The sequence below is a fragment of the Halomonas llamarensis genome, from assembly GCF_023555005.1.
Lineage (GTDB): Bacteria > Pseudomonadota > Gammaproteobacteria > Pseudomonadales > Halomonadaceae > Vreelandella > Vreelandella llamarensis.
In genome coordinates this window covers 57,672-114,843 of the sequence record NZ_JAMJPJ010000002.1, presented here as the reverse complement: position 1 = coordinate 114,843, position 57,172 = coordinate 57,672, and the positions used below count along the sequence as shown (strand labels likewise).

General features: G+C 55.2%; 56 protein-coding genes (2 of these 56 only partly in view). 48 read left to right on the top strand and 8 right to left on the bottom strand.

All coding sequences use genetic code 11. The features are described from left to right. The 3 genes from ftsA to lpxC all read left to right on the top strand — a co-directional run. Positions 1-400, top strand: partial view of a cell division protein FtsA gene (gene ftsA / locus M8006_RS02530; protein WP_250079748.1) — the 3' portion only. 887 nt of this gene lie to the left of the window's left edge; the window shows 400 of its 1,287 coding nt (coding positions 888-1,287); the start codon falls outside the window, past its left edge; the stop codon is at positions 398-400. Positions 401-433: 33 nt separating this feature from the next. Beyond that, positions 434-1,621 carry a cell division protein FtsZ gene (gene ftsZ / locus M8006_RS02525; protein ID WP_250079747.1) on the top strand — a complete coding sequence of 396 codons (1,188 nt, stop codon included), beginning with the start codon at positions 434-436 and terminating at the stop codon, positions 1,619-1,621. Between the two features lie 149 nt (positions 1,622-1,770). Beyond that, on the top strand, positions 1,771-2,682 hold the full coding sequence (lpxC, locus tag M8006_RS02520) for a UDP-3-O-acyl-N-acetylglucosamine deacetylase (protein ID WP_250079746.1): 912 nt from the start codon (positions 1,771-1,773) through the stop codon (positions 2,680-2,682). A 48-nt stretch (positions 2,683-2,730) separates the two neighbouring features. Here lpxC and M8006_RS02515 read toward each other — a convergent pair whose 3' ends face one another. Beyond that, on the bottom strand, positions 2,731-3,198 hold the full coding sequence (locus tag M8006_RS02515; protein ID WP_250079744.1) for a DUF721 domain-containing protein: 468 nt from the start codon (positions 3,196-3,198) through the stop codon (positions 2,731-2,733). A gap of 521 nt (positions 3,199-3,719) precedes the next feature. Here M8006_RS02515 and secA point away from each other — a divergent pair. The 3 genes from secA to M8006_RS02500 all read left to right on the top strand — a co-directional run bounded on the left by secA (position 3,720) and on the right by M8006_RS02500 (position 8,788). After that, positions 3,720-6,458 carry a preprotein translocase subunit SecA gene (secA, locus tag M8006_RS02510; RefSeq protein WP_250079742.1) on the top strand — a complete coding sequence of 913 codons (2,739 nt, stop codon included), beginning with the start codon at positions 3,720-3,722 and terminating at the stop codon, positions 6,456-6,458. Positions 6,459-6,514: 56 nt separating this feature from the next. Beyond that, positions 6,515-7,744: a bifunctional glutamate N-acetyltransferase/amino-acid acetyltransferase ArgJ gene (argJ, locus tag M8006_RS02505; RefSeq protein WP_250079740.1), complete on the top strand. Its 1,230-nt coding sequence runs from the start codon at positions 6,515-6,517 to the stop codon at positions 7,742-7,744. An 87-nt stretch (positions 7,745-7,831) separates the two neighbouring features. After that, a complete protein-coding gene (locus tag M8006_RS02500) occupies positions 7,832-8,788 on the top strand; it encodes a Nudix family hydrolase (protein ID WP_250079737.1) in 957 nt (318 codons plus the stop codon). A gap of 68 nt (positions 8,789-8,856) precedes the next feature. On the opposite strand, the gene M8006_RS02495 is transcribed toward M8006_RS02500, so the two are convergent. Continuing rightward, positions 8,857-9,759 carry a carbon-nitrogen hydrolase gene (locus M8006_RS02495; protein WP_250079735.1) on the bottom strand — a complete coding sequence of 301 codons (903 nt, stop codon included), beginning with the start codon at positions 9,757-9,759 and terminating at the stop codon, positions 8,857-8,859. After that, complete coding sequence (locus tag M8006_RS02490; RefSeq protein ID WP_250079732.1) at positions 9,756-10,829, bottom strand: agmatine deiminase family protein; 1,074 nt, start codon at positions 10,827-10,829, stop codon at positions 9,756-9,758. The genes M8006_RS02495 and M8006_RS02490 overlap by 4 nt, the downstream gene beginning before the upstream one ends. Positions 10,830-10,953: 124 nt before the next feature. Between M8006_RS02490 and M8006_RS02485 the strand changes: the two genes are divergently transcribed. Then, positions 10,954-12,195, top strand: a complete 1,242-nt coding sequence (locus tag M8006_RS02485) for a lipoprotein-releasing ABC transporter permease subunit (protein ID WP_250079731.1) — start codon at positions 10,954-10,956, stop codon at positions 12,193-12,195. A 100-nt stretch (positions 12,196-12,295) separates the two neighbouring features. Then, complete coding sequence (locus M8006_RS02480) at positions 12,296-12,967, top strand: ABC transporter ATP-binding protein (protein ID WP_250079943.1); 672 nt, start codon at positions 12,296-12,298, stop codon at positions 12,965-12,967. On the opposite strand, the gene M8006_RS02475 is transcribed toward M8006_RS02480, so the two are convergent. Then, on the bottom strand, positions 12,964-13,515 hold the full coding sequence (locus tag M8006_RS02475) for a DUF2062 domain-containing protein (protein WP_250079729.1): 552 nt from the start codon (positions 13,513-13,515) through the stop codon (positions 12,964-12,966). The two genes, M8006_RS02480 and M8006_RS02475, sit on opposite strands and share 4 nt — an antisense overlap. Positions 13,516-13,616: 101 nt before the next feature. On the opposite strand from M8006_RS02475, the gene M8006_RS02470 reads away from it, so the two are divergent. From M8006_RS02470 to M8006_RS02435, 8 genes are all read left to right on the top strand, one after another. Continuing rightward, positions 13,617-15,887 carry a DNA internalization-related competence protein ComEC/Rec2 gene (locus M8006_RS02470; protein ID WP_250079728.1) on the top strand — a complete coding sequence of 757 codons (2,271 nt, stop codon included), beginning with the start codon at positions 13,617-13,619 and terminating at the stop codon, positions 15,885-15,887. 136 nt (positions 15,888-16,023) lie between these two features. Next, complete coding sequence (gene msbA, locus M8006_RS02465; RefSeq protein WP_250079725.1) at positions 16,024-17,763, top strand: lipid A export permease/ATP-binding protein MsbA; 1,740 nt, start codon at positions 16,024-16,026, stop codon at positions 17,761-17,763. After that, complete coding sequence (gene lpxK / locus M8006_RS02460; RefSeq protein WP_250079722.1) at positions 17,760-18,776, top strand: tetraacyldisaccharide 4'-kinase; 1,017 nt, start codon at positions 17,760-17,762, stop codon at positions 18,774-18,776. Before msbA ends, lpxK begins: the two co-directional genes overlap by 4 nt. Beyond that, positions 18,776-18,985, top strand: coding sequence for a Trm112 family protein (locus M8006_RS02455; RefSeq protein ID WP_250079719.1), 210 nt, complete (start codon positions 18,776-18,778; stop codon positions 18,983-18,985). Before lpxK ends, M8006_RS02455 begins: the two co-directional genes overlap by 1 nt. Continuing rightward, entirely contained in the window at positions 18,986-19,768 is a 783-nt protein-coding gene (kdsB, locus tag M8006_RS02450; protein WP_250079716.1) for a 3-deoxy-manno-octulosonate cytidylyltransferase, read from the top strand. After that, positions 19,765-20,229, top strand: coding sequence for a low molecular weight protein-tyrosine-phosphatase (locus M8006_RS02445; protein WP_250079714.1), 465 nt, complete (start codon positions 19,765-19,767; stop codon positions 20,227-20,229). The genes kdsB and M8006_RS02445 overlap by 4 nt, the downstream gene beginning before the upstream one ends. Further along, complete coding sequence (gene murB, locus M8006_RS02440; RefSeq protein WP_250079713.1) at positions 20,226-21,239, top strand: UDP-N-acetylmuramate dehydrogenase; 1,014 nt, start codon at positions 20,226-20,228, stop codon at positions 21,237-21,239. Before M8006_RS02445 ends, murB begins: the two co-directional genes overlap by 4 nt. A gap of 122 nt (positions 21,240-21,361) precedes the next feature. Beyond that, positions 21,362-21,808 (top strand): GNAT family N-acetyltransferase, encoded by a 447-nt coding sequence (locus tag M8006_RS02435; protein WP_250079711.1) that lies wholly within the window; start codon positions 21,362-21,364, stop codon positions 21,806-21,808. Between the two features lie 22 nt (positions 21,809-21,830). Here M8006_RS02435 and M8006_RS02430 read toward each other — a convergent pair whose 3' ends face one another. Next, complete coding sequence (locus tag M8006_RS02430) at positions 21,831-22,766, bottom strand: DMT family transporter (RefSeq protein ID WP_250079709.1); 936 nt, start codon at positions 22,764-22,766, stop codon at positions 21,831-21,833. An 84-nt stretch (positions 22,767-22,850) separates the two neighbouring features. On the opposite strand from M8006_RS02430, the gene M8006_RS02425 reads away from it, so the two are divergent. The 3 genes from M8006_RS02425 (at position 22,851) to bluB (ending at position 24,580) form a co-directional block, all read left to right on the top strand. Next, positions 22,851-23,339, top strand: a complete 489-nt coding sequence (locus M8006_RS02425; RefSeq protein ID WP_250079707.1) for a MarR family winged helix-turn-helix transcriptional regulator — start codon at positions 22,851-22,853, stop codon at positions 23,337-23,339. Positions 23,340-23,422: 83 nt separating this feature from the next. Next, a complete protein-coding gene (locus M8006_RS02420; protein ID WP_250079705.1) occupies positions 23,423-23,881 on the top strand; it encodes a GNAT family N-acetyltransferase in 459 nt (152 codons plus the stop codon). Between the two features lie 36 nt (positions 23,882-23,917). Beyond that, positions 23,918-24,580 (top strand): 5,6-dimethylbenzimidazole synthase, encoded by a 663-nt coding sequence (gene bluB / locus M8006_RS02415; protein ID WP_250079704.1) that lies wholly within the window; start codon positions 23,918-23,920, stop codon positions 24,578-24,580. A 119-nt stretch (positions 24,581-24,699) separates the two neighbouring features. On the opposite strand, the gene rne is transcribed toward bluB, so the two are convergent. Continuing rightward, the gene (rne, locus tag M8006_RS02410; protein WP_250079702.1) at positions 24,700-27,915 is read right to left on the bottom strand and encodes a ribonuclease E; all 3,216 of its coding nucleotides are present in this window, start codon (positions 27,913-27,915) and stop codon (positions 24,700-24,702) included. A 663-nt stretch (positions 27,916-28,578) separates the two neighbouring features. On the opposite strand from rne, the gene M8006_RS02405 reads away from it, so the two are divergent. Genes M8006_RS02405 through sppA form a run of 3 tightly spaced genes read left to right on the top strand, consistent with a single transcriptional unit; the run spans position 28,579 to position 31,341 of the window. Then, positions 28,579-29,520, top strand: coding sequence for an RluA family pseudouridine synthase (locus tag M8006_RS02405; RefSeq protein ID WP_250079701.1), 942 nt, complete (start codon positions 28,579-28,581; stop codon positions 29,518-29,520). Between the two features lie 14 nt (positions 29,521-29,534). Then, on the top strand, positions 29,535-30,197 hold the full coding sequence (locus M8006_RS02400) for an HAD family hydrolase (RefSeq protein WP_250079699.1): 663 nt from the start codon (positions 29,535-29,537) through the stop codon (positions 30,195-30,197). A gap of 40 nt (positions 30,198-30,237) precedes the next feature. Then, positions 30,238-31,341 carry a signal peptide peptidase SppA gene (gene sppA, locus M8006_RS02395; RefSeq protein ID WP_250079698.1) on the top strand — a complete coding sequence of 368 codons (1,104 nt, stop codon included), beginning with the start codon at positions 30,238-30,240 and terminating at the stop codon, positions 31,339-31,341. A 5-nt stretch (positions 31,342-31,346) separates the two neighbouring features. Here the strand turns inward: sppA and M8006_RS02390 are convergent, their stop codons facing one another. Further along, entirely contained in the window at positions 31,347-31,952 is a 606-nt protein-coding gene (locus M8006_RS02390) for a Maf family protein (RefSeq protein ID WP_250079695.1), read from the bottom strand. A 135-nt stretch (positions 31,953-32,087) separates the two neighbouring features. Between M8006_RS02390 and M8006_RS02385 the strand changes: the two genes are divergently transcribed. The 15 genes from M8006_RS02385 to M8006_RS02315 all read left to right on the top strand — a co-directional run bounded on the left by M8006_RS02385 (position 32,088) and on the right by M8006_RS02315 (position 45,270). Further along, positions 32,088-32,636: a YceD family protein gene (locus M8006_RS02385; protein WP_250079694.1), complete on the top strand. Its 549-nt coding sequence runs from the start codon at positions 32,088-32,090 to the stop codon at positions 32,634-32,636. 35 nt (positions 32,637-32,671) lie between these two features. Continuing rightward, positions 32,672-32,842 carry a 50S ribosomal protein L32 gene (rpmF, locus tag M8006_RS02380; RefSeq protein WP_250079691.1) on the top strand — a complete coding sequence of 57 codons (171 nt, stop codon included), beginning with the start codon at positions 32,672-32,674 and terminating at the stop codon, positions 32,840-32,842. 62 nt (positions 32,843-32,904) lie between these two features. After that, a complete protein-coding gene (gene plsX / locus M8006_RS02375) occupies positions 32,905-33,939 on the top strand; it encodes a phosphate acyltransferase PlsX (RefSeq protein WP_250079689.1) in 1,035 nt (344 codons plus the stop codon). A gap of 125 nt (positions 33,940-34,064) precedes the next feature. Next, entirely contained in the window at positions 34,065-35,024 is a 960-nt protein-coding gene (gene fabD, locus M8006_RS02370; protein ID WP_250079687.1) for an ACP S-malonyltransferase, read from the top strand. Between the two features lie 49 nt (positions 35,025-35,073). Further along, entirely contained in the window at positions 35,074-35,817 is a 744-nt protein-coding gene (gene fabG, locus M8006_RS02365) for a 3-oxoacyl-ACP reductase FabG (protein ID WP_250079685.1), read from the top strand. 121 nt (positions 35,818-35,938) lie between these two features. After that, positions 35,939-36,172: an acyl carrier protein gene (gene acpP / locus M8006_RS02360; RefSeq protein WP_100819851.1), complete on the top strand. Its 234-nt coding sequence runs from the start codon at positions 35,939-35,941 to the stop codon at positions 36,170-36,172. Positions 36,173-36,434: 262 nt separating this feature from the next. Next, positions 36,435-37,673: a beta-ketoacyl-ACP synthase II gene (gene fabF / locus M8006_RS02355; RefSeq protein WP_250079683.1), complete on the top strand. Its 1,239-nt coding sequence runs from the start codon at positions 36,435-36,437 to the stop codon at positions 37,671-37,673. 34 nt (positions 37,674-37,707) lie between these two features. Next, positions 37,708-38,559 carry an aminodeoxychorismate lyase gene (pabC, locus tag M8006_RS02350; protein WP_347709735.1) on the top strand — a complete coding sequence of 284 codons (852 nt, stop codon included), beginning with the start codon at positions 37,708-37,710 and terminating at the stop codon, positions 38,557-38,559. Between the two features lie 3 nt (positions 38,560-38,562). Beyond that, complete coding sequence (gene mltG / locus M8006_RS02345) at positions 38,563-39,567, top strand: endolytic transglycosylase MltG (RefSeq protein ID WP_250079681.1); 1,005 nt, start codon at positions 38,563-38,565, stop codon at positions 39,565-39,567. A gap of 27 nt (positions 39,568-39,594) precedes the next feature. Then, on the top strand, positions 39,595-40,248 hold the full coding sequence (gene tmk / locus M8006_RS02340) for a dTMP kinase (protein WP_250079679.1): 654 nt from the start codon (positions 39,595-39,597) through the stop codon (positions 40,246-40,248). Continuing rightward, a complete protein-coding gene (locus tag M8006_RS02335; RefSeq protein ID WP_250079677.1) occupies positions 40,239-41,225 on the top strand; it encodes a DNA polymerase III subunit delta' in 987 nt (328 codons plus the stop codon). The genes tmk and M8006_RS02335 overlap by 10 nt, the downstream gene beginning before the upstream one ends. A gap of 21 nt (positions 41,226-41,246) precedes the next feature. Continuing rightward, complete coding sequence (locus tag M8006_RS02330; RefSeq protein WP_250079674.1) at positions 41,247-41,579, top strand: PilZ domain-containing protein; 333 nt, start codon at positions 41,247-41,249, stop codon at positions 41,577-41,579. A gap of 42 nt (positions 41,580-41,621) precedes the next feature. Next, entirely contained in the window at positions 41,622-42,452 is an 831-nt protein-coding gene (locus M8006_RS02325) for a TatD family hydrolase (RefSeq protein WP_250079673.1), read from the top strand. Between the two features lie 32 nt (positions 42,453-42,484). Then, positions 42,485-43,057 (top strand): DUF1285 domain-containing protein, encoded by a 573-nt coding sequence (locus M8006_RS02320; protein WP_250079671.1) that lies wholly within the window; start codon positions 42,485-42,487, stop codon positions 43,055-43,057. After that, complete coding sequence (locus tag M8006_RS02315; RefSeq protein WP_250079668.1) at positions 43,054-45,270, top strand: ATP-dependent helicase; 2,217 nt, start codon at positions 43,054-43,056, stop codon at positions 45,268-45,270. Before M8006_RS02320 ends, M8006_RS02315 begins: the two co-directional genes overlap by 4 nt. 40 nt (positions 45,271-45,310) lie before the next feature. Here M8006_RS02315 and M8006_RS02310 read toward each other — a convergent pair whose 3' ends face one another. Continuing rightward, positions 45,311-46,951: an electron transfer flavoprotein-ubiquinone oxidoreductase gene (locus M8006_RS02310; protein WP_250079941.1), complete on the bottom strand. Its 1,641-nt coding sequence runs from the start codon at positions 46,949-46,951 to the stop codon at positions 45,311-45,313. A gap of 445 nt (positions 46,952-47,396) precedes the next feature. On the opposite strand from M8006_RS02310, the gene M8006_RS02305 reads away from it, so the two are divergent. From M8006_RS02305 to M8006_RS02255, 11 genes are all read left to right on the top strand, one after another. Next, a complete protein-coding gene (locus tag M8006_RS02305) occupies positions 47,397-48,146 on the top strand; it encodes an electron transfer flavoprotein subunit beta/FixA family protein (RefSeq protein ID WP_250079666.1) in 750 nt (249 codons plus the stop codon). Positions 48,147-48,160: 14 nt separating this feature from the next. After that, positions 48,161-49,099 (top strand): electron transfer flavoprotein subunit alpha/FixB family protein, encoded by a 939-nt coding sequence (locus M8006_RS02300; RefSeq protein ID WP_250079665.1) that lies wholly within the window; start codon positions 48,161-48,163, stop codon positions 49,097-49,099. 244 nt (positions 49,100-49,343) lie between these two features. Next, complete coding sequence (locus M8006_RS02295; protein WP_250079663.1) at positions 49,344-49,955, top strand: superoxide dismutase; 612 nt, start codon at positions 49,344-49,346, stop codon at positions 49,953-49,955. Positions 49,956-50,297: 342 nt separating this feature from the next. Further along, entirely contained in the window at positions 50,298-50,516 is a 219-nt protein-coding gene (gene nrdH / locus M8006_RS02290) for a glutaredoxin-like protein NrdH (protein WP_250079660.1), read from the top strand. Beyond that, the gene (gene nrdI / locus M8006_RS02285) at positions 50,513-50,902 is read left to right on the top strand and encodes a class Ib ribonucleoside-diphosphate reductase assembly flavoprotein NrdI (protein WP_250079658.1); all 390 of its coding nucleotides are present in this window, start codon (positions 50,513-50,515) and stop codon (positions 50,900-50,902) included. Before nrdH ends, nrdI begins: the two co-directional genes overlap by 4 nt. Next, complete coding sequence (gene nrdE, locus M8006_RS02280) at positions 50,895-53,003, top strand: class 1b ribonucleoside-diphosphate reductase subunit alpha (RefSeq protein WP_347709734.1); 2,109 nt, start codon at positions 50,895-50,897, stop codon at positions 53,001-53,003. The genes nrdI and nrdE overlap by 8 nt, the downstream gene beginning before the upstream one ends. A 9-nt stretch (positions 53,004-53,012) precedes the next feature. Beyond that, the gene (nrdF, locus tag M8006_RS02275; protein ID WP_250079656.1) at positions 53,013-53,969 is read left to right on the top strand and encodes a class 1b ribonucleoside-diphosphate reductase subunit beta; all 957 of its coding nucleotides are present in this window, start codon (positions 53,013-53,015) and stop codon (positions 53,967-53,969) included. Between the two features lie 187 nt (positions 53,970-54,156). Then, positions 54,157-54,963, top strand: a complete 807-nt coding sequence (locus tag M8006_RS02270) for a DUF3450 domain-containing protein (RefSeq protein WP_347709733.1) — start codon at positions 54,157-54,159, stop codon at positions 54,961-54,963. Between the two features lie 95 nt (positions 54,964-55,058). Further along, entirely contained in the window at positions 55,059-56,381 is a 1,323-nt protein-coding gene (locus tag M8006_RS02265; RefSeq protein WP_250079937.1) for a MotA/TolQ/ExbB proton channel family protein, read from the top strand. Next, a complete protein-coding gene (locus M8006_RS02260) occupies positions 56,356-56,913 on the top strand; it encodes a MotA/TolQ/ExbB proton channel family protein (RefSeq protein ID WP_250079653.1) in 558 nt (185 codons plus the stop codon). The genes M8006_RS02265 and M8006_RS02260 overlap by 26 nt, the downstream gene beginning before the upstream one ends. After that, on the top strand, positions 56,906-57,172 hold the 5' portion of the coding sequence (locus tag M8006_RS02255; RefSeq protein ID WP_250079651.1) for an ExbD/TolR family protein. 141 nt of this gene lie beyond the right edge of the window; the window shows 267 of its 408 coding nt (coding positions 1-267); the start codon lies at positions 56,906-56,908; its stop codon lies off the right edge, out of view. The genes M8006_RS02260 and M8006_RS02255 overlap by 8 nt, the downstream gene beginning before the upstream one ends.

Here is a 57,172-nt window from a genome sequence, read left to right as displayed (position 1 = left end):
AGTGGTAGAACCGCGTTACGAAGAACTGTTTACGCTGGTGCGCGACGAACTACGCCGTAGTGGTTATGAAGATATGGTAGCAGCCGGGATTGTCTTGACCGGCGGCACCTCGCGGATGGAAGGTGTCAGCGAACTGGCCGAAGAAATCTTCCACATGCCAGTACGTATTGCCTGCCCCCAAAATGTAAAAGGGCTTTCCGATGTGGTTCGCAACCCTATTTATGCGACGGGGGTGGGATTATTGCACTACGCCTTGCAAGAAGCACGTTATGGACACCCGCGTGGTGGGCAAAGCGTGAAGGGATCCGTCGGTGGTCGCCATGATGGAGCGCGACGCGAAATAAAAGGTGACAGCTCGCCATTGGTGAAAATTAAGGGCTGGTTCAAAGGAAATTTCTGACAGGGCCGCAAGCGCGGTTCAGGAGACGGGGCTATGTTCGAACTGGTAGATAACGCACCCTCGAGCAGTGCGGTCATAAAAGTCGTTGGCGTCGGCGGCGGTGGGGGTAATGCCGTCAACCACATGGTGGAAAGCAATATTGAAGGCGTCGAATTTATTTGCGCTAACACCGACGCTCAGGCACTCAAACGCGTATCTGCGAAGACGGTCCTGCAGCTTGGCAGTGACATCACCAAGGGCCTTGGTGCCGGAGCCAACCCTGACGTAGGCCGCCAAGCCGCCATGGAAGACCGTGAGCGCATTGCGGAGCTCCTAGACGGCGCCGATATGGTGTTTATCACCGCCGGTATGGGCGGGGGGACCGGTACAGGCGGTGCCCCGGTGGTGGCGCAAGTGGCGAAAGAGCTCGGTATTCTTACCGTTGCTGTCGTGACACGCCCCTTCCCTTTTGAGGGACCCAAGCGCATGCGTGCCGCGGAAGAGGGCATGAAAGAGCTCTCTGAACATGTTGATTCGCTGATTACCATTCCTAATGAAAAGCTACTCTCTGTACTAGGCAAGAGCGCCACGCTGCTCACGGCCTTCAGTGCGGCTAATGATGTTCTTTTAGGCGCGGTGCAGGGCATCGCAGAGTTGATTACCAGCCCAGGTATTATCAACGTCGACTTTGCTGATGTGCGCACGGTGATGTCTGAAATGGGTATGGCCATGATGGGCACCGGTGGTGCAACCGGAGAAAACCGTGCTCGCGAAGCGGCAGAGAAAGCCATTCGTAGCCCGCTATTGGAAGATATTGATCTTCACGGTGCCCGCGGTATTCTGGTTAATATCACTGCCGGACCGGATCTTTCCATTGGTGAGTTCAATGATGTGGGGGCAACGGTTCAAGAATTTGCGTCACAAGAAGCCACTATCGTGGTAGGTACCTCTATCGACATGGAAATGTCGGATGAGCTGCGCGTGACCGTTGTGGCTGCCGGGTTAGATGGCAATCAAGCAAAAGCCGCGCCAGTGCGTGAATCCGCGCGTCGCACTCAAGCCGACGCGTCTTCCGATTACCGCAAGCTGCAACAGCCAACAGTGATGCGTCAACAGCAGGCGGCGGCTGCTCGTGCCGAAGCGCCTGAGCAGCAGGCGAAATCTCGCCCAGACAAGCGTCGCGCCACAGATGCCGATGACTATTTGGATATTCCTGCATTTTTGCGTCGCCAAGCGGATTGATCGACACTATCGAGCACTGGAACACGGCAAACGTGCTTTTTATTGGTAAAAAGTACGTTTGCTGCTAGTATGAACACTGTTCGATAACCGGTGTCATCGTGACCCTACCCTCTTCCTCCTTCATTGTTACCAGAGTACGACCACTGCCCATGATCAAACAGCGCACCCTGCAAAACGTTATTCGAGCCACTGGAGTGGGGCTTCACTCAGGTAAACGCGTGGATATGGCGTTGCGACCTGCACCGGCTAACACAGGCATCGTGTTCGTAAGAACCGATCTAGATCCAGTTGCTGAAGTGCCTGCACGGGCAGGGCTGGTGGAAGATACGACGTTATGTACGGCGCTTTCTTATCGTGGTGTCAAAGTGGCGACAGTCGAACACTTGATGTCGGCATTGGCTGGGCTTGGTATCGATAATGCCTACGTTGATTTGAGTGCTGCTGAAGTGCCGATTATGGACGGTAGCGCTAGCCCTTTTGTGTTTTTGATTCAATCGGCGGGCATCCTAGAGCAGTCGGCAGCGAAGAAGTTTATCCGCATTAAGCAACGCATAGCCGTTCAGGATGAGGATAAAGAAGCGGTCTTTTTGCCGCATCAGGGCTTTAAAGTGACTTTCTCGATTGATTTTGATCATCCGGTGTTTGCACAGCAAAATCAGACGACTCGAATCGATTTTTCTACAACCTCGTTTGTCAAAGAAGTCTCTCGCGCGCGCACCTTTGGTTTTATGCGTGATATTGAATTTTTGCGCTCTAACAACTTGGCGCTAGGTGGTAGCTTAGACAACGCGATTGTGGTTGATGACTACCGGATTGTGAACGAGGGCGGCCTGCGTTACGACGACGAGTTCGTCAAGCACAAAGTCTTGGATGCTATTGGCGATCTTTACCAGCTCGGTTACAGTTTGATTGGTGAGTTTCGTGGAGTGAAATCAGGCCACGCACTGAATAATCAGCTGTGTCGCGAATTGCTCGCCCAGCCAGATGCGTATGAGGTTGTCACGTTTGAGGAAGAAGCAGCGGTCGCCCCGATCTCATATGCAGCGCCAGCAATGGCATAGTCAAAAGCGCTTCAATTTAGCCGTAAAAGCACCGTCTAAGCGGTGCTTTTATGTATCTGGCGTTTGGTTTGCGTGCGAAGCAAGCTTAGCAAGTGCTCGCTTGAGGGTAGGGTCGTTAGTGTCGTTGGCACAATCGTTAAGTGTTTGTGCCGCGCTTGATGAGAGAACTCTTGAATTGCGCGGTGGTGGTGTTACCGGCCGCACGGGGCGAACTTTGAAGGTAAGCCCTGTCACGCCTTCAAAGCCGGGAAGTTGATGCAGCAGACCTAGCAGGTGTGTTTGTTCAAAGCGCAGCCACGTTAGCCAACTGGCCTGGCTGCTGATAACGGTTAGCTTTCCCTGGTGAAAGCCGCCAACAAAAACGTGCGCTCGCATTTCTTCGGGTAGGTGCGCTCGCAAATGCCGCTGTGCTTTGTCAATCAAGCGTGACTGTCGCATCAACAACCCCAGTTCACCACGCTGATTGAGCAGTTGGGCGATGGGCTGTGCGCGAGAACGCTTAACCTTTATACTCATGCGCTTAACTCCTCAGCGTCCTATCATCTGGCAGGGGAGAATGACGGTTTCATTATTTATCAGCCAACACGCTCAGGAGCGCCTCACCGCATGTTTGCTACCTCAAACGCTACGTTGAGTTCGTCCCGGTCGCCACGCCGGTACGCCGCGGCGCGCTGGTGGTTAGCCGGGCTTCTTGTCAGCTGCTTGTTGCCGGCAAGTTTACACCCGGCGGAAGTACTTCGAAATGGTGAGCGCAGCGTATACAGCTATCTTTGGGTGTCGGCAGCATTGCTTGCGCGGTCACGGGGAATAGCGCTTAAGCGCCAATTGCGACATTACGTTGTCGCGCATTTTTCCTCGCTGCGCCGAGCACAGCATACATCAATCATAGTGCTCGTACGTACTGTGGTCGTGGCCTTGGTCGCCGCGCAAGATGTACAGACACGGCGTGGGCCGCCAGGCAAACCTAAGACGAGTTAAAGTTATTTGCCTGCTATCGGTAAGGTACACACCACACTGCCTAGTTTACTGGATGTTTCATGATCAATAATTTATTGCGCAAGGTGGTCGGATCAAAAAACGACCGCGACGTTAAACGGATGCATAAAAGCGTCCAGCACATCAGTGCACTCGAGGGTGAATTTGAAGCCCTAAGTGATGAAGCATTACAAAATAAAACGGTAGAACTACGCCAGCGCCTCAATAACGAGGAGCCGCTCGACAGCTTGTTGCCTACCGCATTTGCGGTGGTTCGCGAGGCGAGCAAGCGTGTCATGGGAATGCGCCATTTCGATGTGCAGATGGTTGGCGGGATGACATTGAACCGTGGCCGTATTGCGGAGATGAAAACCGGTGAGGGTAAAACGCTGGTTGCAACGCTTTCCGTCTACCTTAATGCGCTGCCCGCTAAAGGCGTTCACGTGGTAACGGTTAACGACTATCTCGCCCGTCGTGATGCCGACTGGATGCGGCCGCTTTATGAATTTTTAGGGTTATCGGTCGGGGTGATTTTTAGCGGCCAAACCGGGCCAGAAAAGCGTCACGCGTATCAGTGCGATATTACGTACGGAACTAACAATGAGTTTGGTTTCGACTATCTACGCGACAACATGGCCTTTTCGCTCGACGATAAAGTCCAGCGCGGACTGCACTACGCGATTGTCGATGAAGTCGACTCGATTTTGATCGACGAAGCGCGCACGCCACTGATTATCTCGGGCGCGGTGGATGAAAATACTGACCTTTATGGCGTTGTTAATCAGCTTGCCCAGCATTTAGAGAAGGGCGAAGAGATTGAAGGTGATGAGCCGACGGTCGTCGGTGATTTTCTGCTCGAAGAAAAGCACAAGCAGGTCGAGTTAACCGAGCAGGGTCACAATAAAGTCGAAGAGTTGATGCGGGCAGAAGGATTGTTAAGCGAAGAAGATTCGCTGTATGCCGCCCAGAACCTCAACTTGCTTCAGCACATGCACTCGGCCCTGCGTGCCCGGCACCTTTATCACAAAGATGTTGATTACATCGTCAGTGAGGACCAAGTCGTTATCGTCGATGAGCACACTGGGCGCAGTATGCCCGGACGTCGCTGGTCGGAAGGTTTACACCAGGCTGTTGAAGCGAAAGAAGGCGTCACTGTTCAACGTGAAAGCCAGACCTTGGCCTCAACCACGTTTCAGAACTATTTCCGTCTTTACGAAAAGCTAGCGGGCATGACCGGTACGGCCGATACCGAAGCGTTCGAATTCCGTCAAATTTACGGCCTCGACGTAGTAGTTATCCCGACCAACCGGCCGCTCGTGCGGAAAGACTTAAACGACCTTGTTTTCCTGAGTGCCGAAGAAAAATTTGAAGCGATCATCAAAGACGTAAGAACGGAAACCGAAGCCGGTCGTCCGGTTCTGGTGGGTACGGCTTCTATCGAAACGTCTGAATATCTGGCTAATTTGATGCGTGAGGCGAAAGTTGATTTTAACGTCCTCAATGCGAAGCAGCACCAGAGTGAAGCCGAAATTATCGCCCAGGCTGGTCGTCCCGGTGCAGTGACGATTGCCACCAATATGGCCGGTCGTGGTACCGATATTGTGCTAGGGGGGAATTGGGAGGCCGAAGTCGCGAAGCTGGAAAACCCCACCCAAGCGCAGATCGATACAGTCAAAGCCGAATGGCAAAAGCGTCACGATGCAGTTCTCGAAGCAGGTGGCTTGCACGTGGTAGGCTCTGAACGCCATGAGTCGCGTCGGATTGATAACCAGCTGCGGGGTCGTGCAGGGCGTCAGGGGGATCCTGGCTCCACGCGTTTCTTCCTATCGCTGGAAGATAGCTTGATGCGCTTGTTTGGCTCAGATCGTGTTAAGCGTTTGATGCAGGCATTAGGGCTTGAACACGGTGAGGCGATTGAGCACAAAATGGTCTCTAACGCGGTGGAGCGTGCTCAGAAGAAAGTCGAAGGGCGCAACTTCGATATCCGCAAGCAGCTTCTTGAGTACGACGACGTGGCCAATGACCAACGTCGCGTTATCTACGAACAGCGTAATGAAATCCTCGCTTCAGACGATGTGTCAGACGCGGTTGTCGGCATACGCGAAGAGGTCATGGATGGCGCCATTAGTGATTTTGTGCCGCCGCAGAGCCTGGCCGAACAATGGGATCTCGCGGGGCTTGAGGCGCACTTGAAAACGGAGTTCAATCTAGAGACGCCGGTGGTGCAGTGGGCCAAAGAGGATGAGCGCTTTAGCGAAGAAAAGCTGCGTGAGCGCCTGCAAACCATGCACCGTGAAGCCTACGCGGCTAAAGTGGAAGCCGCAGGTGAGACGCTGATGCATCGATTCGAAAAACAGGTCATGTTGCAGGTGTTGGATACCCGTTGGAAAGAACACCTTCAGTCGATGGACCATTTGCGTCGAGGCATTCACCTGCGGGGCTATGCGCAGAAAAACCCCAAGCAAGAATATAAGCGTGAGTCGTTCGAACTCTTCCAGTATCTGCTGACCAACATTAAAGCCGATGTGACACGTATTCTAAGCCATGTCCAAGTGCGTCAGCCAGAAGAAGTGGAAGCCCTTGAAGCCAAGCGCCGTGAAGCGCTTGAACGTGAGCAGGCAACCGCTGATAGCCGTCATGACGACCCAGCTGCGGATAATGCCAGCGATACAGAAGCCGAGCCGCTACCGGGGGGCGATGGCCGCCCAGTGCGGCGTGAAGGACCCAAAGTAGGGCGTAATGATCCTTGCCCCTGTGGGTCAGGCAAAAAGTACAAGCAGTGCTGCGGTAAGCTTAATTAAGCTTAAGCCATAGCTAATTCATTTTTGGCCATCTTCAACGGTGAAGGAAGGATGACATGGCGGTAGGAAACGTGCCTTTTCCGGCAATGCCCACGATCAAAGGGGTTCGCCTGGGTAGCACCATGGCAGGGATTAAAAAACCGGGACGTCGCGACCTTGTGGTCATTGAGCTACCCGAAGCGGCCACCATGGCGGGTGTGTTTACCCGAAATGCGTTTTGTGCCGCGCCGGTACACGTGGCAAAAGCGCACCTAGCCGACTGCCAGGTGCGTCAACAAACACCGCGCTATTGGTTGATTAACACCGGCAACGCCAACGCCGGTACTGGCGAGGTGGGCATGCGCGATGCCAAAAAAAGCTGTGACGCCTTGGCCGAGCACGCCGGTGTCTCGCCGGAAGCCGTATTGCCTTTCTCTACCGGGGTGATCGGTGAGCCGTTGCCGATGGATGCGCTGCTAGCCGGTATTCCCGAGGCACTAAAAGCCTGCGACAGTAGTGGATCCGCTTGGCAGCAAGCAGGCGAGGGCATCCTCACCACCGATACCGTCCCCAAAGGAGCCAGTGTCGTGGTGGAGCTGGGTGATAAGTGCGTCACGATTAATGGGATCACCAAAGGTTCCGGCATGATTAAGCCCAACATGGCTACCATGCTGGGGTTCGTGGTGACAGATGCCACCGTCGCGCAGCCGCTATTGCAGCAGTTGTTACGTGAGACGGTAGATCGCTCGTTTAACTGCATTACCGTGGATAGCGATACCTCGACCAACGATGCCTGTATGTTGGCGGCGACGGGCGAATCAGCAGTGATCGAAACCCAAGAGCACATCACGATTTTCCGTAACGGCTTGCAGCGCGTCATGACAGAGCTTGCCCAAGCGATTATTCGGGATGGCGAAGGCGCGACCAAATTCGTCACGCTGCAAGTGGAGCAAGCACAATCGCGTCAAGAAGCGCTGGATGTGGCGTTTACCGTCGCGCATTCGCCGCTGGTGAAAACCGCGCTTTACGCCTCGGATGCTAACTGGGGACGTATTCTCGCCGCGGTGGGTCGAGCACCGGTTAACGATTTCGATGTTAATCGCGTGGTGATCGACCTTGATGAAGTGCGGATTGTGGAAGACGGTGGGCGCGCACCCCGTTATAACGAAGAATCAGGGAGCGCTGTGATGGCGCGTGAAGAGATTACCATCGGCATTAAATTAGGGCGGGGAGAGCAGAGTGCCACGGTGTGGACGTCTGATCTCTCCCATGACTATGTGTCGATTAACGCCGACTACCGAAGCTAAATTGCTCAAAGCGAAATCGAGAGCAAGCCTGAGCAAGAGGATAGCGAAGTGGTGCGGACGGTAAGCAAATTAGTGGATACAGATGCAATGAATGTAATGGTAAAACGACGAGTACACGTTGCTGCGGCTGCAATGATTAGTGCCGATCAGAAGCAAGTATTGATTGCGCGTCGACCGTCTAATGTCGACCATGGCGGCCTTTGGGAGTTTCCCGGCGGTAAATTGGCACCCTACGAAACCGGTTTGGAAGGGTTGAAGCGCGAGCTTCACGAAGAGCTGGGGGTGGAGATTTCGTGCGCCCAGCCGTTGATTCGTGTGCATCACGAATACCCGGATAAGCACATTTTGCTTGATGTGTGGCAGGTCCATGCGTTCTCTGGCGAGCCATTCGGTCGTGAAGGTCAAGCGGTGCGCTGGGTGCCAATGAATGAGTTGGCTAACTACCCGTTTCCCGCCGCGAATCTGCCGATTTTACGTGCGGTCATGCTGCCTACCGAGTATTTGATTACCGGTGAAGAAACGGACGAAGCGCGCTTTGATGCTCGCCTAGAACGCGCTCTCAAGGAAGACAATATTCGCCTGGTGCAACTACGTGCCAAGGGACTTGATCACGACGCCTTTGTCGCACGTGCGCAGCGTGCACTGGCGCTTTGTCGTCATCAAGGGGCGCGTTTACTGCTAAACGCAGAGCCTGCGCTGTTAGACGATGTTGACGCCGATGGCATTCAATTGACCAGTGAGCGCTTGATGCAGCTAGAGCGTCGGCCGATTGCGGAAAACAAGTGGCTCTCAGCTTCAACGCATAACACGGCCCAGCTGAAGCAGGCCGCGATGCTCGGCTGCGATTTCGTGACCCTCTCGCCGCTTCGCACGACACCGTCGCACCCGGACGTGCCTCCTGTGGGCTGGCACGATTTTCAGCAGCTCGTGGAGCGTGCAGGCATGCCTGTCTTCGCCTTAGGTGGGATGACGCGCTTTGATGCCAATCATGCCCGCGCCGTGGGCGCTCAAGGTATCGCGTCGATTCGCGATTTCTGGAAATAAAACTGAAAGTAGAGGCAGTAGGCAAACGCCACGGCCCGCTTTCATAGCAGGCCGTGGTGTTTTTGTGGTTAGTCACGGTAACGGCGTGTTAAGTCGCCGTAGGCGTCAATACGCCGGTCGCGCAGATACGGCCAGATGCGACGCATGTTCTCGCAGCGCTCCATGTCCAGTGTCACGACCAGCTGCTCGGTCTCCTCTCCCGCATGAGCAAGCAGTTCGCCTTGCGGGCCGCTAATAAAGCTTCCTCCCCAAAATTGTACGCCATCGCCCACACCTGATAGATCGGCTTCAAACCCGACGCGATTAGCCGCTAGAACGGGTAAGCCGTTGGCCACACCGTGAGCGCGCTGAATCAGCGTCCAGGCGTCTTTTTGCCGTTGTTTTTCGGCGTCATCGTCGCGCGGGTCCCAGCCGATAGCGGTGGGGTAGAGCAAAAGCTCGGCGCCGGCGAGCGCCATTAAGCGTGCTGCTTCCGGGTACCACTGATCCCAACATACCAGTACGCCTAGTTTGCCTACCGACGTGTTGATGGGAGTAAAACCTTCCTGACGGCTTTCGTCCACATCGCCTTGCGTGAAGTAAAATTTCTCGTAAAAGCCAGGGTCATCGGGGATATGCATTTTACGGTAGTGCCCCACGCGGCCTTTATCGCGGTCGTACACCACGGCGGTGTTGTGATAAAGCCCCGCCGCGCGGCGCTCAAAGATCGATCCCACCAGCACAATTTCGAGTTCCTGGGCCAGCTGAGCCAAGCGCTGCCCAGTGGGGCCGTCGAGCGATTCGGCAAGATCGAAAAGGGCCGGATCTTCGTATTGGCAAAAATAGTGGGTGGCGTGCAGCTCTTGCAGCAGCACCAGTTCAGCTCCTTGCCTGGCCACCGCGCGGATGCCGACCTCGCTTTCAGCGAGGCTCTGGGCTTTGTCCGGCCACGCGGGCTGCTGAACGAGCCCTACGGTCAACGTTGTCGTCATGATGACTCCTGTGCAAAAAGCGCGTGATTGATACTGCCTTGCGGCAGCTGCATGGTTAGGCAGTGTAGGCTGCCGTGTTGGCGAATCACGCTGGTGCAGTCGATGGGAATCAACGTATGTTCGGGAAACGCTACGGCCAGCGCATTCAGTGCGACCACATCAGCTGGGTCGGCGTAACTGGGCACGAGCACCGCGTCGTTGATGATCAAAAAGTTAGCGTAGGTGGCGGGTAGACGATGTCCATCTTCCGGGTCATAGCACGGCTCCGGCCACGGTAAAGGGATAAGACGGTACGGCTCACCGTTTACTTGATGAAACGCTTGTAACTCCGCTTCCATCGCTTTTAATGCCGAAAAATGCGGGTCAGCGGGGTTGTCGCAGCGCACGTAGGCAATGGTATCAGGAGCACAGAAGCGGGCCAGCGTATCGATATGGCTATCGGTGTCATCGCCTTCTAGATAGCCGTTTTTAAGCCATAAGACGCGCTCGATACCCAAATCGCGTGCCAGTTTGGCTTCGATATCGCCACGCGAAAGCTCAGCGTTACGGTTGGGGTTTAACAGGCACGCTTCGGTCGTGAGCAGTGTGCCCAAACCATCGGTTTCGATGCCGCCGCCTTCAAGCACGATATCGCGTGACGCCACAGGGCAAGCCCAGACATTCGCTTCGTCGAGGCGCTGAGTCAGCTGATTGTCCCGCGTTGCGGGGAATTTTCCACCCCAACCGGTGAACGGGTAGTCCAAAAGGCAGAGCTCGCTTTGCGCATTGATGACGCTGATAGGTCCGTGGTCCCGTGCCCAGGTATCATCGCTTTCGGCCACGAGGAGACAAAGGAGGTGCGGTGCGACGCCGTAAGCGGCAAAGGTTTGTGCTAAACGTATTTGCGTCGCGCTGTCGGGCGCGCTGATAAGCACGCGCTGATAGCGCACGCTGGCAAGCACAATGCGCTCAAGCGTTGCCTCAATACGGGAAAGTAGCGGTGCCCAATCGCCGCCAGGGCGCGGCCAGGTGAGCTGAATGGCATCTTGAGGGTGCCATTCAGGCAGCAAGCGGAAAGTCGTCGTTGCCAACGTAAAGCCTCATGTGGGTCTATGCCAGAAAAATCGCGCCATGATAAACCTAAAGGCGCGGCGGGCGCATGCAGGCAAGTGAAAAAAACCGTACCATGAGCGTTCGCTGATAAGGATGACTGCCATGCTTGATCGATTGCCTTTTCTGGTGGGGCTGCGCTATGTGCGCGCTAAACGCCGGAACCATTTCATTTCGTTTATTTCTCTCACCTCGATGCTGGGGTTGATGCTCGGGGTTGCCGTTTTAATTCTTGTGCTCTCGGTGATGAACGGCTTCGACCATGAGCTACGCACACGCATTTTGGGCATGGTGCCGCACACCAAAATTGAATCCCGCAGTGGGCTTGTGGAGTGGGAGTCGCTGGCAAGCGAGCTGGTTGAGCGCGAGCGAGTGATCGGCGCTGCCCCGTATGTGGAACAGCAGGGCATGTTTTCAATTAATGGCCGCAACCAAGGCGCTATGGTGAACGGCATTCACCCTGACTGGGAAAATCAGGTATCGATTATTGGCGAGCATATGCGTCAGGGGAGTTTGGATGACTTAAAGCCTGGTGAGTGGAATGTGGTGTTAGGCTCAATGCTTGCGCGCCAACTTGGCGTTGGCGCGGGGGATCGCGTCACGCTGCTGGTGCCCGAAGCCTCCATCACGCCTGCCGGGGTGTTTCCGCGCTTAAAACGCTTTACGGTCAGCGGAATTTTTAGCGTAGGCGCGGATCTTGATGCCAATTTGGCCTACGCCCATATAGAGGATATGCAAACGTTAGCGCGTTTGGGCGAGGCGGTTGGCGGTATTCGTGTCGAACTGGATGATCTCTTTGTCGCGGGCCAGGTAACCCAGGATATTATCAATGATCTTGGGCCCAATTATCGCGGCAGCGACTGGACCTATTCCCACGGCAATCTGTTTCAAGCCATCCAGATGGAAAAGCGCATGATTGCACTGCTGTTGACGGTGATTATCGCGGTGGCTGCCTTCAATATCGTCTCGACGCTTGTCATGGTAGTGACCGACAAACGCGCAGACATTGCGATTTTGCGTACGATTGGCGCGACGCCACGTTCGATCATGGGTATTTTTATTGTTCAGGGGTTGGCCATCGGGGTGATGGGTATCGTCATCGGGGTGCTGATTGGCGTGGCGCTGGCGCTGACTATCTCGGATGTGATTGGTTGGGTAGAAGCGGTGCTGGGCATCCAGTTCCTTGATGCCGGTGTCTACTTCATCAGCGACTTGCCCTCGCGTCTGTATTGGGGCGATGTCAGCCGTATCGTGGCGGCAGCCTTTGGGCTGACGTTCCTCTCGACCCTCTATCCCGCTTGGCGCGCTGCCCGTGTACAGCCTGCCGATGTATTGCGCTATGAGTAAGGATGCTGCTATGCCCATACCAAAATCGTCTATGCAAAAACGGTCTTCACAAGAAGATTCCTCCACTGAGGGAACTGCTTGCACAGAGACAGCGCCGGTGATGTTGGAGTGTCAAGCGCTAACAAAAACCTACAGCGAAGGGCCGCGCGATCTCACCGTGCTGAGTAACCTTTCACTAAGCGTGCGTGCAGGCGAGCGTGTTGCCGTGGTGGGTAGCTCGGGTTCGGGCAAAACGACGTTACTGAATTTGATGGGCGGGTTGGACCGCCCCACCTCAGGCAGGGTAGTGATTGGCGGAGAATCACTGGCTGGATTGGGTGAGGCCGCATTAGGGCGTTTTCGCAACCGCTATATTGGCTTTGTGTATCAGTTTCACCACTTGCTAGCGGAGTTTACTGCGGTAGAAAATGCCGCATTGCCGCTGATTATTCGCGGTCAGCGTAAGCGCGAAGCGGAAAAGCGAGCATTGGCGCTGCTGACGCGAGTGGGTATGGAAGGTCGGGCGGATCATAAGCCCGGCGAGTTATCCGGGGGCGAGCGTCAGCGTGTGGCAATTGCGCGGGCCTTGGTGACTGACCCAAGCCTTGTGTTAATGGACGAGCCAACGGGCAACCTGGATCAAACTACCGCTGGAACGATTTTGGCGCTGATGGATGAGTTGGCCAAAGAAAGCGCCTGTGCGTTTGTTATCGTGACACACGACCCAGACCTTGCCGCCCACCAAGATCGTGTATTAAAACTTGATGCTGGTCAGCTTATCTCGCAGGGCTAATCGTCAAACTCTGACGCAATCTGTGCTCGGCGGCGCTGGCGCTTTTTACGCCGCTGCCGCCAGTGGCGTGATACGTGCCAGCGCCACACCAGCCGAATGCATACGTTAGCGAGTAGCGCAAGGCATACGGCAGTGATCAGGGAGCCCAACACCAGCGCCGGCATAATATCTTGGATCTGCTCGGCAACCCAACGCGTTGAAATCCGGTCTGGCACCTCGTGCACCGGTATATCGAGGAAAAAAGAGCCAATACGGTAGTTGCCATAAAAAATCAGCGGCATGGTGAGTGGGTTAGTAACCCATACCAGCCCAATCGACAAGGCAAGATTGCAGCGCGTCACTTTCGCACCTAAAGCGGCGATAAGCATTTGAAAGGGAATCGGCAGCATGGCGCAAAAAAGTCCCACACTGAAGGCGTTTGCTACGCTACGACGGGTGAGTAACCATAGCCGAGCATCGGCGATCAGCGGCGTGACCAGCCGCAACGAGCGTTGCCGTTTGAGGGTGTCGGGCCTGGGCATGTAGCGCTGTAGAAACCGCCGCGGCATGGTCAATACTCTTGCCTAGTGAAGAGCCCATTATCCATATAGTGGGTGCATTCGGCTACGCAAGGGGATAGAGCGCTAGGATTGCCAAGGAGGGCAGAGGAATGCAGTTAGGTATAGCGCTACCCGCAGGGCTGGCGGCGTTAAGCGGTGCTGTGGTAGCCCATTCAGGTATCGCCGTGCTTTTTCCCGATTTGACGCTGAGCCTGTGGCTTGTCTCTGCATTACTGCTCGCGATGTGGCGACCGCGGGCGCTGTTTTGGTGGGTAATAAGTGCTGGCGTATTGTATGCTATCCATGTCGAGCAGGGGCGCATACTGCCGCTTGGATTGAGCGGTGAAGATGTTCAGGTTGAGGCACGTGTTATTAGCGTAAGTGAAAGTGCGAGCATCGCGCGCCTGACGCTGCAAGTGATTGAGTGTACCGGACATCTCTCTAGGCCAAGCTGCGAACGGGTGAAAAAAGTGCGCGTGAGCGCTTATGGCATACCCGCTTTTCAACCTGGTGAACGCTGGCAAATGACGCTGAGGCTGCGCCCGCCGCGAGGTTTTCGCAATCCTCATGCATTTAACTATCGCGCCTGGTTATGGCGTGAACGGATTCATGCCACCGGCTACGTGCGCCAAACGCCCGCACCTTCACGGCAAGCGGGCGCACCCTTCTCGCTGCGCCGCCAAGCGCTAGCGTATTTAGCCCGGCAGCCGCTTGATACCACCGCCAAACGCTGGTTGGCAGCGCTAACGCTGGGCGAGAGCGATGCGCTTACTGCAGGCGATTGGTCGCTGCTTAACGCCAGCGGCACAACACATTTGGTGGTAATTTCTGGCCTTCACGTCGGGCTGATTGCCACCTTTAGCATGCTACTCGCGCGTATGTTAGCCCGGCTATTGACACCCCATCATTGGAAAATGCGCGCCTGGCCTTGGTGGGTGGCAGCTGCTGCTACGGTGGCCTACGCCAGTTTTGCTGGGCTTGGGCCACCGGCTATGCGCGCGATGATCATGGTGTTAATGGGCCTCTGGGTGTTGAGCGGTCGCCACGCCCCAGGGGCTTGGCAAGCGTGGTGGCTAGCCCTGTCGCTGGTGGTGCTATTTGATCCGCTATCCGTCTGGCGGCCAGGCTTTTGGCTTTCGTTTGTGGCGGTGGCTTGGCTGATTGTGATTTGGCAGGGGAGAACCCGCCCGCAAGGCATGCGCGGCTGGCTATGGGCGCTATGCCGTACTCAGCTTTTATTAGCGCCCCTGATGGCAGGGGCGGTGCTGCTGGCTTTTGGCCGCGTATCGCCGGTAGCCCCGTTAGTAAACCTCTTTGCAGTACCGTGGGTAAGTACGTTGATGGTGCCAAGTGCTCTCTTGGGATGGTTGCTGGCGCCAATACCGCTACTGGGCGATATTGCTTGGTGGCTCTTTAGCCAACTGCTCACGCTGCTACAAAAGAGCTTGGAGATAGCTATCGCGTGGGCGCCGCTTTGGGAGCCCAACGCCCGCGAAAGCATCTCATTAGCGCTTGCCTTTATGTGGGGCGCCCTTTGCTGGGGTTTGCCTTCAACGTCATGGTGGTTGCGTATCAGTGCGACAGGACTAGTGGCGCTGGTGGTCATCGCACCGCGAAGTGAGCCTTGGCCCGAGGACGCTTTGCGTGTGCGCGTTTTTGATGTTGGCCAAGGGCAGTTGGTGGAGCTAAAAAATGGCCGCGAGCGGATGCTTTACGATACTGGCCCACGTTTCCGATCAGGGTTCATGCCGCTAGATACCCTTTGGCCACCGGGCCAGCGTTTTGATCGCGTACTGGTTAGCCATGCGGATAATGATCATGCTGGTGGGGTGAAAGCGTTGATTGAGCAGCACAGCGTGGCACGGTGGCTGGCGCCGCAAGGCGAAAAAATCGAAGGGCCGGAGATAACACCTTGTCATCGCGGGCAGCAATGGCGGCAGAGTGGCGCGGTCTATAAGATTTTGTGGCCACCCGAGGGAGATAATTCGCACTCAGCCAATGATCGCTCTTGTGTGCTTAGCGTGCGCGTCGGCGAGCACACATTACTGATCACCGGCGATGTAGGCACTGACGTGGAGCGCCGCTTGCTCGCCGATATTGACGCACCGCTAAGTGTGTTGATTGCAGGTCATCACGGTAGCCACACAAGCTCGGGCGTACAGTTTGTGCGCCACACCGCGCCGCGCCATGTGATTTTCAGCGCCGGGCGAGATAATTCCTTTGGGCACCCGGCTGATCGTGTCGTGCGCCGCTTTCGCCGCGAAGAAAGCTGCTTGTGGAACACGGCTCATGACGGCGCGCTGACGTTCTGGCTAATTCCTGGTGAGCCGCTGGCGGTGCTACCCATACGAGACTGGCCAGGATCGCGCCGGCGGTGTTGATGCCGCAGATGATGAGGTAGAATCCTTCGCACGTTAGCGAATGTTTAAAACAAAAGTAAAACGCGTTGTTCACAGACTGTTGTTAACGACCTCTTTTCAAAAATGTATTGCCACTAACTGATCGCCAGGAGCGCGTGTGACGGATTCCGGTTGGGCTATTTACAAACGTCTTTTAAGCTATGTAAAGCCACACTGGCGGGCTTTTTCGCTGGCTGTCGTGGGTTTCACCATTTATGCTGCCTCCAGTACCGCGCTGGCGGAGTTGATGAAGCGGCTCATTGACGGGATCCAAAACCCTGACGCCGCCTTTCGCATTTTTCTGCCGCTGTTCGTGGTGATCATGTTTTCTGCGCGTGGGCTAGGGACGTTTTTAAGTACGTATTTCATGGCCTATGTGGGGCGCTACGTTATCCATACGCTGCGTTGCGATGTGTTTGCCCACATGATGCACCTACCCGGCGTGTTTTTTGACCATCACTCCAGTGGGCACTTGGTGTCGCGAGTGACCTACCACGTTGAGCAGGTCGCCGGAGCGGCGACAAAATCGGTGACGATTCTGCTGCGCGAAGGTCTCTTTGTGATCGGTCTGCTGGGCTATCTCCTTTGGACCAACTGGCTTTTAACCCTGCTCTTTTTGACCGTCACGCCAGTGATCGCATTGGTGGTGAGTTATGTAAGCAAGCGCTTTCGGCGTATTTCTAAGCGTATTCAGCACTCGATGGGCGATGTGACGCACGTGGCCTCTGAGGCGCTTTCCGGCCACCGCGTGGTGCGAACCCATGGCGCTGAAGGGTACGAGAAGCAACGTTTTGCCCGTGTGAGCGAAGAGAATCGGCGCCAAAGCATGAAAGAGGCGATGACCAAAGCCATCAGTTCACCGGTTATTCTGATGCTGGTCGCGATTTCCATGGCCGTACTGGTGTGGCTGGCCATGGCACCGGCGCTGTTGGAAGATATGACGCCGGGCGAGTTTGTCGCCTTTATTACCGCCGCGGCACTGATGATCAAGCCTGTGCGCCAACTAACTGAAATTAATAGCGAAATTCAAAAAGGAATCGCGGCGGCTACCGAGCTGTTTGGGCTCTTGGATGAATCTGCCGAGCGCGATGACGGCACAGTCTCCCCTCGGCGCCTGCAGGGTGATGTGGTGCTGGAGAACGTACACTTTCGCTACGCGCATGAACAGCCGAATGTGCTCCATGGGATTAACTTGAGCGTGGCCGCGGGTGAGATGGTGGCCGTCGTGGGGCGTTCGGGTAGCGGTAAGTCAACGTTGGTGAGTCTCTTACCACGCTTTTATAGCCCCATCGAGGGCGCTATCACCATCGATGACACCGATATTCGTGAGTACCAGCTTGGGCCGCTGCGTCAACAGATAGCGCTAGTGTCACAGCAGGTCACGCTGTTTAATACCACGATTGCCAATAATATTGCCTATGGCGTGGATAACGCTGACCCGCAGACCATCGAAGCGGCGGCACAAGCGGCATATGCCCACGAGTTTATCGAAAAGCTGCCCGATGGTTACCATACACTGGTAGGCGATAACGGTGTGATGCTTTCGGGTGGTCAACGTCAACGCTTGGCCATCGCACGGGCGATCTTTAAAGACGCACCGATTTTGATTCTGGATGAGGCGACTTCCGCGCTTGATACCGAGTCGGAACGCTATATTCAGCGAGCGTTAGAAACCGTGTGCAAAGGGCGCACCACGCTGGTCATCGCCCACAGGCTTTCTACCATTGAGCGCGCCGATCGTATTGTCGTGATGGAGCAGGGGCGCATTATTGAAGAAGGCACCCACGCCGCGCTGTTGGCACAAGAAGGCGCCTATGCGGCACTTCACCAGCTGCAGTTTCAGGAGGAGCGGGTGTGAGCGTTGCCGAGCGCTGGCTGGAAGCGGCTTATCAGGACCGTTTTTGGCTTTTGCCCCTACGCCCGCTTGGTAGCCTTTATCGCGCTGTAATGGCGCGCCGTGAGGCGGCGTACCGTTGTGGGAAATGCGCAGTGTGGCAGGCGCCGGTGCCGGTGATTGTCGTAGGCAACATTACCCTCGGTGGCACGGGGAAATCGCCCTTGGTAGCCTGGCTTGCTCGTTGGCTGAGTGAACAGGGCTATACACCGGGTATCGTCACCCGCGGCTATGGCGGCAAAGCCCCGAGTTACCCGCTCTGGGTGACGCCGGAAACGCCCGTCGCGCAAAGCGGAGATGAGCCGCTGATGCTTGCCCAGCAGACCGGCGTGCCGGTGGTGGCTGACCCCCAGCGTGCTCGTGGCGCCGAAGCGCTAGTGGTGGCAGGCTGTAACGTGATTGTCAGCGACGACGGCTTGCAGCATTTGGCGCTGGGGCGCGATATCGAACTCGCCGTGGTGGATGGTGCGCGCGGGCTTGGTAACGGACGTTGCCTACCTGCCGGACCGCTACGCGAGCCGCCGGAGCGCCTGAACCGTGTCGATGCCGTGCTGGTTAACGGTGAGTTGCAGGCTGAGTTGATGGTGGCGTCAACGCCGATGCGCCTTGCGCCAATTGGCTGGCGCGAACTTAAATCAAATAAGCACAGGCCGCTTTCACCGCTGCCGTTTATGCTACCGGTGCACGCCTTGGCGGGGATCGGTAGGCCTGAGCGCTTTTTTGCCACGCTAAAGGCGCTGGATATTAGCGGCGAGTGGCATGCCTTTCCCGATCACTACTCCTATGATGCCGCGTCGCTGTGTTTTACACCTGCCGAATATCAGCGGCCGCTGGTCATGACCGCTAAAGATGCGGTCAAATGCCGTGATGTCGCCCCACCCGATAGTTGGGTATTGGATGTCGAAGCGACGCTTCCGCCTGAATTCGAGCAGTGGCTAGCCGCCCGGCTCGCAACCCTTTCCGAGGAGACGAACTGATGGATAAACAACTGCTAGCGATGTTGGTTTGCCCGCTGTGTAAAGGCAAGCTCAAGTATGACCGTGACGCCGGTGAGCTGCACTGCCTTTACGACGGACTCGCCTATCCGATTCAAGACGATATCCCGGTGATGTTGCCGGAAGAGGCGCGCAAGATGGATGCCGACGAAAAGCTCCCCACTTCGCTTGGCCGCACCGGAGAGGCGTAAATGGCAGCCGCTGACTTTATTGCAGTTGTACCCGCGCGCTTTGGCTCATCGCGACTGCCGGGTAAGCCGCTTTTACCCATTGCCGGCGAGCCAATGGTCGCTCACGTTTGGCGGCGCGCCTGCGAAAGCCAAGCAAAGCGCGTGGTGGTGGCCACCGACGATACACGTATTCGCGACGCCTTAGCGCCCTATGGCGCCGAGGTAGTGATGACGCGTGCCGATCACCCCTCCGGCACGGACCGCTTGGCCGAGGTCGCCGAAATATTAGCGCTTCGCGATGACGCGCTCTTGGTCAACGTGCAAGGTGATGAGCCGTTGATCCCGAAAGCGTTGATCGACCAAGTGGCCTTGCGTCTAGCGGACGATGCCGAGGCTTCAATCGCTACCCTGGCTGAGCCGATCAGCGATGTAGAGGCGCTATTTAACCCCAATGTGGTCAAGGTGGTGCGCTCGTTTGATGGGCGTGCGCTCTACTTTTCCCGTGCACCGATTCCCTGGGACCGTGAGCACTTCGCTGCCCGCCCCGAACTATTGCAGACCGATGCTTGGCTGCGTCACATCGGCCTTTACGCCTATCGGGCCGGTTTTCTGTACGCGTATCGTGACTGGCGGCCAGCGAGCCTGGAGCAGTTAGAGCAGCTTGAACAGCTGCGCGCACTGCAACATGGGCACGCGATTCAAGTGGCGCTGGCCAGTGAGGTTAATCCACCGGGGGTGGACACAGCGGAAGACTTGGCGCGCGTCAGGGCCCTGATAAAGTCGTCGCAAGAGGAGGCAAAATGAACGTATTGTTTGTTTGCTTAGGCAATATTTGTCGCTCACCCAGCGCGGAAGGTGTTTTCCGTCAAGTGCTCGACAACGCGAACATGACCGAGCAAGTGCGCGTTGACTCCTGTGGGATCGGCCCGTGGCATGTGGGAAAAGCGCCCGATAAGCGTTCCCAGGCCGCTGCCAAGCAGCGCGGCATTGATATTAGTGCGCTACGGGCGCGGCAATTCGCACCCGATGACTTCGCCCGCTTTGATTATATTTTGGCCATGGATCACGATAACCTGCAGGCGATTCGTGCGATGCAGCCAGCGGATTACACCGGGCGCGTGGGTTTGCTGCTGGAGTTTGCCGGGCACGCCGGTGCTGAGGTGCCAGACCCGTATTATGGTGGCGATCAGGGTTTCGAGGAGGTGGTAGATTTGATCGAAAGCGCCTCTCGCGGTTTGCTTAATCACATCCGGTCGAGCGCATGAACCCAGAGCCGCACTGGCAGCGCGACGTTGATCTTAGCAATGCCAACACGCTGCGCTTGCCTGCCGAAGTCGAACATTTTTCCGCGCCCGAAACGCTTGAAGCCCTTGCTGCCTGCGTGCGCGATGCGGGCGAGCAAGGGTGGACGCTTAATCTATTGGGCGGTGGAAGTAACGTATTGCTGCCCACGCGCCTGAAAGGCGCCGTGATTCGTCCGCGTTTGAAGCAGTGGTGGCTAGACACGCGCGACGATGCCGTGATGGCTTATGTCGGCGCAGGAGTTAATTGGCATTCGCTGGTGATGATACTGGCCCAGCGTGGGCTGTGGGGTGTTGAAAATCTGGCGCTGATCCCTGGTGATTGTGGGGCGGCGCCAGTGCAAAATATTGGCGCTTACGGCGTGGAGCTTTCCGATGTGCTGGAAGGCGTACAGGTCATGTCGCGCCACGACGAAACCCTGACTTGGCTTTCCTTTAATGACTGCGCCTTTGGTTATCGCGATAGCATGTTCAAGCGCTCGCTTGCGGGTGAGGTGATTATTACCCGTCTTGCGTTGCGTCTGTCACGAACACCACGTCCGGTGCTAGGTTATGGCGATTTAGCCCGCCGCGTAAGCCAGCAACCAAGCAGCTTCGAAATCGCTCAGCGCGTATGTGAAATTCGCCGCGAGAAACTGCCCGATCCAACTCAGTTGCCCAATGCTGGTAGCTTTTTTAAAAATCCGCTGATCAGCGCTGATAAAGCAGAGAAACTGCTCGCACGCTATCCCAATATGCCGAATTTCCCACAGGCTGACGGGGGCTACAAAATCGCGGCGGGCTGGCTGATTGACCAGTGTGGGTTAAAAGGAGCGCGTTTTGGCGCTTTTGGCGTGCATGAGCATCAGGCACTGGTGTTAGTGCACTTTGGCGGTGGCGACCGTGCTGAACTTTTGCAGGTAGCCAAGCGTATTACCGCGGCCGTTCAAGCACGCTTTGGCGTCGGGCTGGAGATTGAACCACGTTGCCTGTAGCAGCTGGGTGAATATTACCGTCAATGTTTGGTTATATGTGTCTTGTATAAAGTCAGCAATTGCTTTGACAAGCATAGCAACTCTTGCAAAAAGTGCGTGAATGTCGTGCTAGGAATAGAGATATGATGCCTTTAATTCGGCCAACCAATGACAAGGCGTACGCAGAAAATTTAATTTGTCAGAACATGGCTGTTTACCATAAGCAGCTGAATATGTGCTGGGACCCCGCCTTATTTGCTAAAGACTGGGGCGAATTAGACAGCTATGAGTTAGTCATAAACGCTTCACGAGTGGGGCTGTTATGCATAAATCACGATGAAAATGCCTACTACATCCGGGAACTACAAATTGACCCGCAGTGGCAGCGTCAAGGCTTGGGCTCCAAGGCTATCCGCTACGTGATCGAAACCGCCCAGCAAGCGGACGTTAACTTAATTCGGCTCCGTGTTTTTTGTATCAACCCAGCCATCGCTTTATACGAGCGTATGGGGTTTCGCGTACGTAAAACTGAAGGCGAGACTCACTATATGGAACGGAGCATAAAAGAGACAGGTAATTTAGTTAAATGATGCCTGTTGAGTCCCTCTTGGGTTATTGAGCCTGAGGGCGTTGTTTGGCTTTGCCAATATTGAGCAGAGCAATACCGGTACCAATTAGTAGAGTGCCTAGAAGTAAGCCCTCGGGGGCGGTTTCACCTTGTAGTAATATGGCAACCGGAACGCCCACAACGGCGCCGACAGAACCTAAAAGACTCAAAAACACTGGGCCACCACTTTTCTGTAGCAAAAAGAGCAGTAAGAACTGACCAGCGAAGACTAGCGCCTGAAGGGCAATCAGTATAATTGGCAGGGAGCGGTCTGTTGGAACACTCAGTGAAAAGCCGGGCAGGAAACCCGCGTTGAGCAGAATAACGGCAGCGGCGATGAGCATCCCGGGCGCCAATGCATCGCTGGATACGCCTGCTGGCCAGCGCAAGGTTCGATAGAGGTTGCCGATGGCCAGCATGACGGGCCCAATCAGGGCAAGCAGTATCCAGACATAATCAGCATCCGGGGCGGAAAGCTTATGGAAGGCCAGGGACACGGCCCCCGCGAGGGCTGATATGACCCCCGCCGCACGCATCACCTGGAAGCGTTCTATTTTTAACATTAACGCACCGATATAGGTGAGTAGTGGTGGCAGAGTGATGATTAATGCCACGAACCCAGCACCCACATGGGGGATGGCTGAGAAAAAAAGCAGGTTGGCGCTTGCAACGCCTAGCAGACCGGAAACAAAGTAATACTCAAGGGTACGAAGGTTAATCGGCGGAAGGTTATGGCGAAAGGCTGAGAGAACCAACAGAATAAGCGACGCCCCTGAAATCGACCAAAACAGGAAAGCGAGCGCTGACAGCTGAAGGTCTCCGGCAAGTTTAGCCAAATTAGTCGATAGACCCAGTAAGGCGCCACCGGCAAACAGGTACATCAGTGGGGCAAGCCAAGCTCTTTTAGATGAGTGTGTGACGGTTGTGGTTGATAATGTCATTCGTTATGCTCTCGGCAAATATCTTGATATCAAGGTATGTCCAATTAATTTTGACGTCAAGCTAATTAGGCGCAAAAGACTCACATGGATCATGTAGACAACATTCTCAAACAGTGGCAACAAGAGAGGCCCGATCTTGATGTTGTGCCGATGGGCACCATCGGGCGGGTCAAACGGCTGAACCACACCTTAATGCGCGCAATGGAAAAGACCTGGGCGAAATACGGTCTGACTGACGCGAGCTTTGACGTTCTGGCGACCCTACGCCGAGAGGGAGCGCCTTACGCGCTATCGCCGGGGGATTTGATGGCATCTACGATGGTGACATCGGGCACTATGACCCATCGTATCAATCAGCTGGAAAAGGCGGGGTTGATTGAGCGGGTCAAAAATCCCACCGATGGCCGCGGTTTTCTGATCTCTCTCTCGCCGCCTGGGTTTGATTTGATCGACGACGCGGTTACCGCCCATGTGGAAACCCAGGCGCAGCTGGTGAGTGGCCTGACGGAAGAACAACAGGAGCAACTCGATGCTCTGCTCAAGCAGTTTCTAGCGGGATTTGAGCAAGAATGAGTTGCATCGTATCGGTAGGTTGACCGTTATTTTATCTGCGAAAGCTGGCTTGCCTGCAACTTCAATATGGAGACCTTTACTTCATGCCGCTACGCTTTAGCTGGTCCCGCCTGGAATCGTTAAGCACGCTCTATTTTTATGAAATGGTCAAGGCACGCGAATCGGTATTTGTGGTTGAGCAGCAATGCGCCTATCAAGAGGTTGATGAGATGGATCTCCATTCTTGGCATCTATTCGTTTCCATGGAGGGGGAGATGGCGGCTTATGTAAGAGTCGTGGATCCGGGGGTTAAATATTCTCAGCCTTCAATTGGCCGAGTAATGACGTTGGCAAAGTTTAGACGTCGAAAAGTTGGTCGTGCGCTGATGACTGAAGCCATTCGTTTCACGGAGCAGACGTTCCCTGGTATGGGCATTAAGATCAGCGCGCAAGTTTACTTAAGTGCATTTTATCAATCGTTGGGGTTCAAGGCAGTCAGTGAACCATACGATGAGGATGGAATTCGTCACATTGATATGCTGAAGCCCGCCGTCGAAAGTTAAACACTGCAGCTTAAACTAAAGGATTCCGCCATCGCCATGACCCAACCAAACCACTGTTTTTCCGATGCTGAGCGCCGTGGACTCTATCGCGCCATATACGAGCGGCGCGATGTGCGCTCGCAATTTCTGCCCGACCGGACTCCCCCTGATGTGCTGGCCCGCCTTTTGGAGGCAGCGCACCATGCGCCTTCAGTGGGATTTATGCAGCCTTGGGATTTCATCGTGATTGAAAGTTGCGAGGTTAGGGAAACAGTGCTGTCGATGTTCGAGCAGGAGAACCAGAAGGCCGCCGGGCGCTTTGAAGGTGAGCGCCAAGAGCGTTATCGCAGCCTTAAGCTGCAAGGGATTATGGAAAGCCCGCTGAATCTTTGCATCACCTGCGACCGTGACCGGGGCGGCCCCCACGTGCTAGGGCGCAATAGTATTGTGGATACCGATCTTTTCAGCACGTGTCTAGCCGTACAAAACCTATGGTTGGCGGCACGGGCAGAAGGCATTGGCGTTGGCTGGGTGAGTATCCTTGAGCAGGCGCAGCTAAGTACGGCGTTGAACTTGCCTGAACATGTTTATCCGCTGGCGTACCTCTGCCTTGGCTATGTCAGTGAGTTTTTAGATCAGCCTGAACTTGAGGCCAAAGGCTGGCGCTCCCGATTGCCTTTACATGAGCTGGTGCATCGCGATACCTGGGGTAATCGCTGACAGAACCGCTACTTGATGGCTTGTTTTCCCCAAGTGGCGCGTCGGGCGCTATATCGACAAGTGGAAAAAAAGCCCAGAGGCGTTGCCTCTGGGCTTTATCCTTTCGTGACGATTACGGTTTATTCGCCGCTTGCGTCCTGCTGCTGGCGCTTACGTAACTCGCGCGGGTCATTATGGGCCCGACGACGGCGACGTGATTTGGCCGCTGCTTGGCTCTCAGTAGTACCTTCGGCCTGAGCCTGTTCGGCTGCTGGCGCTTTCGTGGTGTCTGCTTTTTCCGCTGGCTGCTCTTCGCTGCTGGTAGGCGCTGTCGCTTGCGTATCAGCTGCTGCGCTTTCCGCCGCCTCGGGCTTACCGGCATCAGGCTGGCTGGAAGCCGGGTCCGTCTTCGTCTCAGGTGCTGATTCGGCCTTAGCCTCTGGTTGAGTGTCAGGCGTTAATTCAGCTTTGGTTTCAGGTTTAGATTCAGGTGTTTTTTCAGCCTGGGCGCCAGGTTCTGTTTGAGGCGCGGCTTCAACCTTAGGTTCTGTTTCTGTCTCAGGGTCCGTCGGCGTCTGTGCGTTATCTTTCGGCTCCGGTTTAGTCTCTTCCTCCGCTTTCGGCTGAGCGTCAGTGGAAAGGTGGGTCTCCGTCTTGGCTTCTTCGGCTGGCGCAGCCGCTGCAGGCTCGGTGCTGGCAGTCGGCGCTGGAGCGCTCTCGGCTTTTTCCTCAGCTTTTACCTTTTGTTCGCTTGCCTCTGGCTCAGGCTTGGCTTCTGACTCAGAGTTGGCCTCTGGTTGGGTTTCTGGTTGGGTTTCTGGTTGGGTTTCTGGTTGGGTTTCTGGTTGGGTTTCTGCTTGAGCTTCTGATTTAGCCTCAGTCGGCGCTTTTTGTTCCTGAGTCGCCGCTTCGTTCTCAGACTCAGGCGTTGAAGCCTCTTCAGCAGGTGCCTCGGCCGCTTGCGTTTGCAACGTCAGCTGCTCAGCTTCCGCTTTGGGATTAATAGCATGTTGGCGCGAGCGAGTGCGCGGATTGTTGCGAGTACGCTTCGGCTTGCCATCGTCCTGCGCAGTGGCGTCGGCCTCAGGCGCGGCTGGTGCTTCTTTGCGCGATGGTTTTGCTGAGGACTTAGTGCTCTCGTCCGACGTATCTTTCGCCGCATCCGGCTTTTTTGCCTCTTGCGGTTGAGCCGTTTCATTGCGCTGGCGATTCTCTTTGTTATCGCCTTTTTCTTGCTGGGGATGACGACGACGGTTACGGGTACGGCTTGGGCCGCTGCGCTTTTCGCCGTTGTCGTCTTTGCCGACACTCTCTTTACTCGAAGAATTCTCTTTACCCGAGGACGTGTCAGCCGCAGGCGTATCACCTGCTGGCGTATTGCGCTGCGAACTACGCGCTTCGGCGTCTTCTTGGCGTTTCGCTTTAGGTTCAGGCTTCGCGCTGGCTTTCTCCTCTGCCTTAGGGTTTTCTTTAGCGTTGCCCTTGGCATTGCCTTTTGTGCTTTCACGGCGAGAATTATCGCGGCGTTGCTCGCTGGGCTTGCGCTGCTTTGGCGTTTGCGTGCGGGGCGTAGACGGCGCTGCTTCTTGCCGTGTGTTGCGCTCTTGCTCGTTACCGAGGTCGTCGCTATCGTTGCCTAAGAACTTGGCCACGCCACGAATCATGCGGCTAAGTAGCGTGGTAGCGTCTGCCTCTTTTTCAGCGGCAGGTTGGCAGGGCGTGGTGTCATTTTGTAGCGATGCCGGGGCGGGTGCATTGTGCACGACACTTTTCACCGCGGCTTCCGCACGTAGGGCGGTGGGCGTGAAACCTGGATCTGGCTCTTTGCCAACATCCGTATCCGTGGAGAGCTCAAAGCTCGAAAGCGTTTGCGTGTCGTCTTCGTCGAGGTGGTCGTCGCGTAGTCGCTGCACATCGTAGTGCGGTGTATCCATTTCAGGATTGGGTAGTAGTACGACGCGCACCTCTTGGCGGGCTTCGATATCCGCCAGTACGCTACGCTTCTCGTTAAGCAGATAGGTTGCGACCGGTACGGGCAAAATAGCGCGGATTTGCGCGCTGCGCTCTTTCATGGCTTCTTCTTCGATCAATCGCATGATCGAAAGCGAGAGCGAGCGTACATCGCGAATGGTGCCTTGGCCGTTACAGCGAGGGCAAACCACACCGCTGGTTTCGCCGAGTGACGGCCTTAGACGCTGACGCGACATCTCCATGAGACCAAAGCGCGAAATGCGACCAATCTGTACGCGGGCACGGTCGAGTTTCAACGCGTCGCGCATGCGGTTTTCGACTTCGCGCTGGCTGCGTGCAGGGCCCATGTCGATGAAGTCAATCACGACCAAACCGCCAATATCACGTAGGCGTAGTTGGCGAGCGATCTCGTCGGCGGCTTCCGAGTTGGTTTGCAGTGCGGTTTCTTCGATATCGCTGCCGCGTGTTGCACGCGCAGAGTTAATATCGATCGATACTAGGGCTTCGGTGTGGTCGATGACAATCGAGCCGCCGGAAGGGAGTTTTACCTCGCGCTGGTAGGCGGTTTCGATCTGTGATTCGATCTGGAAGCGTGAAAAAAGGGGTACTTCGTCAGCGTAGAGCTTAATTTTTTGCTGGTAAGACGGCATCACCTGGCGGATGAAATTGAGCGCGTCGGCATGAATCTCCGGGCTATCAATCAGTACCTCGCCAATATCTTGGCGTAAGTAATCGCGCATGGCGCGAATGATGACGTTGGATTCGCGGTAGATCAAAAATGGCGCCCAGCGCTTGCCCGCTTCGGTGGTAATGGATTCCCACACTTGCACTAAGTAATCCAAATCCCACTGAAGCTCTTCGGGCGAGCGGCCGATACCGGCAGTACGCACGATCAGGCCCATCTTATCCGGCACGGTGAGCTGACCCATGGCCTCTTTTAGCTGGCTGCGCTCTTCACCCTCAATACGGCGTGAAATACCGCCCGCACGGGGGTTGTTGGGCATCAGCACCAGAAAGCGCCCGGCTAAGCTGATAAAGGTCGTCAAGGCGGCGCCTTTGTTGCCGCGCTCCTCTTTATCTACCTGGACAATGACTTCCTGGCCCTCTTTTAGCACTTCTTTAATGCTGGGACGGCCAGACACATCTTTGACAAAGTAGTCGCGAGATATCTCTTTGAGCGGCAGGAAGCCGTGGCGCTCAGCGCCAAAATCGACAAAAGCCGCTTCGAGAGAGGGCTCGACGCGGGTGATTTTGCCCCGGTAAATATTGGCTTTTTTTTGTTCCCGAGAACCGGACTCGATATCCAAATCGTACAGGCGTTGACCATCGACAAGCGCGACGCGCAGCTCTTCTGGCTGGGTCGCATTGATGAGCATCCGTTTCATGTTTTCTCACATAGCGTTGCGTGCCGGCGATCCGTTAAGTTCAGCACAGTCAGTACGAAAAACAGACGACTGAAAACTTAGCGCGGATGACGTAAAGCAAATCGCGTTGCTGCGTGCTTGTGCTCGGGCATAGATATGCTGACGCATTAAGCCGGATGGTAGTTGCCAACCCGGCTGGTTTTGGCGTTGAGTACGTGGCGGAGGCAGGACATATCGCGGTGGCTGTCATCTCCATCCGGTCCTGCTGACTCCGCCAACACCTGGCATTCATCGATTTACCAACGTCGGCTACCGGCACAACGTTGAACTTAGAGCCCATCGCTCAATATGCCCTATGACATTAGGCAATTTAACGGCGGGCATGGCGTTTATCTTATACAACTTCGCTGCCGTTAATTTATGTTAACGGCAGCGACCTGACTTTTAATCTTCTGACACGAGTGTTGTCACTCGCGTCAGTTTTTTTATTTGGCGCATATAACCATGCTTACACGGTCATTTCCGCCTTGCTCTGGCCTGCGTGTTGGTCGGGCAGGCGCCTTTGGCCACATGGAGGGCGAGCGCCTTTGAATATAACAGTAAAGCGCTATGCCAGCAATTGACGCAATGCGTAGGCGTCTACGCTAGAATGCTGCTTTTGGCATAGAGCAGGAGCGCACGACCATGGCCGAAGGGCGTGAAGTGCAGTGGGTCGATATTGCCCCTGAACAAGCGGGACAGCGGATCGATAATTTTTTAATGACTCGCTTGAAAGGTGCCCCGCGAGCGTTAATTTACCGCATCGTGCGTAAGGGCGAAGTGCGGGTGAATAAAAAGCGCGTCAAAGTCGACTACCGCCTGCAAGGCGGTGACGTGGTGCGCGTGCCGCCGCTACGCTTGGCACCGCGAGAAGCGGTCAAAGACGTCAGCGACAACTTACGTGATGTGCTGCTGGGTAGCGTAATCATGGAAGGGCCGGATTGGCTGGTGCTCAATAAGCCTTCGGGGCTTGCAGTGCACGGGGGAAGCGGGGTCAAAATCGGCTTGATCGAAGCATTACGCCAAGTGCGTGACGATCTCTCTTTTTTGGAACTGGTACACCGCCTTGATCGTGATACGTCAGGTTGTTTGTTGCTGGCGAAATCCCGCGAGGCGTTGGTAACACTCAATGCGTCGCTGAAACAACATGCCATGGAGAAGCGCTATTTGGCGCTGGTAGCGGGGCGCTGGCCGACACGCAAAACCTATGTCAGCGCCAGGCTTGACCGCTATGACGCTGGCAATGGCGAGCGCCGGGTACGCGTCGACCCTAATGGGAAAGTGGCCCGCACGCGTTTTGCCGTGGTGGAAACCTTTTCGCGTGCCACGTTGATTGAAGCCGAACCTGTGACGGGGCGCACCCACCAGATTCGTGTTCATGCGGCTCACGCCGGGCATCCGTTGCTGGGGGATGATAAGTATGTCAGCCGTGATAGTCGGCAGCTCGCCCAGCATTTGGATGTTGGGCGACTATTTCTTCATGCCCATGCATTAACCTTTCCAGAGCCGACCAATGGTCGCCCCGTCACCGTCAAGGCCGCGTTGCCCGAAGCCCTTGAGACGGTGCTGCGTCGTGCTCGCCAGTAGTTTATAGGTCCGATATGCGTTTTGAACTTGTAATTTTTGATTGGGATGGCACGTTAATGGATTCTGTGCCGCGAATTGTGTCTAGCATGCAGTCTGCCGCGCGCGATGCGCAGTGGGGTGATCTGGCAGGTCCAGCGGTCGAGGACATCATCGGGCTTGGATTGCCAGAAGCGGTGGATAAGCTCTGCCCTGGAATTTTGCCTGCGCAGTCAGCCCGCCTACGCGAGCGCTATGCGCATTACTTTGTGCATGCCGACCCCACGCCGATGACGTTTTTTGGCGGTGTGGAAACGTCTCTTAGGGCGTTACGTCAGCGAAAAGCGTTAAAGTTTGCCGTGGCGACGGGCAAGACTCGCCGCGGGTTAGACCGCATTTTTCGAGATACGCAAAGCGCTGATTGGTTTCACGCCAGCCGCACGGCGGATGAAACGCGCTCCAAGCCACACCCACAAATGCTGAGCGAGCTGTTAGACGAGCTCAAGGTGCCTGTCGAGCGTGCGGTGATGGTAGGCGACACCGAGTATGATCTGGAAATGGCCCGGGCGTTAGGCATGCCGCGGGTGGGCGTGAGCTATGGCGTGCACTCGGTGGAACGTCTTTTCGCCAGCGAGCCGGAATATTTGGCCCACAGCGTAGAGAGTTTATTTGATTGGCTGCACCGCGAGTGCCAGCAATAATGCGTAATAATGCGTAATACGGCTTTTTAAGGATATCCGCATGAGTGACGAACATTTGAAAACGCCCGATGACGATGAGCTCGAAGCGGGTAAACGCGACCCTTGGACGCAAAATGCGTCGGTCGCACCAGGTGGCGCGAAGCAAGAGCACGCTTCGCCAACAGCAGGTAAGCCTGAAGATGATGCTGCAACGCTGGTGGAGCGTCAGCGCCTAGCACAGATGGAAATGATGGACCGCTGGATCGGTGGCGTGTTGACCGAGCAGCGCCGCAGCCGTCGTTGGAAGCTATTCTTCCGCTTCATTCTAGTAGCAATTGTATTGGCCTCGCTTTCGCTGAGTGCCTACAGTATTTTTCAAGCTGGCATGGGCAGTGCCATGCCGACGCAGCCGCATTTGGGTATTGTGGAAGTCAAAGGTGTGATTAGCCGCGATTCTCCCGCCAACGCGGAGCGTATTATTCGGGGGCTTAATCGCGCCTGGTCTTCAGACGCTACCCAAGCCGTGGTAGTGCATATCGATAGCCCTGGCGGCAGCCCCGTTCAGTCACAGCGTATTTTTGCTGAGATGATGCGCCTGCGGGAGTCAGGCGATAAGCCCATTATTGCACTGATTGAAGACATCGGTGCCAGTGGCGGCTACTACATTGCCGTAGCGGCGGATGAAATCGCCGCTTCCCCGGTGAGCTTGGTAGGATCTATTGGCGTTATCTACTCAGGATTTGGCTTTAATGAAGCTATTGACTCAATCGGTATTGAGCGGCGGGTAGTGACGGCAGGCGAAAACAAAGCCTTTTTAGACCCATTTAAGCCCCTGGATGATGAAACGGTGGCGTTTTGGCAAACGGTGCTGGACAGCACGCATCAGCAGTTTATTGACGATGTCCGCGCAGGGCGCGGGGAGCGCTTAAGCGATGAAGAGGACATTTTTTCGGGCTTGATATGGAGCGGCGAGCAGGCGATGGAGCTTGGCTTGGTTGATCGGCTGGATTCGCTTGAGTCGCTATCGCGTGACTACTTGGGAGAGGTTCGCTGGGAGGATTATACGCCGAGTCTTGATCCGTTTGATCGTTTGACGCGACGTTTTACACAAACCGCCGCTCAGGTGTTGGGGTTCTCCACGTCGCCATCGCCTATTGCTTATTAAGTCGTCTAACCATTAAGCCTTTGCTCAAGCGGGTTGAGGCCTGCTTGGCGTAGCATATCGCATAGGGCAATCAGAGGGAGGCCGACGAGTGCGTTGGGGTCTCGACCTTCCAGCGAGGCAAAGAGCGCAATGCCTAACCCTTCCATGTAGAAACTGCCGGCACTGTCTAGCGGTTGTTCTTGCGCGACGTAATAGGCAATTTCAGTCTCTGAAAGCGTACGGAATACAGCGTCAAACGGTTCAACATGCACTTGGTGATGCTGGCGGCGCGTATCCAGCAGCGCTAAGCTGGTAAGGAATGTCACCCGCTGGCCTGAAAAGCGTGCGAGGTTCTCCCGCGCCTTCTCTGGCGTATGCGGTTTGCCCAGAATTTCGTCGTTAAAGACGGCAATTTGATCAGAGCCAACAATGCAGTGGGCAGGATAGTGATCGGCCACCGCAAAGGCTTTGCTGAGGGCCAGACGATGCACCAGCGCTTGTGGGCGCTCTCCTGGCTTTGGCGTTTCGTCGATATTAGGCGATTGGCATTGATAGGGAATCTGTAATCGGTCGAGCAGGGTGCGGCGCGAGCGAGAACTCGAGGCGAGCACTAAAGGTGAGGAGGTTGGCATGGCGAAACTCTCGATAAAAGATAAAGGTTGGGCGAGTGACGGTGAGTGTAACGAAGCCGACAACATACGCCCAGAGATAAGAAATGCATCGGCGGCTTTGACAGACAAGGGGTGAGTGCCTATCATTGCGCGCCTATGTTGACCTCACAGCTCCCCAGCCGGGTTGAGCCTTATAAGCTTGCAGCCCGCGACGAACGACTCGAAGGCCTTGTTGCGCTGAATCAGCTAGCGCGATTGGTCGAAGAAGCCGGTGACCAAACGGGCGACTGCCATGTCGTACTTGAGTTTGGCATTGATGCGCAGGGTCGTCGTGAAATTCGTGGCCACTTACAAGCGGATATGTTGCTTGCATGCCGTCGTTGCCTAGAGCCAATGCCGCAGCAAGTGGAAAGTCGGTTTGTGCTTGGTTTGATCAGCGATGAGGCGTTAGCAGGCGAACTTCCTGCAAGCCATGAGCCCGTACTGGTGAAAAATGAACAGCTGGACTTGCTGACGGTTGTAGAGGACGAGTTGATTCTGAGCCTCCCTCAAGTCGTATATCATGACGAAAAGGAGTGCAATGTTTCACCTGAACAGCTGGTCAGCAAAGCCAAAGGTTCGAACGATACAACATCGCCAGCCGAAAATCCTTTCGCGGTGCTCAATGCTTTAAAGAGCAGTGGCGCATTGAAAGGCAAAAAATAGCAATTTTTACCCTATCACACTTGGAGTAAACACCCATGGCAGTTCAAAAGAACCGTAAAACTCGCTCTAAACGCGGTATGCGTCGCAGCCACGATGCCCTGAGCGCGCCGACACTGTCTCAAGACAAAGAGACGGGCGCTACGCATATGCGTCACCACGTATCTCCGGACGGTTTCTATCGTGGCCGTAAGGTGGTAGAGGTTTAATACCTTGCGTTTTTTTTCAGTGGTCAAATCGCAATGACTCAGTAACCGTGGCTCAGTAACGCGTGCGCATCGCAATTGATGTTATGGGGGGCGATCAAGGTCCCCAATCCATCATCCATGGTGCCGCTAAAGCAGTGTTGCGCCACGATGATTTAGAGCTTTTGTTGTTTGGCCCAGGTCGGCAAGTTGTTGCCGAGCTTTCGCGCTTGCCGCAGCCAATGGCTGCGGCAGCGTCACGTTTGGTGGTATGTAATAGCCACGCTCACGTAGCCCAAGATGCTACGGCTGCATGGACATTACGTCATGGTCAAGATACTAGCATGGCGCAAATGCTGCGCTGTGTGGCAGGTAATAGCTTATACGGTAGCGCCGATGCAGGCGTTAGCGCGGGGAATACAGCGGCATTGGTGGCCTTATCGCGGCGCGAACTGGGCACACTGCCGGGTATTAGTCGCCCGGCGATTAGTACGGCGATCCCCACGCGAAACAATCAGCGTTGTTATCTGCTCGACCTGGGGGCCAATGTGGATTCACCTGCGCCGCGGCTGGTGGATTTTGCCGTAATGGGGGCGGCGATGGCGCAGAGCGTTGACGCTATTGCGCGTCCTCGGTTGGCACTGCTGAACGTTGGGGCCGAAGCGACCAAAGGCAGTCGCAGTGTGCGTGAGGCGAACACGATTTTGCGCCGTTATCCAGCTTACGGCCTTTTTGACTATCAAGGCTATGCTGAAGGTGGAGACCTTTTTCGCGGCAACCTCGATGTCGTTGTTTGCGATGGTTTTGTCGGCAATGCAGTGCTGAAATCGAGTGAAGGGTTGGCCAATATGCTAATTGAACGCGTTCAGGCAGTATTCGAATCTCGGCTGAGCGGTCGTCTGGCGAGTTTACTGGCGAGGCCGGCACTCAAGCGGTTAAAAAAAGAGCTTGATCCTGTGCGCTACAATGGCGCTAGTTTATTAGGGCTTTCGCGTATTGTAATCAAAAGCCACGGTGGGGCTCATGCGGAAGGCTTTTATTATGCAATTGTGCGTGCGATGCAAGAAGTCGAGCACGATTTGCCGCAACAATTAGTGCAACGCTGGCAATCTCTGCCATAACGCTGATCAAGCCGCGGGACTCATGAAGAGTGCCGCGGGGCGACCTGACCGGCCAAAAGTACAATAGGCCGTGCAGTGTTTTGTGCTCTCATGAGCAAACGCTAACAAGTGCAAAGGTGAACGACATGTCTCAACCCCTTGCTCTCATATTCCCTGGGCAAGGCTCTCAACAGCTAGGAATGCTGCGAGAGCTGGCCGAACGCTACAGTGTGGTAGGAACCACCTTTGAAGAAGCGTCGGATGCTTTGGGCTATGATCTATGGAACGTCGTGCAAGAAGGTCCCGAAGAGTCACTCAACGCGACGGCTTGCACCCAGCCCGCGCTTTTAGCTTCAAGCATCGCCGTTTGGCGAATATGGCAAGAGCTGGAAGGACCGCGCCCCGGCGTAATGGCAGGTCATAGCCTCGGTGAATACAGCGCCATGGTATGTGCCGGTGTGATGGGGTTTGCCGAAGGTATTAACCTTGTACGCTTGCGTGGTGAGGCCATGCAGGAAGCCGTGCCTGCGGGCCGAGGGGCGATGGCGGCTATTTTAGGTTTGGATAATGCCGCTGTTGAGGCAGCCTGTGAAAAGGCAGCACAAGGTGAGGTAGTGTCGGCTGTTAACTATAATGCGCCGGGGCAAGTGGTTATCGCCGGGGCTAAGTCAGCCGTTGAGCGCGCGATTGCCGCGTGCCAAGATGCTGGGGCAAAACGTGCAATGCCATTACCCGTCTCTGTACCGTCGCACTGCGCACTGATGAAACCGGCCGCTGAGCGACTTTCGGCTGTTATTGGCGAAATTGAGCTGCGTGCACCACGCTATAGTGTAATTCAAAATGTGGACGCACAAGCTCACGCTGATATAGATGCATTACGTACCCGTCTAGTAGAGCAGCTCTACCGGCCCGTTCGTTGGACAGATTGCGTTGAATCCATGAGTGCGCAGGGGGCTAAGGCGTTTATTGAGTGTGGGCCAGGTAAAGTGTTAACGGGCCTGAATAAGCGTATCGTACGGGGGAGTAAGGGGTTGGCGGTAAATGATCCCGATAGCTTGGATGCTGCGCTGGAGCTGGCGCGCGAAACGGTTGCAGATAACGACTAAACGTTAGCCGCGAGGTTATGAGCACTTTTTCGACAAAGGGGTGTACGTAATGACACAAGAACGCAGAGTGGCGCTGGTCACCGGTGCCAGTCGCGGTATCGGTCGTGCCATTGCACATGAACTTGGCCGCCAAGGCCGTATTGTGGTGGGGACGGCCACAAGCGATGCGGGGGCGGAAAAAATTGATACCGACCTCAAAGCGCAAGGCATTGAAGGCGCAGGCGTTTGCTTAAACGTTACTGATCTGTCAAGCATTGATGGCATACTGAAAACGATTACCGAACAGTTCGGTGCGCCGACTATTTTGGTAAATAATGCTGGCATTACCCGAGACAATCTTCTCATGCGCATGAAAGAAGATGAGTGGGACGCGGTAATGGATACCAATCTTAAATCTGTGTATCGCGTCAGCAAAGCGTGTTTGCGCGGTATGACAAAGGCACGTTTTGGGCGAATTGTGTCAATAAGTTCTGTGGTGGCAACCATGGGTAACTTAGGCCAGGCTAACTACGCGGCAGCCAAAGCGGGGATGGAAGGTTTTAGCCGTTCGTTGGCGCGCGAAGTGGCTTCGCGCAATATCACTGTCAATAATGTAGCGCCAGGATTTATTGCCACCGACATGACCGAAGGGTTGCCGGAAGCTCAGCACAACATGTTGCTCAAGCAGATTCCGCTGGCACGCCTAGGCGAACCCGAAGAGATCGCCGCGGCAGTGGGGTTTTTAACCAGCGATAGCGCAGGTTATATCACCGGAGAAACGCTGCACGTCAACGGCGGCATGAATATGCGTTGATGCCCTTGGTTTGGCGGTTGCGTCTGCCAAAGGGCGTCTATAAACTACCCCGCAGCTTTTGGCTTGCGGTTTCCAAATGGCTGGTTATTAAACCGCTAATGTGAACGACTGGAGTACGTAGATGAGTACTATTGAAGAACGCGTAAAAAAAGTTGTGGCCGAGCGCCTAAACGTTAAAGAAGAAGATATCCAAAACGGTTCTTCTTTTACCGAAGACTTGGGTGCCGACTCGCTCGATACGGTCGAGCTGGTTATGGCGCTGGAAGAGGAATTTGATACCGAAATTCCTGATGAAGAAGCTGAAAAAATTACCACGGTTCAAGAAGCGATCGATTACGTTAACGCCCACCAGTAAGGGTGTTGTTGGCGCTACTAACCGAGGCGGTTTTTACCGCCTAAATAAAAGCCGTCCTCCCTTAGGGCGGCTTTTTGCTGTATAGGGCAATGAATTTGGCAGGTAATCTCCGTTATACTGTCGCCTTTTGGCTAAGGGGTAAATGCTCGACATAAGCGACGTTGCGCCTTAACGTGCATGTAGCCTATGCATGTTTACAGTAAGCGACCGGCAGAAATAATCCAAATGGGTTAAGTCACCATGGATGCCTGGAGGAAAACGAATGGCACGAAAAAGGGTAGTGGTAACTGGGCTAGGCCTGGTGACCCCTGTGGGAAATACCGTCGATGAGTCGTGGTCCAACATCGTCGCAGGTAAAAGCGGTATTGCACCCATCGAACATTTTGATACAAGTGATTTTAATACGCGCTTTGGCGGATCGGTTAAAAACTTTGATATTAGTCTCTATTTAAACCCTAAAGATGCCCGCAAGATGGATTTGTTTATCCAATACGGTATGGCCGCTGGCGCGCAGGCCATTGAGGACGCGGGGATCGTCTGCAACGAAGATAATGCTGACCGTATTGGTGTCGCGATTGGCTCAGGCATTGGCGGATTGCCTATGATTGAGCACAATCATAATGCGCTGCAAAGAAGCGGTCCGCGGCGCATATCACCGTTTTTCGTGCCGGGCTCTATTATCAATATGATCTCCGGCAATATGGCGATTCAGCACGGCTTTAAAGGCCCCAATATTGCCATTACCACTGCCTGTACGACGGGTACTCATAATATTGGCTATAGTGCGCGTACCATCGCCTATGGCGATGCCGATGTGATGGTGTGTGGTGGTGCTGAAATGGCGACTACGCCTTTGGGGCTTGGGGGGTTCTCCGCGGCGCGCGCCCTTTCCACACGTAATGATAACCCTGAAGCGGCAAGTCGCCCATGGGATGCGGATCGCGATGGCTTTGTTCTCTCTGACGGAGCGGGTGTGCTGGTATTAGAGGAGTATGAGCACGCCAAAGCGCGCGGTGCGAATATCTACGCAGAGCTTGTAGGCTTTGGTATGAGTGACGATGCTTTCCATATGACGGCACCGCCCGAAGATGGTAGTGGCGCCGCCATTTCCATGAGCAATGCGATCAAAGATGCGCGAGTTGACGCGGCAAATGTTGATTATATCAACGCACACGGCACTTCCACTGCATCAGGCGACTTGGCCGAAAGCCGTGCGGTGGAGCGTGTGCTTGGCGATGCTGCTAAAAATGTGGCGGTGAGTTCAACTAAGTCTATGATTGGTCACCTGTTGGGTGCGGCCGGTGCCGTGGAAGCGGTCTTTAGTGTGCTGGCCATTCGTGATCAAGTAGCGCCACCCACGATCAATCTGGAAAACCCCCAGGAAGGCTGTAATCTCGATTACGTACCGCATAATGCCCGTGATATGACGATCAATGTGGCGCTTTCCAACTCCTTTGGGTTTGGCGGTACTAACGGTTCGCTGCTGTTCAAGAAGGTGTAGACGTAAAATGGGATAACGCACGAGGATGAGCGTGATGATGGCGTCTCCAATGCTACCGTTTGATGATCGTGGCTTCGCCTATGGGGACGGTGTCTTTGAGACGGTGCTATTGCGCGATGGCGAGCCTGTTTTGTGGGATTACCATCGTGCCCGTTTGCACCGAGGCTGCGAGGTATTAGGCATACAAACACCCAGTGACGCAGCGCTTGAAGCCACGTGGCAAACCGCTGAGCAGGGTGAGGTATTCCCGCAACAAGAAATCCTTAAAATCGTGGTAACGCGCGGCAGCGGAGGCCGTGGCTATGCACTGCCGCCAACGCCATCGCCGCGCTTATTGAGTCGCCGCACGCCATTTACGCCGAATTCTTCACGTAGGTATGAAGGGGTTCGTGTGTGTATTTGCGACTTACGGCTTGCGCATCAGCCCCGACTTGCCGGTATCAAGCACCTAAACCGTTTAGAAAATGTGCTCGCTCGACGCGAGTGGCAACGCGATGATATTGCTGAAGGCTTACTTGCTGACCAGCAAGATAACTTGGTAGAAGCCACCAGCATGAACCTATTTTGGCAACAAAACGGTGCTGTATGGACCCCACCGCTAGAGCAGTGCGGGGTGGCGGGCACGCTGCGTGAGGCGCTGTTATCGCGACGGCATATTACGGTTGCATCACTGCCATTACGTGAACTTCATCGTGTCGAGCAGCTGTGGGTCGGTAACTCGGTGCAAGGCATTTGGCCGGTGGTGGCATTGGTAACGCCCAATGGTCAAGTGCAAAAGCGATGGCCATTACCTACGAATGATGTGCTACAAGCGGCCGGGCATCGGCTATTAGGCGTTGCCTCACAACACGTTGTGTCGTTGAAGCAAAATAATGAAAAGAGGTAGGTTTTGAAACGAATTTTTTGGGCGTTATTGGTCGTGTTGGTGCTCGGTGCGATCAGTGCAGCCGGCGCTTACTATTATTGGCAAAGCCGCCTTTCAGTACCGCTAGCGCTTGAAGAGCCGACGCTCTATCAGGTCCCATCAGGTGCGGGTTTTCATCGTGTGATTGCCGAATTGGGTGAACAAGACATTATTACGGATGCTTGGGCGTTTCGTCTGTTACCTAAGCTCGCGCCGAATAAACTGCCGCAGCTACGCGCGGGCGAATACCAGCTAGAGCCGGGGATGACAGGCCAAGACATGCTTGAGTTACTGGGCAGTAATGACGTTGTGACCTATCCGCTTACCGTGCCCGAAGGTTGGACGTTTCGCCAAATGCGCGAGCTTCTTAATAAAGCACCGAAGCTTGATAACCGCACGGCAGAAATGAGTGGGAAAGAGGTCATGGCGCTATTAGGTCGTGAAGGCGTCTATCCTGAGGGCTGGTTTTTCCCTGACACTTACCGTTACCACTTAGGCATGAGCGACGTAGATATTTTGCAGCAATCGCTTGAGAAGATGGAGCGAGTGCTAGAAGACGTATGGGCCGAGCGCAGCGACGACCTGCCCATCGACACCCTCTATGACGCCCTGATTATGGCATCGCTAATTGAGCGCGAAACCGGCGCGCCGGAGGAACGGCGTGAAATTGCCGGTGTGTTTAAACGCCGTTTAGAGCGCGGTATGCGTTTACAAACTGACCCGACGGTGATTTACGGTATGGGGGAGCGTTACGATGGCAACATCAGTTATGCTGATCTGCGCGAAGCAACCGCGTACAACACCTACGTAATTGACGGCATGCCGCCGACGCCGATTGCCCTTCCAGGTCGGGCGGCGCTTGAGGCTGCGGTAAACCCGCTGCCGGGGGAGGCGCTCTATTTCGTTGCCAAGGGGGATGGCACTCATCACTTTTCGCGTACGCTACGTGAGCATAATAACGCCGTTAATCGCTACATACGCAATCGGTAATTCATCATCCATTATGTTGAGGCTATCATGAGCCAGCGCGGGCGCTTTATCACCCTAGAAGGCGGCGAAGGCGTGGGTAAATCGACCAACCTACAGTGCGTGGTCGATTGGTTGCGTGCTCAAGGACAAGACGTTATCAGTACGCGTGAGCCGGGCGGTACATCACGTGCGGAAGATATACGCCACCTATTACTTGACCCCGCGTCGGCCGAGCCGTTAAGCGCCGATGCCGAGCTTTTATTGATGTTTGCCGCCCGGGCGCAGCATTTGGCAGAGAAAATTCTACCCGCGCTTGAGCGTGGTTCCTGGGTAGTGTGCGACCGCTTTACCGATGCGACCTACGCGTACCAAGGCGGCGGGCGAGGTATTGCCGTTGAGCGGATCGCCACGCTCGAGCAGTTCGTTCAGCGGGGGCTACAACCCGATCTCACACTGCTGCTTGATATGCCGGTGGAGGCCGCAAACCATCGCGTGGCTTCGCGCTTATCGCATCAGGGTGGTGAGCGTGACCGCTTTGAGCGTGAGCATGGCGACTTCTTTGACGCCGTCCGCAATGCCTACCTTGAGCGAGCCGCCCAGGCACCCAAGCGCTTTGCCGTCATCAATGCGGCAGAGCCGTTGGAGCTTGTGCAAGTGGCGATTACAGATGCGTTAGCCAAGCGGGTGGCAGCATGGCCGTAGCGTCGGTTATGCCTTGGCATCACGGCATGTGGGAGCAACTACTGAGCTTGCAGAAAAATGGCCGACTCCCCCATGCGCTTTTGTTTAATGGGCCTCATGGGGTCGGTAAGCAAGCGGTAGCAGAGGCGTTAATCGCCCAAATGCTGTGTGCTAACCCCGGCACTCACGCCTGCGGGGAGTGCCATAGCTGCCAGATGCTCGCTTCGGGCTACCATCCGGATTTGCTGCGTGTATCGCCGGAAGAGGGTAAGCGTCAAATTCGTATTGACCCGATTCGTGGGGTGAACCGTTTTGTGAACCAAACCGCTCAGCAAAGCGGTTACCGAGTGATTGTGATTTCGCCGGCAGAAGCGATGAATGTGGCAGCGGCCAATGCGCTGCTCAAGAGCTTGGAAGAACCGGGCGATAAGACGCTCTTTATTCTGCTTTCCGACGTGCCGTCGCGAATGTTGCCGACCATTCGCTCTCGCTGCCAGCAGTGGTCGCTGGCGAGTGTGGCTTATGCTGAATGCCGATCCTGGCTCTTGGAGCAATTGCATAGTGAAGAAGAAGCCCGCTTTTGGTGGCAAGTGGCGGGTGGTTTGCCCTTGTTGGCAGTCGAATTAGCCGCGCCTGAAGCGCGGGCGCTTCGCCATCAGCTGCATGATAGCTTTGAGCAATTGATGCGCGGCGCTGAGCCGGTAAGCGAAGCAGCACGACTCGACCGTAAAGCGTTGGATGGTATCCTGTGGTACGGTATCGCGTGGTTAGAAGATCTTATTCGTTTCGGGTTATCGGGTAATGAAACGGGTCTGCACAATGCTGATTTGGTGCCGTTGTATCGCCAAGCCATGAAGAATGGTCGTGTGCAAGACTGGTTTCGCTTGCTGGATTATGCCCGCGAGCAGCGTCGTTTATTAGCGGTAGGAGCTAACCCGAACCCGCAGTTGGTGCTTGAAGCATGGTTGGTGCGTTGGGCGGCTTTGTTGCGCTCGTAAGCCGCCCTTAGGAGACTTTATATGACGCAGAAAGCGCTCTCGCTAAGCATTCCTGATGTGCCGACGCTGCTCGCCGCTTATATGCCTTTTTTGGATCGCGGTGGTATTTTTGTGCCGACCCATAAGCCCTATGCCCTGGGGCAAAAAGTGGTGTTGCTGCTGACACTGCCCGCTGACGAAGAGCGGCTAACGGTGAGCGGCCAAGTAATTTGGGTGTCACCCGAGGGGGTGACTGGCCGACGGATGCCCGGGATTGGCGTGCATTTTAGCCAGCAGGATTATAGCGTGCGTGATCGCATTGAAACCTTGTTGGCCGGCCAGCTAGATAAGGCCGCTCCCTCCTATACGCTATAAGCTTTTAATATTTCCCTTCTCACTGTTTATATTGAGTGCGCTATGTTTGTTGATTCCCACTGCCATCTTGATCGTTTATCTGATAACACTCATGGCGGTGATCTTAACGCCACACTAGAGGCCGCGCGCACGGCTGACGTTAGCCAGTTTCTTGCTATTGCCGTGACGTTAGAGGATGTGCCTAACTTGGCAGCACTCGCACGCGAGCATCAAGACGTGGTGATTTCAGCCGGCTTGCACCCCCTGCACACGGTGGAGCAAGAGCCTAGCGTTGACGATATTATCGACATGGCAGACCAATACGGTGCGGTAGCCATTGGCGAGTCTGGGCTAGATTATCACTACCGCGAAAGCGTGCCTGCCGACGTGCAGTATGCGCGTTTTAAGCGCCATCTGATGGCCGCGCATGAGCTTGAACTACCGATTGTGGTTCACACACGTGAAGCCAAAGACGATACGCTGGCTCTGTTGCGTGAGCACACTGACCCAAAGGTGGGTGGTGTTCTGCACTGCTTTACCGAAGATTTAGACATGGCGCGTGAAGCGATCAAACTGGGCTTTTATATTTCGCTTTCGGGCATTGTGACGTTTCGTAATGCCGAGTCTTTACGCGCGTTGGTGCGCAAGCTCCCGCTGGATCGACTGCTGGTCGAAACCGACAGCCCCTATCTTGCGCCGGTGCCTTACCGTGGGAAGCCCAATGAGCCCGCTTGGGTTGTGAAGGTTGCCGAATGTATTGCTGACGAGCGCAGGATTAGCGTAGATGAAGTGGCGATGCAGACCACGGCTAACTTTTATCAGCTATTCCGCGCGGCGGTTCCTGAGGCGCCTGCGCACATCCGCAATGGGCTGGCTCAGGCAGGCCTAGTTTAAGCATAAGTATATGCTGAGGGGAGGGGGCTTTAATGAATCTAGATCGGTTGCTCCAACAGTGTGAAGGTGCGGCCAACGTGCCGCCAGTAGAGCAGTGGGATCCGCCACTAGCAGGCGACATGCCACTAGTGATTAAAGCAGATGGTCAATGGTGCCACGAGGGTCGTTCCTTTACACGTCCTGCGTTGGTGCGCTTGCTTGCAAGCCTGCTGCGTCAAGATCCAGAAGGCGTTTGTTTAGTGACGCCGGTTGAACGCTGGCGCATTGAGGTCGAGGACTGCCCGTTTGTGATTACACAAGCGCATAAACGCAGCAATGACTGGTACCTGGTGACGCAGTATGACGATGAGCTTTGTTTAGATGCGGATCATCCGCTAAGCATCACATCTACCCCTGCTGGCGAAGCAGTGCCACAAGTGCCTGTGCGACTGGGGCTTTCCGCGCGCATCAGCCGTAATGTCTACTATCAGTTGGTCGAGGCCGCTACGACGCAAGAGCAAGAGGATGGCACGATAGAAATTGGCATTGAAAGTGCCGGGCAATGGCATGTCCTTGGACACGTAGGTGGTCATGAGTTCACAGACAGCGCCAGCGGGGCAGAGTGAAGCTCACAGCGCAGCAGCAAGCGGTGGTAGCCCACGCCAAAGGTCATGCCCGCGTGGCGGCAGTGGCAGGGGCCGGTAAAACGACCACCATGGCGGCCCGGGTGCTATATTTACTTGATCAAGGTGTCTCGCCCAAACGCATCTTAGTATTGATGTTTAACCGCTCGGCCAAAGATGACTTTCAGCGCCGTTTGGGGCAGCTTGCTAAGCCTGGGCAAACGCTACCCGATGTCCGCACTTTTCACTCGTTAGGGCACCGATTATCGCAAAGCTTGTGCCGCTGGGGGGCGCTTGCGCCGCGGCGATTGCTATCGGCGGATTGGCAACTTGAGCGGCTATTGCGTCAAGCCAGCCTAAACGTGTTACGTGATCAACCTGAACGTCGCGATGCCGCCTTGGAGGGGGAGCGCTTAGAGGCGCTGGCGCATTTCAGCAATTTAGTGAAAGCGGAAATGGCCGAGCCGGCTGAACTCTACCAACGCCTGCAGTTTGACGACGACACTGACTACTTTCCGGCCGCGTTTAAAGAAGGCGAGCGCCTTTTACATGACGAAGGGGCCATGACCTATGCCGACTTACTTTATCGTCCACTTCAGGCGTTGGAAGCAGATGATGCCCTGCGGTCACGGGTCGAAGGCTTTCTCGACCACGTTATTATCGATGAGTATCAGGATATAAACGCCGCGCAGCAGCGCTTGCTTGCAGTGCTAGCCGGTTCTCAAGCTCAGGTCATGGCGGTGGGTGATGCCAATCAGTGCATTTACGAGTGGCGTGGCGCCCGTCCAGACACAATGCTGGAAAATTTCACGGCCACTTTTGGCGTTGCCACTGACTACCCGCTTTCCATGACCTTTCGCCACGGTCATGCACTGGCGCTGGCGGCTAACCACGCTATTGCGGCTAACCGTCGCCGTCCGGACCAGCTCTGTCTGGCCGATAATCGCAACCCGGCAACTTGGTTGGGGGTCGGGCAGGGGAGTCGTTTCTTTTTAGATGCGTTGATGGATTGGCAAGCCCAAGGGCGTGCGCTCAACGAGGCGTGCCTTTTGGTGCGTAGCTGGGCGCTTTCCGTGCCGTTTCAGCTCGCGCTTTTGCAGGCAGGCATTCCGTTTCGCATGCTACGCGAAGATCGTTTCGTTTTTCGCCTGCCGCTGGTTCAGGCATTGGCGAGCTATTTGAAGTTGGCGCGGCGCCCGGCATTACTGCACGATCCAGAATATATCCACCTACTGCTCGCACAGCCTACCCCCTTTGTAGCTCGTGAGCGCCTTCGTCGCTTAGCCCATCAGCTAGCACAATCGCAGCGCTGGCCAGAACGCCACGACCCAGTGCTGGCGGACTTAAAGCCGATCCAAAAACGCACGTTGAAAAAACGCTGGGCGCTACTATGTGAGCTGCCAAAACTTGCCGCGTGGTCGCCAGCAAAACTGCTGCATCACGTGGTAGAGACCATTGAGGCGCAGAAGACGTTAAAACGTGCCGCCGCTCGGCGGGATAAAGGTGAAGAAGATGTGCGGCTGCTAGACGTGTTGATTGAGCAAGCGGAAAGCGTGCAAGACCCCGACGCCTTTATCGAACTGTTAGAGCGTCCGGTAGAAAATCAAGCCAGCGGAGTGCTGATCAGCACGGTACATGGGGCCAAAGGGCTAGAGTGGCCGTTTGTCTCCGTAGCAGGCGCTAATGAAGAGGATTTCCCCCACTACAGTCGCGATAATCCCCTGACCGATGAACGCCTGGAAGAAGAGAGGCGTCTGTTCTATGTGGCGATAACGCGGGCACAGGAAGCGCTTTTGCTACTCCACGATGGTGGTGAGCATCGTCCCAGCCGCTTTATTGCGGAAAGCGCCTGGCAAGATAGCCAGCGTATGGCGAAGAGGCTGCAGAAAGACGGTGATACCAGCGATCAGCCACTAAGCGTATTGTCTCCTGGACTGGTCAAACGCTACCTTGAGCAAGCAGGGCGTGACGATATTGCCGTGGCTGAGGCACGAGTGGATGAGCCGAAGGCGGGCTATACGTCAAACCTGCATTTTCATGCTGGTCAGCGCATACGTCATGCCGTGTTTGGTGAGGGCGAAGTCGCCGCTGTCGAAGGCTCGCCGGATAATCCCGTGATCGACGTACGTTTTACCCAAGCCGGGCGGCGCCGACTCGTCGCGCACCGAGCGCCGATTGAGGTGCTGACCCAATATGACCGCCGCTGCGAGCAATGAGATAAACATGCTCGCAGCGATCACTAGGGTGTGGTGAGGTCTACATGTTGGGGTAATTCGGCCCACCACCGCCTTCGGGTGCAACCCAGGTAATGTTCTGCGCGGGGTCTTTGATGTCACAAGTTTTGCAGTGCACGCAGTTCTGGAAGTTGATTTGGAACTTAGGGTTGCCCTCATCGTCCTCAACCACTTCGTAAACACCTGCCGGGCAGTAACGCTGTGCAGGCTCGGCATATTCAGGCAGGTTGTCGCGAATCGGCAGTGCTGGGTCGGCTAAACGTAGATGGCTGGGCTGGTCTTCTTCGTGATTGGTATTGGAGAGAAATACCGATGAAGACTTATCGAACGACAACTTGCCATCCGGTTTAGGGTAATCAATTTTTTCAAATTGATCCGCAGGTTTTAGATTGCCGTGATCGGTGGTGGTGTCGTGAACAGTGGGGAGCTTGCCGCCAAGTAGCTGGTCAGTGAAGTTGTACGCGCCACCGCCGATGGTGCCGTATTTGTGAATTGCCGGACCGAAGCTCGCGCTCTCTTTAAGTTCGGCATATGCCCAGCTGGCTTCCCACTTCTCAGTGAAAGACGTGAGCTCTTGCCCTCCTTCGTCGCCGGCGTTGAGTGCTTCAAATACGCTCTCTGCCGCCACCAGGCCTGATTTCATTGCCGTATGTAACCCTTTGATCTTCGAAAAGTTTAGCGTGCCGGCATCGCAGCCGATTAAAAGCCCGCCAGCGAACGTCATTTTAGGTAAGCAGTTGAAGCCGCCCTTAGTAATGGCGCGAGCACCATAAGCCACGCGCTTGCCACCATCCAAGTGCTGGCTGATCACTGGGTGGTGTTTCATGCGTTGGAATTCATCGAACGGCGAGAGCCATGGGTTCTGGTAGGAGAGGTCCATGATCAAGCCCAAGACCACCTGTTGGTTCTCGGCATGGTAGAGAAACCAGCCGCCGTGAGTATTGCTATCCAGCGGCCAGCCCGAGCCATGCAGCACTAAGCCGGGCTCATGTTTGTCGGCCGGCACATCCCAAAGCTCTTTAAGGCCGATGCCGTAGTGCTGGGGGTCGCACCCAGCATCGAGAGAGAAATCGTTGATCAAACGCTTGCCCAAGTGTCCACGCGAGCCCTCGGCAAACAGCGTATACTTGGCGCGAAGCTCCATGCCCGGCATGTAACCGTCTTTCTGCGAGCCGTCAGCCGCGACGCCCATATCGCCAATGATGATGCCGCGGACAACCTCATCTTCAATGATCACTTCCTGCGCGGCAAACCCAGGGAAAATCTCGACCCCTAACGACTCCGCCTGTTCGGCGAGCCAGCGGCTTAGATTGCCAGCGCTGATCACATAGCGGGTGATATCACCGCCGGTATTGTGCATGCTTTTCGGCACGAGGGCGTTGGGTAGTTTCTGTGCTTTTTTCGCGTCTTTGAGCAGGTAGACCTCATCGCGCGTGGCTGGCGTTGTCAGTGGGGCGCCGCGCTCTTCCCAATCGGGGAAAAGTTCCTGTAAAGCGCGAGGTTCAAAGACAGCACCCGACAGAATATGCGCGCCCACCTCGGAGCCTTTTTCGACCACGCATACGCTAAGCTCTTGCTCGGCTTCGTTGGCCTGCTGCATCAGGCGGCACGCGGCAGAAAGGCCTGATGGCCCCGCGCCGACGATCACGACGTCAAATTCCATGACATCGCGTTCGACGGTTTCAGCAGCATTGGTTTCAGTTGCGTTATTTTCCACCCTGGTCTCTCCTTGTTTTGCGTGTTGTATATTATGTAGTGACGTATTGCATAGAATGAGTTTATGCAAACATAAACTTAATCTTAAACGGTCGTTTGCTTCTGGTTATGGCTCATGATAGGCATAATGTTCCTTCTAGGCTATCCGGCTTTCTCTAGACGTAGCATATCGCGCGATAGACGGGCTTGCAGCCGTTGAGGAGCCGGATTGCGACCAAGGGCGTAGATAAGGAGTGTTGTCGCACTTTATAAAGCTGTGGCATGTTGATAAGGTTTTCCAGCAGCGCACCTATCAAACGCTTGCATGAATTTGAGTAATGATGACCAGGCGCTGATAATAGCAGTGTCATTCAAAAGTAACGGCTTAATATCCAAAGCCAAGCGAGGAACCTATGAAAGTACTCGTCGCGGTGAAACGCGTCATCGACTACAACGTCAAGATTCGGGTCAAGCCGGATAATTCCAACGTTGATCTCACCAACGTCAAAATGGCCATGAACCCTTTCTGCGAAATCGCCGTGGAAGAAGCGGTGCGTCTGAAAGAAAAGGGCGTGGCGACCGAAATCGTGGCGGTCACCATCGGTCCGAAACAAGCCCAAGAGCAGCTGCGCACCGCCCTTGCCTTAGGCGCCGACCGCGCCATTCACGTTGAGACCGACGAACAGGTCGACTCGCTGGGGGCGGCGAAGGCGTTTGCCAAACTGGTGGAAGACGAACAGCCAGGCTTAGTCCTGCTCGGCAAACAGGCGATTGACAGCGACAACAACCAGGCCGGCCAGATGCTCGCCGCGCTTACCGACCTGCCGCAAGGCACGTTTGCGTCTGACGTGAACGTTGAGGGCGAAAAAGTCACCGTCACCCGCGAAATCGACGGCGGTCTGCAGACCATCGAACTCTCGCTTCCCGCGATCATCACCACCGACCTGCGCCTCAATGAGCCGCGCTACGCCAAGCTCCCCGACATTATGAAGGCCAAGAAAAAGCCGCTGGACGTCAAGTCTGCCGACGATCTCGGTGTTTCCTTTGCCAGCAACGTTAGCCTGGTGAGCGTTGAGCCGCCGGCTGAGCGCCAAGGCGGTATCAAAGTGGGCTCCGTGGACGAGCTGATCGACAAACTGAAAAACGAAGCCAAAGTGCTTTAAGAGGAGCTGATCGCATGAGCATTCTGGTACTTGCTGACCTCCACGAAGGCCAACTCGCCGGCGCCACCGCGAGCGTGGTTGCCGCCGCGCAACAGATTATCAAGGACAGCGGCGGCGATATCGACGTCCTGATCGCGGGCGACAACGTACACGCCGCCGCCGAGGCCGCCGCCAAGCTCGACGGCGTGAGTAAAGTGCGCGTGGCGGATAATGCCGTTTACGCCCACCAACTTGCTGAGCCCATGGGCAAACTGCTGGCCGAGCTTGCTGGCGATTACACCCACGTGCTGGCCTCGGCCTCCACCACGGGCAAAAACGTCATGCCGCGGCTGGCCGCGCTCAAAGACGTCAGCCAGATATCCGACATTATCAGCGTGGAGAGCGCCGATACGTTCAAGCGCCCGATCTACGCCGGTAACGCCATTGCCACGGTGAAAAGCGACGACGCGCTGAAAGTCATCACCGTGCGCCCCAGTGCCTACGACGGTGTGGCGGAAAGCGGCGGCGCCCCCGTTGAAGCCGTCGACGTGGTGGTCGAGAACAGCCAATCGACCTTCATCAACGAAGCGCTGGCCAAGTCTGATCGCCCCGAACTCGCTGGCGCCAAGGTCGTTATCTCCGGCGGCCGAGGCATGGGCAATGGTGAAAACTTCAAACTGCTCGACGGCATTGCCGACAAGCTGGGCGCGGCGATTGGCGCCTCGCGCGCGGCGGTCGACGCAGGCTTTGTACCCAACGACATGCAGGTCGGCCAAACCGGTAAGATCGTCGCGCCCGATCTCTACATCGCCGTGGGCATCTCGGGGGCTATTCAGCACCTGGCGGGGATGAAAGACGCTAAGGTGATTGTGGCGATCAACAAAGACGAAGAAGCTCCGATCTTCCAGGTTGCCGATTATGGCCTAGTGGCGGATCTGTTCGAGGCATTGCCTGAGTTTGAGCAAAAGCTGTAACCAATTGAATCGATAAAACTCTTTAAGGCCGGCTTGATAAACAAGTCGGCTTTTTTATACCCGCCAAATTAGGTAAAGTGCCAATAGTTGACTAAAGTACTTGGGCAAAAGCTGAGAAATCATCGGGTGCTGGTTGAAATCCCGCGGCGGTGACCACACTTTATTAGTAGCGATAGAGATCGTAGCTGAGATAATAGCTAAGATCGTTTAAACGTAACATTAGCCACTCAAGGAGATGATTAATATGGCACATACACTTCCAGAGCTTCCGTACGCGTACGATGCACTCGAGCCGCATATCGATGCGATGACAATGGAAATTCACCATTCGCGTCACCACAACACTTACGTCAACAACCTAAACGCTGCGCTAGAAGGCACAGGGCTTGAAGACGTTCCGGTTGAAGAGCTGATTGCTAGCCTGGACCGCGTTCCGGAAGAGAAGCGTCAGGCTGTGATCAATAACGGTGGCGGCCATGCTAACCACTCCATGTTTTGGCAGATGATGTCACCCAATGGCGGCGGTAATCCGCATGGCGATGTTGCTAAAGCCATTGATGCTGAGCTTGACGGATTCGATGCGTTCAAGGATGCCTTTAAGAAAGCAGCGTTGGGTCGTTTTGGCAGCGGCTGGGCATGGCTCTCCGTCACGCCCGAGAAAAAGTTGGTGGTCGAAAATACCCTCAACCAAAACAGCCCATTGATGGATGGCAATACACCGATTCTGGGCTTGGATGTCTGGGAGCATGCTTACTACCTGAAGTTTCAGAATAAGCGCCCGGACTACATTGAAGCTTTCTTCAATGTGATCAACTGGGATGACGTTGAGAGCCGCTACCAGGCAGCGAAAGCGTAACCTTTGTGTGATCTACTCGCGATGACCCTTGCCTAATATGGTAAGGGGCTAGCAAAAAACCGTCTGCTAACACAGGCGGTTTTTTTATTGTTGAACAGTCTAAATTGGTGAACAGCCTAAAACGTTTGGCCACCCATCTTTCTCCTTACTCGTACGTCATAGCGGCTTTTGAGGGTTTCTGTCGCTGACGATGAGAAAAACTCATCTTAATACCACATGGTGTGCTATTGAAAATATAAGCCACTATATATATGGTGTGCTTCGCTTTGAGTCGCAAGTTAATACCAGATATTGTGCCTGCCCGTCGTCGGGAGTTGGCGTTTTGATGTTTCAGGGGGAGTTATGTCTATTACCGTCTATAGCGCGTCAGCGTGTGTTCAATGTTCTGCCACCTACCGAGCGCTGGATAAGCAGGGAATTTTTTATACCGTTATCGATATAGATGAGAAGCCATCGGCAAAAGAAGAGCTAAAGCAACTAGGTTATCGCCAACTACCCGTCGTGGTGGCCGGTGACGAACACTGGTCAGGTTTCCAACCGGATCGCATTAAAGCCCTATGACCCAGATCGTCTACTTCTCCACGAAGTCCGGTAACACCCGGCGCTTGGTCGAGAAGCTCCAACGGGATGCTCAACGCATCCCGTTCGAGTCTGGGGAACCCCTACCGGTAGCCACCAAGCCCTATGTACTGATTTTTCCCAGCTACGGCGGTGGCGAAGTCAAAGGTGCGGTACCCAAGCCGGTGATCCACTTCCTCAACGACGAACGCAACCGCCGCTACCTTTGCGGCGTGGTCGGGGCTGGCAACACCAACTTCGGTACTGGCTACTGCCTGGGCGCCCACATCGTGGCCCGTAAATGCCAGGTACCGCTTCTCCATTGCTTCGAGCTGCTCGGCACGCCAGAAGACGTCGCCACCATTCATCAGGAGCTAGATCGTGTCTGATTACCATTCCCTTAACGCTATGCTGAACCTCTACGATGATGAGGGTAAGCTGCAGCTGCACAAGGACAAAGAGGCCGCCCGCCAATACTTTCTGCAGCACGTTAACCAGAACACCGTGTTCTTCCACTCGCTGGAAGAGAAGCTCGATTACTTGGTCGAGAATGACTATTACGAAACCGAGGTGCTCGAGCAGTACGACTTCGAGTTTATCAAAGAGCTGTTCAAACAAGCATACGCCTACAAGTTTCGTTTCCCCACGTTCCTCGGTGCTTTTAAGTATTACACTAGCTACACGCTGAAGACCTTTGACGGTCGACGCTATCTAGAGCGTTTCGAGGATCGCGTTTGCATGGTGGCCATGACCTTGGCGAATGGCGATCAGACGCTGGCCAGCGCTCTTGTCGACGAGATGCTTACCGGCCGCTTTCAGCCAGCGACCCCAACGTTCCTCAACTGCGGTAAGAAACAGCGCGGTGAGCACGTTTCCTGCTTTCTGCTGCGTATCGAGGACAACATGGAGTCCATCGGCCGCTCGATTAACTCGGCGTTGCAGCTATCTAAGCGCGGCGGTGGCGTGGCCTTTGTGCTCAGTAACGTCCGCGAGGTTGGTGCCCCGATCAAGCACATCGAGAACCAATCTTCCGGCATCGTGCCGATTATGAAGATGCTTGAGGACGCCTTCTCCTATGCTAACCAGCTGGGCGCCCGCCAAGGTGCCGGGGCCGTTTACCTTAATGCCCATCACCCCGACATCATGCGCTTCCTCGACACCAAACGGGAAAACGCGGACGAGAAAATCCGTATCAAGACGTTGTCGCTGGGCGTGACCATCCCCGATATTACCTTCGAGCTAGCTCGCACTAACGACGATATGTATCTGTTCTCGCCGTATGACGTTGAGAGGGTGTATGGCGTACCGTTTGCTGATATCAGTGTCACGGATAAGTATCACGAGATGGTCGACGACTCGCGGATCAAGAAGTCGAAGGTCAATGCTCGCGCCTTCTTCCAGACGGTGGCCGAGCTTCAGTTTGAGTCAGGCTACCCCTATGTGATGTTCGAGGACACGGTCAACCGAGCCAATCCCATCGAGGGGCGTGTCAATATGAGCAATCTCTGCACTGAGATTCTCCAGGTCAACAAGCCGACGGCCTATCATCCCGATCTCAGCGTGAAAGAACCCGGCGAGGACATCTCCTGCAACCTGGGCAGTTTGAACATCGCTAACGTGATGGATAGCGGTAACCTTGAAAAAGTAGTTGATGCAGCAGTGCAAGGCCTTACTGCTGTCTCTGAAATGAGCAACCTGGAGAGTGTGCCGTCCATCGTCAACGGCAACGACAAGGCGCATGCCATTGGCCTAGGGCAGATGAACTTGCATGGCTACCTGGCTCGCGAACACATCGAGTACGGCAGTGAAGAAGGCATCGACTTCACCAATATGTACTTCTATTGCATGGCGTACTACACGCTGAAAGCGTCTAACAAACTGGCTAAAGCGCGTGGTCGATCGTTTGAAGGGTTCGAGACCTCAACCTACGCCGATGGCAGTTTCTTCGACAAATACACGGATGAGTTGTGGGAACCTAAAACAGATCGGGTACGTAATCTGTTTGAAGGTAGCGAAATCCACATACCCACGGCGGATGATTGGCACACCTTGAAGCAATATGTACAGGCTGATGGCCTCTACAACCGCTACCTCCAGGCCGTGCCGCCCACCGGCTCGATCAGCTACATCAATAACGCCACGGCGAGTATCCACCCAGTCGCGGCCAAAATTGAAATACGTAAAGAGGGTAAGTTGGGCCGTGTCTATTACCCGGCGCCGTTCCTCGATGACGAAAACGCCGAGTTCTTTAAAGACGCCTACGAGATCGGTCCCGAGAAAATCATCGACACCTATGCCGCGGCCACGCAGCACGTCGATCAAGGGCTGTCGCTAACGCTGTTCTTCCCTGATACCGCCACGACACGGGACATCAACAAGGCGCAGATTTATGCCTGGAGAAAGGGCATAAAGACGCTCTATTACATCCGCCTGCGTCAAAGCGCGCTGGAAGGTACCGAAGTCGAAGGCTGTGTGTCCTGCAGCTTGTAAGGAGAGATCATGTTATCAAGAGTCAACGCCATCAATTGGAACCGCCTCGAGGATGAAAAAGACCTCGAGGTCTGGAATCGCCTGACTAGCAACTTCTGGTTGCCTGAGAAGATTCCCCTGTCTAACGATGTACCGTCGTGGCAGACCCTCACCGCTGCCGAGAAACAGCTGACCATTCGGGTGTTCACCGGACTCACCTTACTCGACACCATTCAAGGCGCGGTAGGCGCCCCCACGCTGATGAAGAGTGCCAGAACGCCTCATGAGGAGGCGGTCTACACCAACATCGCCTTCATGGAGTCGGTTCACGCTCGGTCTTACAGTTCGATCTTCTCCACGCTGTGTTCCACTCGGGAGGTTGACGATGCCTTCCGCTGGAGCGAAGAGAACCCGATGCTGCAAAAGAAGGCCAGCCTCATCCTTGAGCGTTACGACGCTGATGACGTGATGAAGCAGCAGATTGCCAGCGTGTTCTTGGAGAGCTTTCTGTTCTATTCGGGCTTCTACCTGCCGATGCACTGGTCGAGCCATGCCAAGCTTACCAATACCGCTGACTTGATCCGGTTGATCATCCGCGATGAGGCGGTGCATGGCTATTACATCGGATACAAGTTCCAGCAGCGGTACCAAGAAGCCAGTGCAGAGCGCCAAGAGGAGATCAAAGCCTTCGCGTTCGATCTGATGTTTGAGCTTTATGACAATGAGGTCAAATATACCGAGTCGCTCTACGACGAAGTGAGCTTGACCGAGGACGTAAAGAAATTTCTGCACTACAACGCCAATAAGGCCTTGATGAACCTCGGTTTCGAGCCGCTGTTCCCCAAGAGCACGACCGATGTCGACGCCACCATTATGGCCGCACTGTCACCGGGCGCCGACGAGAACCACGACTTCTTCTCCGGTAGCGGTTCCAGCTACGTGATCGGTAAGGCAGTGGCCACGGAGGACGAAGACTGGGCGTTTTAACGCTGCCCTTTGATGTCAATGATAAAGTAGCGCTAATGATAAATATTGTCATTTATTCAGATAATGGTAGTCTGTAGCAATAAACGAAAATCGTTATCGAATCTAAGGCGTTATTATACGGTCGGCAGCGAATGTTAACTGCCGACCCGCCTTTGATAATTTCTTTACTTTGACATCGGGGCGGAGAGTGGATGTGATCAGTAGGCTTTGCGTAGCGCTATCGAGCACAGCTATTACGTGTAGCGTACTCAGCGCACCTTTAATGGCGAGCGAGGATATTGTCCTCGAAGGTGTAAAAGCACAGCAAGTTCAAGCAGCGTTACAAACCCAGATTGAAGCTGCGGACGAACAGACCCGCGCTACGTTGCAAGAGCTGCGCCAGCTTGAACGCGAAACGCGTCTGTTGGCGCGGGAAAATAGTGCCCTATCTGCGCGTTTGAATACGCAAGCAAGCCGTCAGCAGCGAATGTCAAATGCGCTTGATACGCTGGAAGAAACGCGTGCGGCGCTACCGCAAATGGAAGCCGACATGACGCGCCAACTAACGCAGTGGATCGCGCGTGATTTGCCGTTTTTGCAAGACGAGCGGATGGCGCGTGTTGCTTCAACCGATAGCGAGGGGCTCGAAAGCGTTGAGCGTATCGGTGAGCTATTGGGCGTGTGGCGTCAAGAGCTTGCTTATGGGCGCGAGGTGGATACTTGGCGTGGACGTTTGGTTGTAGAGAGTGGCGAGCGTGAAGTGGATTTTCTTCGTATCGGGCGCATTGGTTTCTATTATTTGACGCCCGATGGGCGAGAGGGTGGTGTCTGGTTGGCCGAAGAAGCTCGCTGGCAATCATTGGATGAGTCGGCTCGGCGTGAAGTCCGCAATGGCCTGCGCATGACCAATGATCAGCGTGCCCCGGCGCTATTAACATTGCCGCTCTCCGTCGCCATCTTCGATCCACCCGTTAATGACTCAGCGGCTGAAAGCGGATCGGGAGGTGAGCAGTGAGCGTAAATAAAGCATCTCGTGTAACGAAAATGTTACTATCGCTTGCGTTAGGACTCTCGGTTAGCGTTACTGTTCATGCCCAGCCTCAGGGCCGGATGCCGTTGCATGATCAGGCAGATAATGAGGAAGTGGTCTCACTTCGAGAGGCGCGTGAAGCAGCACAGCTGCGCGATCAACAAAGACTCATGCGTCTGTTGGAGAGTGAGGAGGCGCTAGCGCGTGAGCTTGAGAAAGCGCGTAAAGCCCATAAGGCGGCCGATTACAAGCAGCAGGCGCTGCGCGTTCAAGAGAGCGCACAGGCTATGGTTGAGGCGCGACTGTCCGCCCGCCAGGGCGAGCAGGATGACGCGATAGCGGCTCTCTTAAATGAACTTAAACGCCATGCCAGTGAAGTTCGAAACGCACTGGGAGAAAACAGCTGGCTCGCACTAAGAGATACCCCTCTGCCACCCCGGTTGGAAGAGCCTGATGTATTGGAGCGCCAGCACGTTGAATCCGTGGTGGATAGTCTTGCCGCCCTTACCGCAGCCAGTGGCCAAGCACAGAAACTGTCGCTGTCGGTGGCGGATGCCAGTGGTCAGGTGGCCGAGCGGGATATTATCCGGCTTGGAGATTTTGTTGCGTTTACGCCTCAAGCACTACTGCAGCCCGGTAACGATCCGGATCATTTGGCACTGCAGTCGGATACACCTGCGGAAGTGAAAGAGTGGCTAGCGCCTTTTGCGGCGGGAGAGAGCCGCACGATGGCGGTTGACCCGACACAGGGGAGTGTTTTCGCTGCGCTACAGCAGCGCCCAACGCTGATGGAGCGTTTTCACCAAGGGGGTTATGTCGGTTATATCGTGGTGGCTTTAGGCGGTATTGGTTTGCTGGTGGCACTTGTGCAATATCTCTATCTGGTCGGGGTGAGCATGAAAGTACGCCGCCAACGCCGTCAGCCTGGCACCTTAATGGCAGATAACCCCCTCGGCCGCGTGTTGCTACGCTTTGCAGGGCTGGATAAACACTTGGCACCTGAAGCGTTGGAGGCGCGTTTGGATGAAGCAGTACTGGCAGAGCTCCCACGTATTGAGCGTGGACAGCCGCTAGTGAAGCTGCTGGCAGCCATTGCGCCGCTATTGGGTCTTCTAGGTACCGTCACCGGCATGATCGTGACCTTTCAGTCGATCACAGTGTTTGGCACCGGTGATCCGCAGTTGATGGCGGGTGGCATTAGCCAAGCACTGGTGACCACGGTGTTGGGTTTGGTAACGGCGGTACCGCTGCTGTTTGCACAAACGGCGCTATCAAGCCGTAGCCGAACGCTGACGCAGGTGATCGAAGGACAGGCCAGTGCCGCCTTGGCGGATTATCTTGATTCAAACGAAACCCTAGTAAACACGGAGGCTGATCATGTTCGCTCTGCCGCCTTGGTTTGAGCCCCTTCAACCTGAGCCGGTTGAGCGGCTGATAGACGCTGGCGGCCCGGTACTGGTGATACTTGGGGTGGTGGCGGTGGTGGTGTTTGCGCTGGCCATTGAGCGCTGGTGGTTCTATCGCATCACCTGGCGGATAGCGCGTAGGCGGTTGGTGCGCCGCTGGGCCGCGCGCCGAGATCATCGCAGCTGGAGCGCTCATACGCTGCGCGATGTCTGGGCGCAAGAGCTCGTTGCCCGCCTGCGCCGCCCTTTGCCATGGCTCAAGTTACTGGTTGCATTATGTCCGCTATTGGGACTTTTGGGCACCGTGACCGGTATGATCGCCGTGTTTGATAGCTTAACGCTTAGCGATACACATCAGGCGCGTGCGATGGCCGATGGTGTGGCGCGTGCCACGTTGCCAACGTTGACCGGTATGGCGATTGCTGTCGTTGGGCTGCTGTTCATTAGTCGTCTTGAGCATGTGATTCGGCGCGAGGATCAGCGCCTGCACGACCGTTTGGCAAAAGCGCTGGAGAATGATCATGCGTAGGCGCCGTTCCATGGAGTCCACTGCCGAAAGCACTGAGGTGAACCTTACGCCGATGCTGGATGTCGTGTTCATCATGCTGATTTTCTTTATCGTCACGACTAGCTTTATTAAAGAAAGCGGCGTGGAAATTGATCGTCCTGAGTCTAGTGCCGCAAGTCCTCGGCCTGATGCGCAAGTGCTAGTAGCGGTTACGCCGGAGGGAGCCGTTTGGGTCGATGGTCGCCCGGTTGACCTGCATCGCGTTGGGCAGACGGTGGCT

Coding starts and splice junctions, on each gene's coding strand:
- ftsZ (WP_250079747.1), top strand. CDS start 434: ATGTTCGAACTGGTAGATAACGCACCCTCGAGCAGTGCGGTCATAAAA.
- lpxC (WP_250079746.1), top strand. CDS start 1,771: ATGATCAAACAGCGCACCCTGCAAAACGTTATTCGAGCCACTGGAGTG.
- M8006_RS02515 (WP_250079744.1), bottom strand. CDS start 3,198: ATGAGTATAAAGGTTAAGCGTTCTCGCGCACAGCCCATCGCCCAACTG.
- secA (WP_250079742.1), top strand. CDS start 3,720: ATGATCAATAATTTATTGCGCAAGGTGGTCGGATCAAAAAACGACCGC.
- argJ (WP_250079740.1), top strand. CDS start 6,515: ATGGCGGTAGGAAACGTGCCTTTTCCGGCAATGCCCACGATCAAAGGG.
- M8006_RS02500 (WP_250079737.1), top strand. CDS start 7,832: ATGAATGTAATGGTAAAACGACGAGTACACGTTGCTGCGGCTGCAATG.
- M8006_RS02495 (WP_250079735.1), bottom strand. CDS start 9,759: ATGACGACAACGTTGACCGTAGGGCTCGTTCAGCAGCCCGCGTGGCCG.
- M8006_RS02485 (WP_250079731.1), top strand. CDS start 10,954: ATGCTTGATCGATTGCCTTTTCTGGTGGGGCTGCGCTATGTGCGCGCT.
- M8006_RS02480 (WP_250079943.1), top strand. CDS start 12,296: ATGTTGGAGTGTCAAGCGCTAACAAAAACCTACAGCGAAGGGCCGCGC.
- M8006_RS02475 (WP_250079729.1), bottom strand. CDS start 13,515: ATGCCGCGGCGGTTTCTACAGCGCTACATGCCCAGGCCCGACACCCTC.
- M8006_RS02470 (WP_250079728.1), top strand. CDS start 13,617: ATGCAGTTAGGTATAGCGCTACCCGCAGGGCTGGCGGCGTTAAGCGGT.
- M8006_RS02455 (WP_250079719.1), top strand. CDS start 18,776: ATGGATAAACAACTGCTAGCGATGTTGGTTTGCCCGCTGTGTAAAGGC.
- kdsB (WP_250079716.1), top strand. CDS start 18,986: ATGGCAGCCGCTGACTTTATTGCAGTTGTACCCGCGCGCTTTGGCTCA.
- M8006_RS02445 (WP_250079714.1), top strand. CDS start 19,765: ATGAACGTATTGTTTGTTTGCTTAGGCAATATTTGTCGCTCACCCAGC.
- murB (WP_250079713.1), top strand. CDS start 20,226: ATGAACCCAGAGCCGCACTGGCAGCGCGACGTTGATCTTAGCAATGCC.
- M8006_RS02435 (WP_250079711.1), top strand. CDS start 21,362: ATGATGCCTTTAATTCGGCCAACCAATGACAAGGCGTACGCAGAAAAT.
- M8006_RS02430 (WP_250079709.1), bottom strand. CDS start 22,766: ATGACATTATCAACCACAACCGTCACACACTCATCTAAAAGAGCTTGG.
- M8006_RS02425 (WP_250079707.1), top strand. CDS start 22,851: ATGGATCATGTAGACAACATTCTCAAACAGTGGCAACAAGAGAGGCCC.
- M8006_RS02420 (WP_250079705.1), top strand. CDS start 23,423: ATGCCGCTACGCTTTAGCTGGTCCCGCCTGGAATCGTTAAGCACGCTC.
- bluB (WP_250079704.1), top strand. CDS start 23,918: ATGACCCAACCAAACCACTGTTTTTCCGATGCTGAGCGCCGTGGACTC.
- rne (WP_250079702.1), bottom strand. CDS start 27,915: ATGAAACGGATGCTCATCAATGCGACCCAGCCAGAAGAGCTGCGCGTC.
- M8006_RS02405 (WP_250079701.1), top strand. CDS start 28,579: ATGGCCGAAGGGCGTGAAGTGCAGTGGGTCGATATTGCCCCTGAACAA.
- M8006_RS02400 (WP_250079699.1), top strand. CDS start 29,535: ATGCGTTTTGAACTTGTAATTTTTGATTGGGATGGCACGTTAATGGAT.
- sppA (WP_250079698.1), top strand. CDS start 30,238: ATGAGTGACGAACATTTGAAAACGCCCGATGACGATGAGCTCGAAGCG.
- M8006_RS02390 (WP_250079695.1), bottom strand. CDS start 31,952: ATGCCAACCTCCTCACCTTTAGTGCTCGCCTCGAGTTCTCGCTCGCGC.
- M8006_RS02385 (WP_250079694.1), top strand. CDS start 32,088: ATGTTGACCTCACAGCTCCCCAGCCGGGTTGAGCCTTATAAGCTTGCA.
- rpmF (WP_250079691.1), top strand. CDS start 32,672: ATGGCAGTTCAAAAGAACCGTAAAACTCGCTCTAAACGCGGTATGCGT.
- fabD (WP_250079687.1), top strand. CDS start 34,065: ATGTCTCAACCCCTTGCTCTCATATTCCCTGGGCAAGGCTCTCAACAG.
- fabG (WP_250079685.1), top strand. CDS start 35,074: ATGACACAAGAACGCAGAGTGGCGCTGGTCACCGGTGCCAGTCGCGGT.
- acpP (WP_100819851.1), top strand. CDS start 35,939: ATGAGTACTATTGAAGAACGCGTAAAAAAAGTTGTGGCCGAGCGCCTA.
- fabF (WP_250079683.1), top strand. CDS start 36,435: ATGGCACGAAAAAGGGTAGTGGTAACTGGGCTAGGCCTGGTGACCCCT.
- pabC (WP_347709735.1), top strand. CDS start 37,708: ATGATGGCGTCTCCAATGCTACCGTTTGATGATCGTGGCTTCGCCTAT.
- tmk (WP_250079679.1), top strand. CDS start 39,595: ATGAGCCAGCGCGGGCGCTTTATCACCCTAGAAGGCGGCGAAGGCGTG.
- M8006_RS02335 (WP_250079677.1), top strand. CDS start 40,239: ATGGCCGTAGCGTCGGTTATGCCTTGGCATCACGGCATGTGGGAGCAA.
- M8006_RS02330 (WP_250079674.1), top strand. CDS start 41,247: ATGACGCAGAAAGCGCTCTCGCTAAGCATTCCTGATGTGCCGACGCTG.
- M8006_RS02325 (WP_250079673.1), top strand. CDS start 41,622: ATGTTTGTTGATTCCCACTGCCATCTTGATCGTTTATCTGATAACACT.
- M8006_RS02320 (WP_250079671.1), top strand. CDS start 42,485: ATGAATCTAGATCGGTTGCTCCAACAGTGTGAAGGTGCGGCCAACGTG.
- M8006_RS02310 (WP_250079941.1), bottom strand. CDS start 46,951: ATGGAATTTGACGTCGTGATCGTCGGCGCGGGGCCATCAGGCCTTTCT.
- M8006_RS02305 (WP_250079666.1), top strand. CDS start 47,397: ATGAAAGTACTCGTCGCGGTGAAACGCGTCATCGACTACAACGTCAAG.
- M8006_RS02300 (WP_250079665.1), top strand. CDS start 48,161: ATGAGCATTCTGGTACTTGCTGACCTCCACGAAGGCCAACTCGCCGGC.
- M8006_RS02295 (WP_250079663.1), top strand. CDS start 49,344: ATGGCACATACACTTCCAGAGCTTCCGTACGCGTACGATGCACTCGAG.
- nrdH (WP_250079660.1), top strand. CDS start 50,298: ATGTCTATTACCGTCTATAGCGCGTCAGCGTGTGTTCAATGTTCTGCC.
- nrdI (WP_250079658.1), top strand. CDS start 50,513: ATGACCCAGATCGTCTACTTCTCCACGAAGTCCGGTAACACCCGGCGC.
- nrdF (WP_250079656.1), top strand. CDS start 53,013: ATGTTATCAAGAGTCAACGCCATCAATTGGAACCGCCTCGAGGATGAA.
- M8006_RS02265 (WP_250079937.1), top strand. CDS start 55,059: ATGCCGTTGCATGATCAGGCAGATAATGAGGAAGTGGTCTCACTTCGA.
- M8006_RS02260 (WP_250079653.1), top strand. CDS start 56,356: ATGTTCGCTCTGCCGCCTTGGTTTGAGCCCCTTCAACCTGAGCCGGTT.